Origin of the sequence: Flavobacterium sp. (genome assembly GCF_031537875.1) — a bacterium.
GTDB lineage: Bacteria > Bacteroidota > Bacteroidia > Flavobacteriales > Flavobacteriaceae > Flavobacterium.
On record NZ_JAVKNB010000016.1, the window covers coordinates 115,344 to 173,014 of the forward strand.

Genomic DNA, 57,671 nt, shown 5'->3' on the forward strand with positions numbered 1-57,671 from the left:
ATTGATGGTAGCTATGGTTAAAGCTGGAGTAGAATTAGCGTTTGAAGCTATGACTGATTCAGGAATTATTGAAGAATCAGCTTACTACGAATCTTTACACGAAACACCACTTATTGCTAATACTATTGCAAGAAAAAAATTATTCGAAATGAACCGAGTAATTTCAGATACAGCTGAGTACGGATGTTATTTGTTTGACCATGCTTGTAAGCCATTAATTGCTGAGTATGTTAAAAATGCACCATCTAATTTAGTTGGTCGTCCATTTAACAACGGAAATAACGGTGTTGATAATAAAGAATTAATTGAAGTAAATAGCATCATTCGTAACCACCCTGTTGAAGAAGTAGGTGCTTGGTTGAGAGAGTCAATGACTGCAATGAAAAAAATCGTTTAGTCATACTAGTAAAGGAATTACAACACAACTTGTAAAACTGTTATTTAAATTATATCATATAAATCCCAAATTTTGAATTAGTTAGCAATTTTGGCTAATGGATATAATGAATTACAGATTATTTTCACTTCACTTTCGTTGAAAGTGGAGTGATGTAATTCCTAACATAAAAGAAGCAATTAATTGTTGTTGAATTTTGTTCGTAAAAAGCGAGATAGTTTTACTGTCTCGCTTTTTTAGTTTTAATAAAAATGACAAAACATACAAAAATCAATCATATTGTTAAATAAATTTGATTTTTTTTCATTTTGTTAAAATATTTATGCCAATTTATAAATTAAAATATTTTAACAATAACGATAGATTTAATACTTTTATAAAAAATAAATGAATCATGAGTTATTATAAAATCGATAATTTCGAACAATATTTCAAACATTATAACAAATCCATCCGTGAACCTAGAAAATTTTGGGGTAAAATAGCCGAAGAAAATTTCACGTGGTACCAGCAATGGGATAAAGTTGTTGATTTTGATATGGCTGAAGCTGACATTAAATGGTTTACAGAAGCTAAGGTCAATATTGTAAAAAATTGTATCGATAGACACCTTGCTAAACGAGGTGATAAAACGGCTATTATTTTTGAACCGAACGATCCTTCAGAAGCAGCACAACATATTACCTATAATGACTTGTATGAGAGAGTAGGTAAAATGGCCAATGTTTTAAGAGAACAGGGAATTAAAAAAGGAGATCGAGTTTGTATTTATTTACCAATGATTCCTGAACTAGCAGTTTCTGTATTGGCTTGTGCTAGAATAGGAGCCATTCACTCGGTTGTTTTTGCAGGGTTCTCAGCTTCGGCAGTTGCTTCAAGAATTATTGATTCTGAATGTAAAATGGTCATTACTTCTGATGGCGGTTATCGTGGTAATAAAACGATAGATTTAAAAGGCATTATCGATGAAGCTTTGGTAAATTGTCCTTCTGTAACTTCAGTTTTAGTAACCAAGAGAACCAATACCAACGTCAATATGAAAGAAGGACGTGACCAATGGTTACAACCACTTTTGGATGAAGCTTTGACGAATAATGTTGCTGAGATAATGGATGCTGAAGATCCTTTGTTTATTCTATATACTTCAGGTTCTACAGGGAAACCAAAAGGAATGGTGCATACCACAGCTGGGTATATGGTGTATACGGCGTACACTTTTAAAAATGTGTTTCATTATGAAGACAATGATATTTTCTGGTGTACAGCTGATATTGGCTGGATTACAGGTCATTCATATATTCTTTACGGACCTTTATTAAATGGAGCGACTACTGTAATTTTTGAAGGAGTTCCTTCGTATCCTGATTTTAGTCGTTTTTGGGAAGTAATTGAAAAACATAAAGTAACTCAGTTTTATACGGCTCCAACAGCTATTCGTGCTTTGGCAAAAGAAAGTTTGGAGTACGTTCAAAAATTTCCTTTTAAATCATTAAAAGTAATTGGATCGGTAGGAGAGCCAATCAATGAAGAAGCTTGGCACTGGTACAATGACCATGTAGGAGGAAAAAGATGTCCGGTGGTCGATACTTGGTGGCAAACCGAAACAGGGGGAATTATGATTTCGCCTTTAGCCTTTGTAACTCCAACAAAACCAACTTACGCAACACTTCCATTGCCTGGAATTCAACCCGTTTTAATGGATGATAAGCGTAATGAAATAGAAGGTAATCAAGTAGTGGGTAGTTTATGTATTAAATTTCCTTGGCCAGGAATTGCTAGAACCATTTGGGGGGATCACCAGCGTTATAAAGATACTTATTTCAGTGCTTTCCCAGGAAAATATTTTACAGGAGACGGTGCTTTACGTGATGAAGTAGGCTATTACCGAATTACTGGTCGTGTCGATGATGTGGTGATTGTTTCTGGACACAATTTAGGTACAGCACCAATTGAAGATGCTATTAACGAACATCCAGCAGTGGCTGAATCTGCTATTGTAGGTTTCCCACATGATATTAAAGGAAATGCTTTATATGGTTATGTAATTTTAAAAGAAACAGGGGAGTACCGGGATAGAGATAATTTGAGTAAAGAGATTAACCAACATATTTCAGACCACATTGGACCTATTGCTAAATTGGACAAAATCCAATTCGTATCTGGTTTGCCAAAAACACGTTCTGGAAAAATTATGCGTAGAATTTTGCGTAAAATTGCAGAAGGGGATTTCTCAAACTTTGGAGATACCACTACATTATTGAATCCGGAAGTAATTGAAGAAATTAAAGAAGGTAAATTATAAAATAATTACACTAAATATAAAGGGCGTTATTACTAATAACGCCCTTTTTTTATTTCAGTCCTAATCTTGATTTCAATTTCAAGAATAGTAATCCCATTTTATAAGCTTCTTCTGAAGCTGAATTCCTATCGCTTATAGGAACTTTATATAGCGTACACAATTCGTCTAAAGTAAATTGTTTGTCATTAATATCGTGTAATCTACGATGCATAATTTCTAGATCTAGTGGTTCGTTTTTTAATCGACCACAATCCATTTTTTCTAAAGCAGAATTAATGATTTCGACATCTATATCAGTTCGATATCCAACTAATGTCGCACTCTCAACATAACGAAGAAAAGCTTCCATCGCTTCAGGTTCTCCCAGTTTTTTCAATTTACTTTCTACTATAAATTCATTTGAAAGTCCATTGTCATGCAAGTATTTGTACTGTAATAAAGTAACTTCGAAGTTATCACCAATATAAATATTGTCATTTACTACTGCAAAACATCCAAAAGAGAGTATCACATCTTTATCGGGATCTAATCCTGTTTTTTCAGTTGAAAGAACTACGTAACGATTGGATTTTTTTTCAAATTTAGAAAGGTATTCTTTCCAAAATTCAGGGTGTTCTTTTGTTATATTTTTCAGCCAGTCTAACATAATTATGAAAATTGGGTGAGTTGAAATTTGTCTTTGATTAATTCTTCCAATTCTTTCATTGGTGCCAACGCATTTTTCAATCGCTCTTTGTCCATTTTATTCAACTCGCTTAAATTGATATATTGGCCAGAATCTTCATTTTTTAATCCTTCAATCGTTCTGAATTTAGACAAGGTCAAAAAGGCTTCGGCGCAATTAATATAAATTTCAGCATTTCTAGGGTCAGCAATAGCTAATTGTTTGAAACGAGAATAAGTGTTGTTAACTCCTTTGATAGAATAGCTTAAGGCAAAAAGACGCGCACTATCAATCAACGGCATTAAGGCACGTGTTTTAATATCAAATCTATCTTTATTAGGACCTTCTTCTTCCAGATTAAATTTTTTGAAAAAGCTTAGAGGTGCATTATTTCGTAAGGCATCATTTCCTAAGAAATCAAAGAATAAAGTATTGTTTTTAGCATTCTTATAAATAACATTTTCAATAGCTTCTTCAATTTTAGCTTCCCCAAAAGCCATTTCGTAATCAAAGAAAATACTGCTTAAATCATTACTATTTTTACCTGGAGTATTCATCCAACTATTGTATTGATTAGTCCAGTCGCTCAATGACTTACACCAAAGCGTATTACTGCCCATGTGACCGTTTGGACATAATGAATAACCAATTTTTTCAAGATTAGTAGTTGATCGTTTGGCTAATTTCAAGAAATAATCTTTAACCTCTCTATATTTATCAGGAACTACATCTTCAAAAACTAAAATACTATCCTGATCGGTTAATAATAACTGTTCTTTTCTTCCTTGGCTACCAATGCATAACCATGCAAAACGAGCAGGAGGGGAGCCTAAATCCAAAATAGCTAATTCAACGGAACGCTTAATCAAAGCTAAGTTAATCTCGCTTGCAATAGTGTAAATATGAAATAGCGGTATGTTTTTATGGATGGAATTTTGAATAATATCGGTTAATCGATCTCGCATTTGCTTTAAATCTTCAGCAGACTGGGTGCGTTTAATTTGCTTAATTAAAACGCCTGGATTGTTAGCTTGGGAAACAATTAAATCATGTTCTGAAATAATTCCTTTCACTTCTGATTGATTTGTCCCGTCAGTAGTAGCAATTAAATGAGTTACATTATTTTTTAGCATCACTAATTGGGCTTCAGCCAAAGAAATGTTTTCTACTACAGTTACCACTGGACTTGACATAATTTTGTCAATAGTAGCAGTAATAGGAAAACGCCCTGTTGCAATTTTTGTACTCATATCGGTATGAGTTGCAATACCGATTGGGAGTTTATTGTTATTACAAATTATGATACTATTGGATAGGTTTTCAGCCATCATTTTAGCTACTTCTAGAACAACATTATCGGTGGTAGTTGTTAGCGGAAGTCTATTGTATGTTAAGGACTGAAAATACTGCATGTCAGAGGATTGCTGGTCGGAATAAACCACGTTGTCTGAAAGCAATTTCCCTCTGATATTCTTGTCGTTCGGGTTATTTGTGTTGGTAGCAAAACTTTCTAACAAGAAATCCAAAACATTAGGATTGTTAGCCACAAATGGTCTAAAAGTAGCAATTGGAATAGCATATACAATACTTTCTTCACGTGCTTTTGCCGTCATCATATAATTGTTTTTGGCAAAAAACGGGCGTAAACCAAAAATATCACCTTCATGACATTTATTTAATAAAGTTTCTTCAGCATCTGCTATAACGGATAAGTGAATTACCCCAGAAGCAACTACGTAAAAACAATCGTGTAATTTATCATCGATTTGGAACAAGGTTTTATATTTTTCCAAATTCACCACTCGAATATTAGTAGCAATTTCTGATAATTCTTCAAAGGTCAAATTATCAAATGGTGGAAATTTTTTTAAAAAGTCTGCAATATGTTCTGCAACAGTATTCATAATCGGTGAGGAATAATTTTTACAAAGGCTAATTTAAGAATTTATACTGTGCTAGCAATAATAGAAGTAGAATACTATTAACTATTTTTAATTGCTTATTGTTGATATATATAGGCTATTGAAATATTCTATTTTACATAATATAAATTATAGTTCAATTATATTAAATTAAAATTGTCAAAGAATAAGTCGTTTAATACCAAAAAATTATCTTTTTTGTTTTTTAATTGGTTGTTCTATGGTTGCAGTCACCTGTTGTAAATGATTGGCCAACAATTTTTCAATTAATTCATCTTTAGTCAAATGATGAAAAATAGTTTTGACTTTAGTTTTTAATTCAGAATCTAAATCGTGATTGGGTTTTGTCTTGAATATTTTTTTTGCCCACAATAAAGTATTGTTTTCTTCAATACTGGCAACGGTTGGTTTTTTATACTCAAAAAATTGAATTCCCAATTCTTTTTCAAAATCAGCAATTTCGGCAACTTCTTCAGCCTGTAAAACTGTTAACGAAAGCCCTTTAGCTCCAGCTCTTGCAGTTCTACCGCTTCGATGTACATAGGCTTCGTAAACATCTGGTAAATGGTAATTAACTACAAAAGACACATCGGCTACATCAATTCCTCTTGCAGCTAAATCAGTTGCAATCAAGAGATTAATATGTCCTTCACGAAATTGCCCCATGATTCTATCTCGAATACCTTGTGATAAACTTCCGTGTATAGCACCAGAAGAAAATTTATTTATCGCTAAATTTTTAGCTAATTTATTTACTGCTGCTTTGGTTTTGCAAAAAATAATGCCTCTTTCGTTTTCTCTAGAATTTAAAAAATGCATTAAAACATCTAATTTTTCTATAGGATCTACGACAATAAATTGATGATCAATCCCTTGATTACCAATAGTTTCCATACTAGCACTAATTTCAACTACATTTTTAGATAAGTAGTTCTGAATGAGTTGTTTGATAGTCCCAGGTAAAGTTGCTGAAAATAGAAAAGTACGATGATTTTTTGGCAATTCAGCAACAATTTCATCTAAGCTTTCTTTTAAAATACTCACCATTTCGTCTGCTTCATCGAGCACTAAAAAAGTGGTTTCTTTTAAATTGATTGCTTTTCGTTGAATTAAATCGATTAGCCTTCCAGGAGTGGCAACTACTATATGTGTAGGTAATTTAAGTCGCTCTATTTGTGGTTTTATTGGAATTCCACCACAAGTTGCGGCAATTGATATTCCGTCTAAATATTTTGAGAATTGTTCTAAATTAGTATGGATTTGGTGTCCTAATTCACGTGTTGGAACCAAAATAACAGATTGTATCGCAGGTTTTTCAACTTGAATTAATTGCAAAAGTGGTAATCCAAAAGCCGCTGTTTTCCCAGTTCCCGTCTTGGCTAACCCTACTACATCGGTAGTATTGGATAGTAATTGCGGAATTGCTTTTTGCTGAATTTCTGTCGGTTCAACAATTTTCAATTCAGTTAATGCTTGTACTAATGGATTTGAAATTCCTAATTCAGAAAATTGTTTGGACATGGTTTCAGTTTTTGTAAAGGATTAAATATCGTAATTTAATCGGCTTCGTTCATTATTTTTTCGCGGTACTTCTTCCCTATCAATACCGTTAATTTCATCTTATAGTCTTCTACTAACCATTCTCGGTAGTTTTTACTGCATTGGCTCAAGCATTTTGAAAAACGTTTTACCCTACATTCAATATCTTCTTCTAGTTCTCGGGCAAGTGTTTTAGCTCCTTGTAAATCTTCGGTATTATCTACACACATGGCGGCGTGTTGTTCTAATGATTTTTCTAACACGACTTTAGAACGTAAATTTTGACGAATGACTAATTTGTGTTCTTCATCAACATCAAAGGTAACGACTTTAGTTTTACTAAATTTGGCACGCAATTCGGGTGGCATTTCATACTTGAAATACATTTCAATTTCGGCATCATCACGCAGGTTCTCTAAATAATATTCGGGTGATTTGAAAATATGTTGCCAATTTACAGGATCACTCCAAAGTCCGAATCGTGCTGCATTATTTCCTAAATCAATTACTGTAAACTCGTCTTTATTATCTAATTTTCGAGAACCACGACCAATCATTTGAAAATAAAGTGTCAAAGATTTTGTAGCTCTATTAAGAATGATGGTTTCAACTGTTGGTTCATCAAATCCAGTGGTCAAAATCCCAACAGAAGTTAATATAGCATTGGGTGTGTGTTTGAACCAATGTAAAATATCTTTTCGTTCTTCAGTACTGCTTGTATTGTCGAGATGTCTTACATCGTACCCTGCTTCTCTGAAAGTTTCGTACACATATAGAGAGGTATTGATTCCGTTGTTAAAAATTAACGTTTTTTTGCCCAATGATTTTTCGGTATAGGCATGCAATAATTTTTCTTGCATTGCCATATTCGTATATAAATCATCCGATGATTTTACCGTATAATCTCCGTTGATACCTACTTTTAAAGAGGTTAACCCCACATCATAACTATAGGTTATGGCTTTTGCCAAGAAACCTTTGTTGATTAAGGATTGAATAGTATCTCCAACAATTAATTCATCATAGTTTTGATGCATTGGTAATTTAATATTGGAACTCAAAGGAGTTGCTGTAACTCCTAAAATGAATGCTTTTTTGAAAGAACTCAATAGCTTTCTAAAAGAATTGTAGTGTGCCTCGTCAATTATAACTAATCCAATGTTATCCAGATGCAGCTTTTCATCATTGATACGATTTTTAAGCGTTTCAACCATAGCCACAAAACAGGAATAGTCATTTTGATCTGGAAGCTCTTTTACATTACTATTGATGATTTTGTTTTTAACGCCAAAACCTTTTAACATTTTAGAAGTTTGCTTACACAATTCAATTCGATGTGTTAACACCACTACTTTTTTGTCGTGCTTTTTGATGTAACGACGAACAATCTCTGAAAATATCACAGTTTTCCCCCCACCAGTAGGCAATTGGTATAATAAATGGTGTTGTGGAGAGGCGTTATCAATGCGCTCAAAAATGGCATCTATATCACCTTTTTGGTAATCATAGAGTTCTTTTCTGTCTTCAAATTCTGTGTCTAAAGTGTTTTGAGGCATTGCTGTTTTTGGATTTTTGCAAAAGTACAGCTAAAAAACAGTTATTCGGTTATTTTTAATTTAAAAAAATCCCCTTCATTAAAAAATAAGTTTTTTAAAATTCTAAACGAGAAATAATTCGTTCAAAATCGTATTCATTAATCCATTTTTGATTCAATGTTTCTTGATGAATAGTACTAATTCTGGCTTTAAATTCACCATAAATACCATTAGAAATTATAAAATCTGTAGCTTGTTCAAAGGAATTGAACATACTCTTATAGAATAATTCTTGTTTAATAGGATTTTCAGATGAGTAGGTTTGTGCAATTTCAATATTATAAAGCATTACATCAGCAATAATAAAAGGATCAACACCTAATACTATAAAATGTTTAATGAATTTTTGTGCTACTGAACGTCGTAATTTTGGTTTACTGCGTCGGCTTAATTTCTTTATTGGAAAATATTCGTTAGAAATTTTGAGTTTGCATTCTTGTAATAGTAATTCTTCCTTAGGATTAAAAACAAAATTGTAAAATACTTTTACCGGACTAAATTTTTCATACAACTCAATAATTTGTTCTTCCAGTTGTTCTTTACTCAATTCGGAAAGATATTTTTTTAGATCGCGTTTACTCATAATCTCGGCTTTAATGATGCAAAGGTAAATTACTTTAGGAATTCATGCGATTAAAATCAATGTTATTACTAATTTTGAGCAATAAAATCTACAAAATAGACCTATGTTGAAATTTTTTAAAGTAGTTGCTTTATTAGAAGGTACTTCCCTCCTACTATTATTGTTATTTGCAATGCCAATGAAATACATCTTTCAGATACCTATATTTGTTCAAATGATAGGAATGGCTCATGGGGTACTTTTTATAGCGTATATAATCATGGCTGTTATGCTAAAAATAGAATGCAATTGGACTTTTAAAAAGTTTGGCATTATCAGTGTCGCTTCAGTAGTACCTTTTGGGACTTTTTATGTAGACAAAAAATATTTAAACTAAACATGACAAGAGAATCATTCATAAAAGAATTTCGCGGACTAACTTTAGGTGAAATCAGTAGTCAATCTTCTGAAGAGGAAGTATTCCAGAATAGCACTTTACGTCCCATTTTAAAACTTCAAAATGATTTGATTATTGCTGTTTTTCAATCGTACCTAAATCAAAATAAGATTCCTTTCGATGATTTTTCGTTAGATAAGAAAATGAAAACAATTGAGGTCGCTATTTTGAAAGACATTTCGTTTCAAAACACGCTTAAAGGGATAGTTGTAGGGCTATTTACTATAAACGAATTTTCTTTATATTCAAACAATACTTCAGGTTTTAACAAAAGAATCCGCTCCATGCTCATCGAAAGATTACAGAGCCAATTGCAATTAATTTAAGAATATAAATCTACTTTTTATTTAGATTAGAATTATTTATTTAATTAAATATCAATGACTTAAATAATTAAATAATCTACTTTTTTTTAAGCGACACTCTTTTTAACATATAAAGAACTTACTTTTACAATCAGGAAGCGAAATCGTTTTCTGATGGTTTAATTTTATTTTTTTACAATTTTAAATTTTGAGTTATATAATCTTTTAACGACTTATTACGTCATTTTAACGCATTGAAAAACGAATTTAAGATTTAACAATAATTAAAATGTAAGTTTTGAATTACAAATTGACTTTAAAAACTGAATTAATTTTATTTTTTTTACAGTTATAAAATCAGATAAACTTAAAAATTGTATCGTAAAATCATAAAATTTGATTTTATTCGACATAATTTAATCAGAATGTCTTAAATAATTGAAAAAAATTGAATTCTATCAATAAATTAACATTAAAAAAACGAATCTGTTTTTTTATTTATTATTATTGTAAGTAACTAATAATACTCTATTAACAAACTAAATAACACATAAAAACAAACCAAATGGAAAGAAGGGAAGCACTAAAAAGAGTTGCCTATTTAATGGGAGGAGCCATTTCAGCAACTACAATGGGCGTTTTATTTGAAAGTTTTACAGTTTTAGATAAATCTAAAATGGTTAACTTTTCAGTGTCAGACGAAGCAATTCTAGCTGAATTTGCTGAAATTATTATTCCAACAACGGCAGCTTGTCCAGGAGCTAAAGCGGCTGGATTAGGCACTTTTATTCCGAAAATGATTAGAGACTGTTATCCGGCTAATTTACAAGAGTTATTTGCTTCGGGATTAAAAGCTATGGATGAAAAATGTATCAAAACTTTTGGGAAAAACTTTGTAACGCTTTCAGATGCGGAACGTTTGCAAGTTGTTACTGAATTGAGAGAGGATGCAAAAGCAAACCACAAACAGCCTTCATTCTTTACAATTGCCAGAGATTTAACAATATTAGGATATTATTCTTCTGAAATTGGATGTACACAAGCCCGTGAATATTTATTAATTCCAGGACGATATGACGGAAGCGCACCTTTAGAGCCAGGTCAAAAAGCGTGGGCTACTTCATAATAATTTTAACTTTCGAAATTAGTTTAAACTCAAAAAAATACACATCGTGAATATAAACACCAATTTAAAAGAACAAAATACTTATGACGCAATCGTTATAGGTTCAGGAATAAGTGGCGGTTGGGCTGCAAAAGAATTGACCGAAAAAGGGTTACGCGTTTTAATGTTAGAACGTGGAATGAATATTGAGCATGTTAAAGATTACGAATCTGCTATGAAAAGCCCTTGGGAATTTGAACATGCAGGAAAAATGACTCAAGAGCAAAAAAGAACGCATCCAGTTCAAATTAGAGATTATCCGTATCAAGAAGCAAATGAGAAATGGTGGGTAAATGATTTAGAATGTCCTTATACTGAAGAAAAGCGTTTTGATTGGTATAGAGGTTTTCACGTGGGTGGAAAATCATTAATGTGGGGACGTCAAAGTTACCGTTTTAGTGATGTCAATTTTGAAGACAATAAGAAGGATGGTCATGGAAACGACTGGCCTATTCGTTATAAAGATTTAGCACCTTGGTATGATTATGCTGAAAAATTTGCTGGAATCAGTGGACAAAATGAAAATTGGCCAATGCTACCAGATGGTCACTTTCTTCCACCAATGGATTTGAACTGTGTTGAAAAATCAGTAAAAGAAAGAATCGAAAAACATTATAACAGAGAAAGAATCTTAACTATCGGTCGTACAGCCAACTTAACGGTTCCTCATAATGGACGTGGTAATTGTCAATACCGAAATTTATGTAGTCGTGGTTGTCCATTTGGAGCTTATTTCAGCACGCAATCAGCTACTTTACCTGCTGCTATGGCAACTAAAAGATTAACTGTAAGACCCTACTCTATTGTAAATCATATCATTTATGATAAAAATACAAAGAAAGCTAAAGGAGTTATGGTAATTGATGCAGAAACAAATGAAACCATGGAGTTTTATGCTAAAATTGTTTTTGTAAATGGTTCTACTCTTGGATCTACTTTCATTTTATTAAACTCTACTTCTGAAGCACATCCTAATGGTTTAGGTAATGGAAGTGGTCAATTAGGTCACAACTTGATGGATCACCATTTCCGTTGTGGTGCTGAAGGAACTGCAGAAGGATTTGAAGACAAATACACTTATGGACGTCGTGCCAACGGTATTTATGTACCTCGTTACCAAAATTATGGTAATGACAAACGTGATTATTTAAGAGGATTTGGTTACCAAGGTGGTGCAAGTCGTGGCAACTGGCAAGCAGATGTTGCTGAATTGGCTTTTGGAACTGATTTCAAAAATAATATGTCTAAACCTGCTGATCATTGGAAAATGGGTCTTGGAGGATTTGGAGAAATGTTACCTTATTATGAAAATAAAGTAACTATTGATCACACTAAAAAAGACAAATGGGGTCAGCCAGTGCTTAAAATTGATTGTGAATACAAAGAGAATGAGGCAAAAATGCGTGAGGATATGATGAATGATGCTGCTGAAATGTTAGAAGCAGCTGGAATGAAAAATATTCAAACCTATGACAATGATTGTTATCCTGGTATGGCAATCCACGAAATGGGTACCGCTCGTATGGGTAACGACCCTAAAGATTCTGTATTAAACAAATGGAATCAAATGCATGAAGTAAGTAATGTATTTGTTACTGATGGATCTTGTATGCCTTCTATTGCATGCCAAAACCCATCGTTAACTTTCATGGCGTTAACTGCTCGTGCAGCCGATTATGCAGTAAAAGAATTAAAGAAAAAAAATATCTAGGTTACTACTATTATTATGACAAGAAAATTAAGAATGGGAATGGTCGGTGGTGGCCAAGACGCTTTCATCGGGGCAATTCATCGTTTAGCAGCCAATATGGATGGCTTAATTGAATTAAGTTGTGGCGCTTTGAGTATCAATCCTGAAGTGGCTAAAGCTTCTGGGAAAGCGTTATTTCTTCCAGAGTCAAGAACCTATTTGACTTATGAAGAGATGATCAAAGCGGAAGCCGCTTTACCTGCAGATGAAAGAATTGATTTTGTTACTATCGTAACACCCAACTTTGCTCACTTTGCACCTGCTATGATGGCATTAGATCATGGTTTTAACGTAGTAATTGAAAAGCCAATTACGTTTTCTTTAGACGAAGCCAAACAATTGGAACAGAAATTAAAAGAAACGGGATTAACACTTTGTTTGACTCACACCTACTCTGGTTACCCAATGGTAAAACAGGCCAAAGCCATGGTTCGTGAAGGGAAATTAGGCAAAATCCGTAAAGTTTGGGTTGAATATCCTCAAGGATGGTTAAGTAAATTATCTGAGAGAGAAGGAAATGCTCAAGCGGCTTGGAGAACTGACCCTAAAAAATCAGGGAAAAGTTCAGTAATGGGAGATATTGGAACTCATGCAGCTCATTTGGCTGAATATATTACAGGTTCGAAAATTACAGAAATTTGCGCTGAACTAAATACTTTGGTAGAAGGACGCGTAATGGATGATGATGGAGCTGTAATGTTAAAGTTCGATAATGGAGCTAAAGGTGTTTTGATGGCTTCTCAAGTAGCGGCTGGTGAAGAAAATGCAGTTAAAATTAGAGTCTATGGTGAAAAAGGGGGCATCGAATGGTTGCAACACGAACCAAATTCATTAATAGTGAAATGGTTAGAAGAGCCGATGCAAATTTTAAGAGCGGGTTCTAATTATGCTCATTTATCTTCATTTGCAAGACACAATTGCAGAACTCCTGGTGGACATCCAGAAGGTTATTTAGAAGCTTTTGCTAACATTTACAGAAACTTTGCTTTGACTTTAGGATGCAAAATAGATGGTGCACAACCTACTCCAGAAATGTTAGACTTCCCTTCTGTTGAAGATGGTTTAAGAGGAATGGCATTTATTGATAATGTGGTAGCATCAGCACAGTCTGATAAAAAATGGACTCCTAACGTTTTATAATTATGACAACAATACAAGGACCAGCGGTCTTTTTAGCTCAATTTATTGGAGATGAAGCACCGTTTAATTCGTTAGATGGAATTTGTCAATGGGCAGCTGATTTAGGTTTTAAAGGGATTCAGATGCCAACATTGGATGCTCGCTTTATTGATTTACAAAAAGCAGCAGAAAGTAAAACCTATGCAGAGGAATTGACTGGAAAAGTAGCTTCTTATGGATTACAAATTTCAGAATTATCGACTCACTTACAAGGACAACTAGTAGCAGTTCATCCTGCTTATGATGATTTCTTTGATGGCTTTGCCCCTGCTGCATTGCGAGGTAATCCTAAAGCTAGACAGGAATGGGCAGTACAACAAATGAAATATGCCGCTAAAGCATCTCAAAATTTGGGATTAAACGCCCATGCCACTTTTAGTGGATCGTTACTTTGGCAATACTTCCACCCTTGGCCACAAAGACCACCGGGGTTAATTGAAGAAGGATTTGCTGAATTAGCTAAACGTTGGTTACCCATTTTAAATGAATTTGATCAAAATGGTGTGGATGTTTGTTATGAAATTCACCCAGGAGAAGATTTATTCGATGGAGAAACCTACGAAATGTTTTTGAAAGCAGTGAATAATCATTCGAGAGCTTGTCTATTATACGATCCGTCACATTTTGTATTACAACAATTGGATTACATTCAATATATTGACTTTTACCACGAACGTATTAAAGCATTTCATGTTAAGGATGCCGAATTTAATGCTACCGGAAAACAAGGAACTTTTGGCGGATACCAAAGTTGGGCTAATCGCGCAGGACGTTATCGTTCTCCCGGAGACGGACAAATTGATTTCAAAACTATTTTCAGCAAATTAGCACAATACGATTACAAAGGTTGGGCAGTAATGGAATGGGAATGTTGTATTAAAAATCAAGAAGACGGTGCTTGTGAAGGTGCTGAATTTATCAAAAAACATATTATTAAAGTGACTGATAAGGCTTTTGATGATTTTGCAGCGGTAGAGACCAATACCCAATTGAATAGAAAAAATTTAGGATTATAATAAAAAACTCAAACTATTAAAATGAAACGTACTTTTTTACTTTTTGGCTTAGCCATGTTGACATTAACTTCTTTTTCAAGAATTGATTCTGACAAAAAATATATTAAAAAAACTACTATCGAAGTTCAATCTAATGATGGTGAAAAATTGATTGCTAAATCAGATTGTGTTGGCTGTCATAAGTTGGATAAAAAATTAATTGGCCCAGCCTATTTAGATATTGCAAAAAAATATCCAAATACAGATAAAAACATCAATTCGTTGGCGGATAAAGTAATTAAAGGAGGTTCAGGTGTTTGGGGAACAATGCCAATGTCTGCTCACTCTTCATTGAAAAAAGAAGATGCAAAATCAATGGTAAAATATATTTTATCATTAAAAAAATAACACTTAGTTTTTAACCATATTCACTAACTTTAATTCACATAGTATGAAAAAAGAAGAAGAAAATAAACCAGCCAATAATCGCCGTGATTTTATAAAAACGAGTGCAATGGCAGCAGCTGCATTCATGATTGTTCCTCGTCACGTTTTGGGAAGAGGTTTTGTTGCTCCAAGTGATCGTTTACTAATTGCAAGTATTGGTGTTGGTGGTAAAGGACAATCGGATGTTGCTATGTTTGATAAAAGTGGAAAAGCGAATATTGCCTATTTATGTGATGTAGATACTCGTAGAGCCGCAAATAGTGTTAATGCATTTCCAAAAGCTAAATTTTATAAAGATTGGCGAGAAATGTTAGACAAAGAACATAAAAACTTCGATGCTGTTTCTGTTTCTACTCCTGATCATACCCATGCTATTGCAGCTTTGGCGGCAATGCAACTAGGAAAACATGTTTATGTGCAAAAACCAATGGCTCATGATATTTATGAAGCTAGAGTTTTAACACAAGCCGCTAAAAAATACAAAGTAGTTACCCAAATGGGGAATCAAGGTGCATCTAATGATGGAACTCGAATTCTTAAAGAATGGTATGATGCTGATTTGATTGGAGATGTTCATACTATTTATGCATGGACTGATCGTCCAGTTTGGCCACAAGGAATTCCTTGGTCAACTGCAAAACCTGAAGTGCCAAAAGAACTGGATTGGGATTTATGGTTAGGAACCGCTCCTTATAAAAACTATGTTGACAAATTAGTTCCATTCAATTGGAGAGGTTGGTGGGATTATGGTACAGGTGCATTAGGAGATATGGGTTGTCACTTATTAGAAACTCCTTTTAGCGTTTTGAAATTGAAATATGCTAAAGATGTACAATGTAGCGTAGGTTCTGTTTATGTAGACGAATTTAAACGCGGCTATTTCCCAGAAAGCTGCCCTCCTTCAAGTCACGTAACTTTAACTTTCCCTAAAACAGAAAAAACATTAGGAGATGTTACTGTTCACTGGATGGACGGTGGAATTCAACCAGAAAGACCAGCTGAATTAGGGGCTAATGAAATTTTTGGGGATGGTGGAAACGGAACATTATTCGTTGGAACCAAAGGAAAAATGATGTGTGATACTTATGGATTAAACCCTAGATTATTGCCATTAAGCAAAAATGAAAATTTACAAGTAGCTAAAAAATATGCTCGTGTTGAAGGAGGTGCTGATGGTCACTACAAACAATGGGTGGAAGCAGCTATAGCAGGTTACGGTAAAAAAGAAGTAAGTTCTGGTTTTGAAATCGCAGGTCCTTTAACAGAAGCGTTATTAATGGCTAATTTAGCAATCAGAGGTTATGATGTTGTTCGTGACGAATTAGGTGAAGATGTGTACCCAGGTCGTTCAGCTAAATTGTTATGGGATAATGATAATATGAGAATTACTAATTTTGATGAAGTAAATCAATTCGTAAAACGTAATTACCGTGAAGGTTGGAAAAATTTAACTTTATAAAAACAATTTAAAATGATTAAGAATATTTTTAAAATAGCACTATTTACTATTTTGATACAAACTACAAACGCTCAAACAGCATTGCCTAAAGGATTTGTTTCTTTATTTGATGGTCAAACGACTACAGGTTGGCATACTTACGGAAAAAAAACAGCTACTTCTGCATGGAAAGTTGAAGATGGGGTCCTACATTTTGACCCAGCTGCTGCTAAAAACGGACAAGGAGGCGATTTAGTTACCGATAAAGAATATACTAATTTCCATTTAAAATTAGAATGGAAAGTAGCTCCTAATTCGAACAGTGGGATTATCTTCTTTGTTAACGAAGACTTAGCTAAATTCAAAAACACTTACGAAACAGGTTTAGAAATGCAAGTTCTAGATAACGATGGACATCCTGACGGAAAAATTGAAAAACACAGAGCAGGTGATTTATACGATTTAATCAAAAGTACTACTGAGCCTGTTAAACCTGTTGGCGAATGGAATTCTGTTGATATTGTTTGTAAGTTCGGAAAATTACAAATGTTGCTAAACGGAGTTAAAGTCGTAGAAACCATGCTTTGGGACGATAACTTTAAAGCTTTAGTAGCGAAAAGTAAATTTGCTACTTGGCCAGGATTTGCATCTTTTCAAACAGGAAAAATTGCCTTACAAGATCACGGTGAAAATGTATGGTATAGAAACGTAATGATCAAAGAATGGAATTCATTACAACCTACAACAGGGTGTAAATAATTAATCAAAATTAACTAACCAAACCAAAAAATAAATTTATGAATACAACCAATAGAATCAAATTATCAACTATGATGTTCCTGGAATTTTTTATCTGGGGTGCATGGTTTGTAACTTTAGGAACATTTTTAGGAAGTAATTTAAAAGCTTCAGGAGCTGAAAGTGCTGCTGTATTTTCGACTCAATCTTGGGGAGCTATCATTGCGCCTTTCATCATTGGATTAATTGCCGACCGTTATTTTAATGCAGAAAAAATCTTAGGAGTATTACACTTAGTTGGCGCATTTTTGATGTATCAAATGTACCAATCTAATGAGGTAGGTTCATTTTATATCTATGTGTTAAGCTATATGGTTTTGTATATGCCTACTTTAGCTTTGGTAAATTCAGTAGCCTTTAACCAAATGAAAGATCCTGAAAAAGAGTTCGCAAACATCCGTGTTTGGGGAACAATTGGATGGATTTTAGCTGGATTAGCAATTAGTTTTGTTTTCCATTGGGATTCAACTGAGAATATAGCTCAAGGAATGTTGAAAAATACGTTCTTATTAGCTGGAATTGCAGCTTTAGTTTTAGGATTATTGAGCTTTACCTTACCTGCTACTCCACCTAAGGTTTCAGATGAGAAAATTAAAATTGGAGATATCATTGGTTTAGATGCTTTGAAATTATTGAAAGATAAAAACTTTGCTGTATTTTTCCTTTCTTCGATTTTAATCTGTATTCCATTGGCTTTTTATTATCAAAATGCGCATCCTTTTTTAACTGAAGCTGGAATTGAAAATCCAACAGGTAAAATGGCAATCGGTCAAATATCAGAAGCTTTATTCTTATTATTAATTCCTGTTTTCTTTACTCGTTTCGGATTTAAGAAAACGATTTTAGTTGGAATGTTAGCTTGGGCTATTCGTTATGCATTATTTGCTTATGGTAATGGTACTGATTTAAGTTTTATGCTAATTATTGGAATTGCTTTACACGGTATTTGTTATGATTTCTTTTTTGTTTCTGGACAAATTTATACCAATTCAAAAGCAGGTGAGAAATACAAAAGTGCTGCTCAAGGTTTAATTACTTTAGCTACTTATGGAGTAGGAATGCTAATTGGTTTTGCTGTAGCAGGATGGATTACTGATAATTATAAAACGACAACTGGAACAATCAACTGGGAAATGGTATGGATCATTCCTGCAGGAATTGCTTTAGCTGTTTTTGTTTTATTTGCATTAACATTTAATGATAAAAATAAAACAGAAGTTTCACACTAATTATAAATGAAAACCAACTTCAATAGACGTTCTGCTATCAAAGGAATACTTGCCAGTACTGCTGCGCTAAGTATTCCTTTAGAATTGTCTGCTTTTGGTTTGTCAAAAGAAAAAACTACTACTATTCCTATGTTGAAAGGTAATATCAACCATTCTGTTTCACGCTGGTGTTTTAATTCGTTGGATTTAGAAACCCTTTGTATTGAAGCTAAAAAAATGGGAATCACTGGAATTGATTTGGTAGGTCCAGAAGCTTGGCCAACATTGAAAAAATACAATCTAATTTCAACTATGTGCAATGGCGCTGAGTTGAATTTAGTGGATGGTTTTAATGATATTCAATTCCATGAAAAATTAATTCAACGCTATACCGAAATAATTCCTCGCGTAGCCGAAGCAGGTTATAAAAACTTAATTTGTTTCAGTGGGAATCGCCGAGGAAAAACAGATGAAGAAGGCTGGAATAATTGCGTTATTGGATTACAAAAACTAATTCCATTGGCTGAAAAGCATAATATTACTTTGGTGATGGAATTATTGAATAGTAAAATAGATCATAAAGATTACCAGTGCAATAAAACGTCTTGGGGTGTTGAATTGGTAAAACGTATAAATTCAGATCATTTCAAATTACTCTACGATATCTACCACATGCAAATTGATGAAGGTGATGTAATTAGAACTATCAAAGACAATATTCAACATATTGCTCATTTTCATACAGCTGGAGTTCCTGGTCGAAATGAAATTGACGAAACACAAGAATTAAATTATCCTGCTATTATGAGAGCTATTGCAGGAACAGGTTTTAAAGGATTTGTAGGTCAAGAATTTGTACCTAAATACACCGATAAATTAGCTTCATTACAACAAGCCATCACAATTTGCGACATTTAACTAACTAAAAATAAAACCCATGAACAAAAGAAGAGAATTTTTAATCAATAGTGGTTTAGTATTGGGGACTTTAGCCATTACTCCTTCCCTAGCCTTCACAACTAAAAAGAGACCTATTGGAATCCAATTATGGACAATGCGTGAGACTTTGCCTAAAGACGTAAAAGGTGTTTTGGCACAAATCGCCAAAGCGGGATTTACCGAAGTGGAAACTTTTGGTTTTTCTCCAAAAGACAATACTTTCTTTGGTACTTCATTAAACGACTTCAAAGCGATTTTAGATGCTAATGGGTTAAAAGCCACTAGTAACCATTTTGATTTTAACAACTATATCAAAACTGGAGATTTAAGTGATTTGAACGCCTATATCAATGCTGCCAAAGTTTTAGGAAGCGAATATGTTACTATTCCGTGGATTTTACCTGAATTAAGAGGTACATCAGCTGAAGATTATAAAAAATTAGCAGCAGGAATTAATAAAGTAGCGCAACAATGCCATGCTGCAGGATTAAAATTAGCGTATCATAATCACGATTTTGAATTCACTAAATTTGGAGATACTAACGGATATGAAATTTTGTTGAACGAAACAGATCCTAAACTAGTAGATTTTGAATTAGACTTGTATTGGGCTGTACGTGCGGGTCATAATCCATTGGATTTATTCAAACAACATCCAGGACGTTTCACTATGTGGCATGTAAAAGACATGGACAAAGCCAATAAAGAATTGAATGCCGAAATTGGTAAAGGAGCTATTGACTTCAAGGCTATTTTTGCACAAGCTAAATTGTCAGGAATGAAACGTTTCTTTTTAGAGCATGAAACGAATTATACTCCAAATCCATTAGAATCTATTAAAACAAGTTTTGATTATATTTCTAAAAATCTAATCTAGTTTTTATAATAATAAAAAAAGGGTATTTAATTGTTTTGCAATTAAATACCCTTTTTTATTTAAAGTAAATTTACCACTTTTCTAATCCCAAAAGCTTTTTTCCTAAATCGCTTAATTCAGCTGTTTTGTGTTTGGTGATTTCCCATTTTCTCGGATCGCCTGGAAAAGCATATCCTTCTGGTGCAATTCGGTTTTTCCACGAATTGATTCGCCACGCTTTTAACTCTTCATTATCTTCTTCTGCAGGCATCATTGAAATGTATTGAGCAACACGCACCTTGTCTTTGGTCAAATTAGGACGAATTCCGTGTGGTTGCGAACTATTAAAAATCATTAAATCGCCCGCTTCCATTTTAACTTTTACTAATTTATCTTCAAAACCTGTAATATCGGGTTGGAAACGATTTCTGTCTTCAGGTTGTGTTAATTTCCATGTATCATAAGTGCGAAACAACTCAGGAATACATTGAAAACCTCCCATATTTTCATCGGTTGCATCTACTAATGCTAGAACTCCTTGTACATTTTGAGGCTTTGTTTCTGGATCGTAGTCCCAATGTATAAATCCTTTGAACTCGTGATCAGGACGAACTGGAAAATTCAAATTGGCTCTATCAATAGTAACCCATAGCTTTTCTGTTCCCCAAACATCCGCAAAGGCATCATAAACTTTTTGCATTTGACGGTTGTCCCATTGGTATTGGTGATTGTACAATTCTACCATTCCACTATTCGTTAGTTCTTTCATTTGCATTTCTGCTCTTGGTGGTGCATACCAAGTGGATGGGTCGTTTGGATCTTTTTCTTCAAATTCCCAAATGAAATTAGCCAATCGTTCTGCATTCTCTTTTGGTACGGCATTTTTAATAACAATATAACCATTGGTAATCCAGAAATTCCATTGCTCGTCGGTTAATAAACGAAGTGGTTTTCCGTTAGAACGGTCATTTAATTTGTGTACACTAGATTTTGCCACTGATGGATTTCCAGGAATATCTGCGTGTGCGTTAGTCGCCATCGTTGGCGTCATTGTCGGAGTCATAGTTTGATTTTTAGTATCCATAATGTAATAGTTGGTTAATTTGATAATCCAAAATTAGTTGGAATCTAGCAGTTGAATTATCACAAAATTTACCATAATTTGTACTATATTGACATTTTATTGGAAATTAAACTATTCAATAGTACATTTATACTATAAAACACTAATTATATGAAAATTGTTTTTGAAGATATCAAACGTTTAGCGGGTAGTTCCTTCCGAATTTTGGTCAATCCAAAATTGAACGATTTTTATTATTGGCATTTTCATCCTGAATTCGAATTGACTTTTATTGAAGCACCTCAAGGTAACAGACGTGTTGGAAATCATGTGGGACAATTTGAAGGAAGTGATTTGGTTTTTATAGGTTCTAATATCCCCCATTTGAATTTCGATTATGGGATTAGAACCGAGTATGAAAAAGTAGTATTACAAATCAACGCTGATTTTTTTAAAAATGATTTTGCTTCCACCCCTGAATTAGAAGCGATTCACCAATTATTTGAAAATTCTAAAAAAGTAATTTGTTTTCACGGAAACACGAAAGCGACAATTGGGAAACAACTTAAAGCAATTCATCTATTGCCACATTTTGAACAATTTATTGCTGTTTTGTCTTTGTTCCAATCTTTGGCTACATCTCAAGAAAGGACTTTTTTACACGAACAACCTTTTGAAAACTTTTATAATAACAAAGAACAATCCCGACTTAAAATAGTCTATAAATTCATTGAAAGTAATTACCAGCGTACCATTAGTATTGAAGAAATGGCACAACTCACTCATTTATCCAAAGCTGCTTTTTGTAGGTATTTCAAAAAAATGACTCGATTGACTTTTATCGGGTTCTTAAATCAATATCGTATTGAACAAGCCAAACGACTTTTAAAAGAAGATAAGAACGTAACTGAAACCTGCTATGAATGTGGTTTTGAAAGTCTGTCCTATTTCAATCGTATTTTCAAAAAAGTAGTTGGAGAAAATCCTTTAGAATTTAAAAAAAGATAGTTAGTTCACTGAATTTAAAACACTCACATAATAATTAGGATTAATCTCTAATTGAGAATTAGTGGCGTTTGTTGGTTTTAATTTCCATTCCGTTGTGGGTTGCAACACTACTTCTTGTCCATTAATAGTTACTTTCATAGGCATTGCAAAACCAGGAACACAATTCATCCATCTATAATTTAAATACCCATCTTTGAAATAATATTCAAATGTTGGAATTCGAGTATCTCTCAAATATTGATTAAAAACAGTCGATAAATCAATTCCCGCTTGTTGACTGATATACCCTTCAATTTGCTTGGTAGTGACAGTTTGATGGTAAAAAGTGCTGTTCAAGCCTCTTAAAATTTGTCGCCATTTTTCGTCATCATTAACTATTTGACGGATGGTATGCAACATATTACCGCCTTTGTAATACATATCACTAGAGCCTTCATTATTGACGTCATATTGACCAATAATGGGCTTGTCATTTTGGATATTTTTTCGAGTACCTCTCACATAAGCAGCTCCCGCCTCTTTTCCGTAATAGTATTCTACAAATAAACTCTCCGAATAATTGGTAAAACTTTCATGAATCCACATGTCGGCAATGTCTTTATAGGTGATGTTATTGGCAAACCACTCGTGTCCCGACTCATGAATAATGATGAAATCAAATTTTAATCCCCAACCTGTGCCACTCAAATCACGTCCGCGATACCCATTTTGAAAGCCATTACCATAGGTGACACAACTTTGATGTTCCATCCCTAAATACGGTACTTCTACTAATTTGTAACTGTCTTCATAAAATGGATATGGTCCAAACCAATGTTCAAAGGCTTTCAGCATCTTCGTCACATCTTGAAATTGTTTTTTTGCTTTCGCCAAATTATTTCTCAACACATAATATTGACAATCTAAATCGCCTTTTTCGCCTTTGTATTTTTCAGAAAACGCTACATAATCGCCAATATTAATGTTGACACCGTAATTATTAATCGGATTAGAAACATACCAGTTGTACGTAGTTGTTCCGTCTTTCAATTGTTTTACGCTTTGTAAACGACCATTCGAAATATCCATTAGTCCCTTAGGGACGTTGACGCTTATCAACATCGACTCGGCTTCGTCATACATGTGATCTTTATTAGGCCACCAAACACTAGCTCCCAAACCTTGGCAAGAAGTGGCTATAAATGATTTTCCATTTTCATCTTTTTTCCAAGTGATTCCGCCATCCCAAGGTGGGCGAACAGCTATTTTAGGCTTCCCATTATAAAAAACTGTAATTTGTTTGTAATCACCTTTATTTTGATTGGCTGTCAAATAAATATGAAACACATTGCCTTCTCTTTCGAATTTCAGACTATTTCCATCTTGAATGACTTTGGTAATTTGCATGGGTTCTTGCAAATCAATTTGCATCACATTGTACTTATCTAACACAAGATAATCAATTGTATTCGAACCTACAATAGTACTGTCTGCAGGATTGACTTTGATATCCAAGTGGTATTTTTTCAAATCCCACCAAACTCTTTCTTTGGTAATACTCCCACGTAAACTGTCTTGTTTGGTGAATTTTTGAGCAAAAATGGTATTGGTTACCAAAAATATAAGGAACAGGTAAATGACTTTTTTATTCATAACGAAATGTATAGTTTAAACAATCTTTTAAAGAATAAGTAAATATAACAGATTGTGCAGTAAATATAAAACCCCAATGATATATTTATCATTGGGGTTTATTTTATTTAATAATTAAAAGGAATTATTTCTGTCTTTTCTTTAAAACTTCAATTACATCATTCATTTGATAGCCTTTAGCTTGCAATAAAATAAGATAATGAAAAAGTAAATCAGCACTTTCACTTAAGAACAAATCATCGTTATCATCTTTGGCTTCGATTACCACTTCTACTGCTTCTTCACCAACTTTTTGAGCGATTTTATTAATCCCTTTTTCAAATAAAGAAGCAACATAACTTTTCTCAGCATCGGCATTTTCACGACGCGTTTTGATAGTTTGTTCCAAAGTCGAAATAAAACCGTAATGAGGTTGATTGTCTTCCGCCCAACAGGTATCCGTTCCATTATGACAAGTCGGTCCTACAGGTCGCACTTGAATTAATAACGTATCGGTATCACAATCGTTCTTGATGCTCACTAGATTTAAGAAATTGCCACTTTCTTCTCCTTTAGTCCAAAGACGTTGTTTAGAGCGGCTATAGAATGTTACTTTTTGAGTTGCTTGAGTTTTAGCGAAAGCCTCTTCGTTCATATAACCTAGCATTAAAACGGCTTTGGTTTCACTATCTTGAATAATGGCTGGAATTAATCCGTGGGCGCTTTTTGAAAAATCGATGTTCATGTGTGTAATTATGAATTATGAGTATTGAATTTGTAGTTTTTAAATTCTAACTTCAATATGATTATTTTTTAGTTCTTTTTTTAAAGTGGGTATTTCAATTTCTTTGAAATGAAAAACGCTTGCTGCCAATGCAGCATCTGATTTTCCTTCAACAAAGGTATCAATAAAATGTTGCATATTCCCAGCTCCCCCTGAAGCAATGATTGGAATATTCACTAATTGTGACAATGTAGCCAAGGCTTCATTCGCAAATCCATTTTTAGTTCCGTCGTGATCCATAGAGGTAAACAAGATTTCTCCTGCTCCTCTAGCGGCAACTTCTTTGGCCCAATCAAATAATTTAATGTCTGTAGGTACCTTACCTCCTACTAAATGCACCACCCATTCCCCATCAATTTGTTTCGCATCAATAGCCACAACTACACATTGACTACCAAATTTTTGAGCCAAATCAGTTATCAATTGCGGGTTCTTAACTGCCGATGAATTGATTGAAACTTTATCTGCTCCATTTTGCAATAAGATTTCGACATCTTCTACAGAGGCAATTCCACCTCCAACAGTAAACGGAATATTAATTGTTGCCGCAACTTTGCGAACCAAATCCACCAAGGTTCTTCTGCGTTCCTCAGTTGCTGAAATATCTAAAAACACCAATTCATCTGCTCCTTCATCCGAATAGATTTTAGCTAATTCTACAGGATCTCCCGCGTCACGCAAGTCCACAAAATTGACCCCTTTGACCGTCCTGCCGTTTTTGATATCCAAACAAGGAATTATTCTTTTTGTTAACATTTATATTGTTGTTTCACAGATATTCACCAAGACTTCGCAAAGAATCACAAAGATTTTAGAGCCTCTTTGTGCTATGCATTGCGCATCTTTGCGTAATAATCTATTGGTTTAAAATATATTTTTCTAATTGTTTCAACGAAATTCTTCCTTCGTAAATCGCTTTCCCAATGATTGTTCCTTCGCAACCCAATTCGGCTAATTGTGGCAATTCATCAAATGTAGAAATTCCGCCAGAGGCAATTAATTTAATTCCTTTGGCTGTGGCCAAAATTTTAGCATATAAATCAAAACTAGGCCCAGCTAACATACCGTCTTTGGCAATATCCGTACAAATAACGTATTGAATTCCTTTATTTTGATAATCTTGAATAAAAGGGATTAAATCTTCGTTAGAGTCTTCTAACCAGCCCGAAACAGCTACTTTTTCATTATTTGCATCCGCTCCTAAAATGATTTTATCGGAACCATATTCAGCTATCCATTGTTCAAAAACAGCTCTGTTTTTAACAGCAATACTTCCGCCTGTAATTTGGTTCGCCCCAGATTCAAAAGCAATTTTTAAGTCGGCATCCGATTTCAAACCACCTCCAAAATCAATTTTTAATTTGGTTTGTGTTGCAATCTGTTCGAGAATTTTATAGTTCACAATTTTGCTTGACTTAGCACCATCTAAATCCACTAGGTGTAAATACTCAATTCCATGCGCTTCAAACGATTTGGCTACTTCAAGTGGATTTTCATTGTAAATGATTTTAGTATCGTAATCCCCTTTGGATAAACGAACACATTTTCCGTCAATGATATCTATTGCTGGTATTATTCTCATTTTATATTCGATTTACGATATTTAAAATTTATAACTTTAAAAAATTAGCTAAAATCTGTTCGCCAACATCGCCGCTTTTTTCTGGGTGAAATTGGGTTCCATAAAAATTATTTTTTTGTAAGGCCGAAGCATATTCGATATCATAGTTCGTTACAGCAATGGCTTCATCACAATTAGGTACATAATAACTATGCACTAAATACATGTATTCGTTATTTTTTATCCCTTCAAACAAAGGTGATTTCAAATTGTAAATTTGGTTCCAACCCATTTGAGGGACTTTGACATTATTTGAAAATCGAACTACATTAGCATCAAAAATGCCTAGGCCATCTGTGTTTCCTTCTTCAGAATGGTGACACATCAATTGCATTCCCAAACAAATTCCCAAAACGGGTTGTTTCAAGTTAGGAATCAAAGTATCTAAACCACTTTCTTTGAGTTTGCTCATCGCATAACTCGCTTCTCCTACACCCGGAAAAATTACCTTGTCTGCTTGTTGAATTGTTACGGGATCATTAGTTAAAACCGCTTGAAACCCTAGGCGTTCTATAGCAAATAGAATACTTTGAATATTTCCTGCACCGTAATTGATAATTACAATTTTCATTTATTTTTAACCATTAAGAAATTAAGAATATTAAGGTAATACACTCAACAATTCATAATTTATAATTCATAATTATTAGAGCATTCCTTTTGTTGAAGGCAAAATCATTTTCTCTGTATCACGTTTTACAGCAACTTTTATCGCTTTTGCGAAAGCCTTGAAAATCGCTTCAATCTTATGATGTTCGTTAGTTCCTTCTGCTTTGATATTGATATTGGCCTTAGCACCATCAGAGAATGATTTGAAAAAGTGGTAAAACATTTCTGTTGGCATTTTACCTACCATTTCGCGTTTGAATTCGGTTTTCCAAACCAACCAATTTCTGCCTCCAAAATCAATTGCTACTTGCGATAAACAATCATCCATTGGCAAACAAAAACCATAACGCTCAATTCCTAGTTTGTTTCCTAATGCTTTGGCAAAAACTTCTCCCAAAGCAATCGCAGTATCTTCAATAGTATGGTGTTCGTCTACCTCTAAATCGCCTTTTACCGCAATTTCTAAGTCCATCTGTCCGTGGCGTGCAATTTGATCTAGCATGTGGTCAAAAAATGCAATTCCAGTATCGATTTTACTTTTACCAGTTCCGTCTAAATTCAACTTGATAAAAATATCCGTTTCGTGTGTTTTTCTTTCAATACTGGCCGAACGAGCTTCTAGTTTTAAAAACTCATAAATGGTTTTCCAATCGGTAGTTTGCAAGGCTATAACGCCACTAAAATCTTCATTTTCATTGATTTCATCACTACCCAAACCTTCTTGTTGTTGCAAGAAAATAGCTTTGGTTCCTAAGTTTTTTGCTAAAGCAACATCTGTAATTCGGTCTCCTAGTACAAATGAATTCGCCAAGTCATAATTAGGATTGTCAATATATTTCGTCAGCATTCCTGTACGAGGTTTACGCGTAGGTGCATTTTCTGCTGGAAAAGAACGATCAATAAAAATATCATCAAACAAAATACCTTCGTTTTCAAAAGCTCTCAAAATGAAATTTTGTGTTGGCCAAAAGGTGTCTTCTGGAAAACTAGCTGTACCTAATCCATCTTGATTTGTTACCATTGCCAATTCATAATCCAATTCATTGGCAATTTTAGCCAAATATTGAAAGGCTTTCGGGTAGAATTCTAGTTTGTTTAAACTGTCTAGTTGAAAATCAGCGGGTTCAATTACGATGGTCCCATCACGATCTATAAATAATACTTTTTTCATATCAATTTATTCTAATATTTTCTGATTAAGAACAACTTCTTAATCATTCATTCCTTTTCCACGTTTAATTTGACTCATCCATTTTTCAACCCTAGCTGTTTTTGTCTTAGATTGTTTTGGTTCAGAAAAATGAAGTAAATAGGCTTTTTGTCTTCCAGGAGTTAATCCTTCAAAAGCTAATTTTAATACTTCGTCACTATCTAAAAAGTATTGAAATTCTTCTGGAGTTTCAATTGCAATAGGTTCTTTATAAGGAACTTTAGCGCCTGATTTTTCAACTTCAATCGCTTCAAAAATATAGGCTTTTATAGTATTTTCTAATTCCAAAATCTGAGCGGTGTTTGTAAATTGCAATTGTCTCGTAGCCTGCATATTCTCTGTTTGAGCAATCAACACTTTTTGCTTGTCTTCTAATAAAACACCTTTAAAGAAACTAATTGCACAACATGCTTTTGTAGTACCTATCATTACTACATTTTTATTTTGAAACGTATAACAAGGATGACTCCATTTCAATTCTTCCACCAAGCCAGTTTCTAATATAATTTTTCGTAAGAGTTGTAATTCTGTCTCCCAAGTTCGCACACGACACAAAGGTGTTGCCATTTTAGAACAACGTCCACAACCTTCATCAAAATACGTTTCTACATTTGTAATCATGCCGATTAATTTAAACTCTGTAAAGCTTCTATTAATTTCTTATTTTCTTCTTCTGTACCAACAGTCAACCGCAAAGTGTTTTCGCACAAAGGTTGCGTCGTTCTATTGCGAATCACAATTCCCTTAGCTATTAACTCATCATAGCGTTGATTAGCATTATCTACTTTAATCAGAATAAAGTTGGCTTCGGTAGGATATATTTTCGATACAAAATTAACTTCATGTAATACTTTAAGTAATAACTCTCTTTGCGCTATAATAGAATTTATTTCTTCTTTTATTTTAGATGAATCATTCAAACGTTCTAACGCTCGTTTTTGGGTAAGTTCATTAACATTATACGGAGGTTTAATTTTATTCAAAACTGCAATAATTGCTGCAGAAGCATAGCAAATTCCCAATCGAATTCCTGCCAAGCCATACGCTTTAGACAAAGTTTGCGTAATAATTAAATTAGGATAATCCTTGATTTTTGGTATCCAAGACGCTTTGTCCGAAAAGTCAATATACGCCTCGTCAATGACCACTAATCCGTTGAAATTATTCAATAAATACTGCACACTTTCTGTTGAGAATGAATTCCCCGTAGGGTTGTTTGGCGAACAAAGGAAAATCATTTTCGTGTTTGCATCCACCACTTTCATGATTTCATTTAATTGCGGTTGAAAATCATTCGAAAGCAAAACCTCTCTATTTTCTATCGCATTCAAATTCGCCAAAACACTATACATTCCGTAGGTAGGCGGTAATGTAATTACATTATCCAATTTTGGCTCACAAAAAGCGCGAAACAACAAATCCAATACTTCATCACTCCCATTTCCTAAAAGGATTTGATTTTTTTCAACTCCATTTTGTGCGGCTAAAACTGATTTTACTGTTGCTTGTTGTGGATCGGGGTAACGATTCACCCCATTCTCATAGGGATTTTCATTGGCATCCAAAAAAATCATATCCGCCGTATCAAAATCCTCAAATTCATCACGTGCCGAAGAATAAGGCTTCATGGCTTTGACGTTTTCTCGAACTAAAGTATTGATGTCAAAATTATTTTTCATTTTCAATCGCTTTTAAACGTAATGTAACCGCATTTTTGTGCGCTTGTAATCCTTCTTTCTCCGCCATAATTTCGATGGCTTTTCCAATAGTTTGAATACCGGTTTCAGAAATCTTTTGGAACGTCATCGATTTCATAAAACTATCCAAGTTAACGCCACTATAATTCTTAGCATATCCATTGGTTGGCAACGTATGATTAGTTCCTGAAGCATAATCTCCAGCACTTTCTGGGGTATAATTCCCTATAAATACTGAACCGGCATTTTCGATGTTGTCTACATAAAAATCATTGTCTGCAGTACACACTATAAAGTGTTCTGGTCCGTATTCATTGATTAAGTCCAAGGCCGTTTCTTTATTTTCGACAAAAATCAGTTTCGAATTAGCAATGGCTTTTTCGGCAATTTCTTTTCTTGGTAAAACAGCTAATTGCGATTGTACTTCTTGCTCTACAGCCTCAATCATCGCTTCGGAAGTAGAAACCAAAATTACTTGGCTGTCCGTGCCATGTTCGGCTTGACTTAACAAATCAGAAGCTACAAAGGCAGGAATAGCGCTTTCATCAGCTACTACTAGTAACTCTGATGGACCTGCCGGCATATCAATAGCAACACCAAATTGAGTCGCTAATTGTTTGGCTACTGTTACATATTGATTTCCAGGGCCAAATATTTTATAGACCTTAGGAATGGTGGTTGTACCAAAAGTCATTCCTGCTATTGCCTGAATGCCGCCTACTTTCAGTATTTTGGTTACTCCACATAAATTAGCAGCATATAAAATTGCCGGATTTAAGTTTCCGTTTTTATCAGGAGGCGAACATAAAACCACTTCTTTACAACCAGCAATTGCTGCAGGAACTGCCAACATTAAAACCGTTGAAAACAAGGGTGCAGTACCTCCAGGAATGTACAATCCGATTTTTTGAATCGGTCGTTTTTCTTGCCAACATTGTACTCCCGAAGCAGTTTCAACGCTTATACGATTGGTTTTTTGTGCTTGGTGGAATTTTTCAATATTTGATTTTGCTAGTTGAATGGCTCCTTTCAATTCGTCATCCACTTGGGCAATTGCAGTTTGAATTTCAGCATCAGAAACCTGAATAGTATTTAATGTAATTCCGTCAAATTGAGCGGTATATTGATTTATAGCTTCATCTCCTTTTAATTGCACTGCGGTGAAAATTTCTTTTACCGTAGCTTCAATATCGTCCACAGTTTTAGTTGGTCTTTCTAATAAAGAAGCCCAATCTGTCTGTTTTGGATTGTATATTTTGTTCATTGTGATTCTAAGATTTAAGAAATTACAACACCATTTTTTCAATTGGGCAAACCAAAATACCTTCGGCTCCTGCTGATTTTAGCTCGTCAATAACTTCCCAAAAACGATCTTCTTCAATCACAGTATGTACACTTGACCAACCTTCTTGTGCCAATGGCATTACTGTTGGGCTTTTCAAAACAGGTAAAATGGAACTAATCAATTGAATTTTATCATTCGGAACGTTCATCAAGATGTATTTTGATTTTCGCGCTCTTAAAACCGATTGAATTCGGAATTGTAATTTATCTAAAATCGCTTTGTTTTCGGGAGTCATTTTTGGCGAAACCGCTAAAACTGCTTCACTTTTAAAAATAACTTCTACTTCTTTTAAATTGTTTTTAAACAACGTACTACCGCTTGAAACAATATCAACAATAGCATCCGCTAGACCAATGTTTGGAGCAATTTCAACCGAACCTGAAATTTGGTGTAAATCAACATTCACATTTTTAGAATTGAAAAAATCTAAAACGGTATTGGGATACGAAGTAGCAATTCGTAAACCATCTAAATCTTTTACGGAATTGTATTGAAAGTTTTTAGGTACAGCTACTGAAACTTTGCATTTAGAAAAACCTAATTTTTCGGCTACTTCAATGTTTTTTCCCTTTTCAACTAATAAGTTATCACCTACAATAGCCACATCAACTACTCCATCAATTAAGTATTGAGGAATATCTGAATTCCGTAAATACAATACTTCCAATGGGAAATTAGATGCCGTAGCTTTTAATTGGTCGTTTCCATTATTGATAGAAATACCACAGTCTTTAAGGATTTGGATGCTGTCTTCGTTTAAGCGTCCTGATTTTTGAATAGCAATTTTTAAAGTACTCATTGTTTTTTGTTTTTTTTAATTTGTTGTGATTTGAGTACAACAGATTTTTAATAAAAAACCCGCTTGATGTACTCAAACGGGTTTTTAAATATGTGACTTACACGCATACCATTAACACATCGCTTGAGAGCAATTTAGTAAATGATGATGATGTAATTGATTTGATAACATACTAATTAATTAGAAATTCTTTTATTTCGAGTGCAAATATAAAGCAAAATATAGTAACATCCCAATTATAAATTTAACTTAACACTATCTTATTGTTAAAATCTAAAACAACCTAACTTAACTTTGGTCCTGCGCTTACTAAACGTTTTCCTTCCTCAGTATTGGTATATTGTTCGAAATTTTTGATGTATCTAGCCGATAAATCTTTAGCTCTTCGCTCCCATTCTGCTTTATCTTCGTAAGTATCTCTTGGGTCTAAAATACCATCGCTTACATTAGGTAAAACAGTTGGAATAGTTAAATTCAAAAATGGAATTGCTCTTGTTTCAGCTTCTTCAATTTCACCACTAATAATAGCGTCGATGATCGCTCTAGTGTTTTTTAGCGAAATACGTTTCCCGGTACCATTCCAACCAGTGTTTACTAAATACGCTTTGGCCCCATGTTCTTTCATTTTTCCAATTAAAGTTTGAGAATAACGTGTGGGATGTAATGTCAAGAACGCTTCTCCAAAAGCAGGAGAAAACGAAGGAACAGGCTCCGTAATTCCTCTTTCAGTACCTGCTAATTTTGAGGTATAACCACATAAAAAATGGTATTGCGCTTGGTCGTCATCCAAAATAGATACGGGAGGCAAAACTCCAAAAGCATCTGCTGATAGATAAATAATTTTTTTAGCATGTCCCGCTTTGGAAGGCAAAACAATTTTATTAATATGATAAATAGGATACGAAACTCTAGAATTCTCAGTAATAGAATGGTCATAATAATTTATTTCTCCGTATTCGTCTACCATAACATTTTCTAATAAAGCATCTCTCTTGATAGCTCTCCAAATATCGGGTTCGTTCTTTTCTGACAAGTCAATTACTTTGGCATAACATCCTCCTTCATAATTAAATACTCCATTGTCATCCCAACCATGTTCATCATCTCCAATTAAATAGCGTTTAGGATCAGCCGAAAGTGTTGTTTTTCCAGTTCCAGAAAGGCCAAAGAATATCGCTACATCTCCTTCTTCTCCTACATTAGCAGAACAGTGCATTGACGCCATTCCTTTTAGAGGTAAATAGTAGTTCATCATGGAGAACATTCCTTTTTTCATTTCGCCACCATACCAAGTTCCTCCGATAATTTGAATTTTTTCAGTAAGGTTGAATACTACAAAATTTTCGGAATTAAGTTCGTGTTTTTGCCAATCTGGATTGGTTATTTTAGAACCATTCATTACCACAAAGTCAGGTTCTCCAAAATTTTCTATTTCATATATTGAAGGACGAATAAACATATTGGTTACAAAATGAGCCTGCCAAGCAACCTCCATAACAAAACGAACTTTCAGTCTTGTATCGACATTGGTACCGCAGAAAGCATCAACAACATATAACTTTGGAGAAGTAGATAATTGCTTTAAGACTAATTTCTTTAAATCACGCCAAACCGATTGAGTTGTAGGAAAGTTAACTTTGTCATCCCAATAAATCGTATCTTTAGTTACATCGTCTTTTACAATATATCTGTCTTTTGGAGAACGTCCTGTAAAGATTCCTGTTTTTACTGCAACTGCACCTGTATCCGTTAAAGCACCTTTTTCAAAGCCTTTTCTACGATGAGACATTTCGTCTTGATATAATTCTTCATAAGATGGATTATGGGATACTTCGTGATAACCTGTTATTCCCAAACCGTGTAATTCTTGAATGATTTTGATGTTTCTCATCTCTAATAATATTTAAAAAAATCGTATTGTATATATTTTCAAAATTAAGAAAAATAAAATTACGAAATCGATATAGTTACAAATAATATAACACGAATAGTATCTTATTATGACTTTTGTAACAAAAATTATCAATAAAAACATTTGTGTCAATTTATTGGTATTATTTTTTTAAATACAATAATAAAAAGGCTAATCTATTAAAAGCACCTACTACTTTTCATCAAGATCTTTATCTATTTTTTCGACTGAAGTATTTTGAGAACCCTCTCTAATTTCAGTATGTCGAATTTCGCCTCCAGAAGTACCTACTTTTTGAACTACAAATAAACTCGCAATCCCGATTCCTAAGATAAAGAAGGAAACTAGTTTTTCTTTGGTATTCTTTTTATAATTTAAATACAATGCAACTATTGAAAGTAAACCTAAGACATATAGTAATAAGGCCAGTTTTTCGGCTATTTCCTCATGTTCGTGAATAATTTCCCAGCCAATAGTAGGCATATCTTTTACTAATTTTTCAGCGCCCTCACCTGTTCCCATACTTAAAGCACCAAAAACAGCTGCAATAATAAACAAGAAATAAGAAGTGTTTTTTAGAGTGGTATTTTTCAAAATTAATCCGGCAATTAAAATTCCAATTGCTAAAATGGTTCCAATGATTGGAAAATGGTTAACCACCATGTGTAAATGTGCATCGTTCATAATATAAAATTTAGTTTAGTTAATTATCCTGCTAATGAAACTCCTATTAAAGTTCCTATCCCATAAGTTACTGCTGCGGCAGCAAGTCCAAAAGCTACTTGTCTAAAGCCTGAAAACACGACACTTTTACCTGTTAACAAAGTGATGGCTGCCCCAATACCAAATAGACCTACTACACTACTCCCAATACTTAATAAAATTGCGTTATTACCATCTAAAAAGATAAAAGGATACAACGGAATAACAGCTCCAATGGAAAAAAGTACAAAAGAAGCAATAGCAGCTTCCCAAGCAGATCCTCCCAATTCTTCTTTGTCAATACCTAATTCTTCTGCAATGATTGCATCGATTGCAGTTTCTGGACTTTCAAATGCTTTGTCTGCTAGTTTCTGAGCATCAACTGCATTCATTCCTTTGGCCTGGTACAACAATACCAATTCTTTCTTTTCTTCCTCTGGAGAAGCTTCTAATTCTTCGGTTTCTAATTCTATTTGGCGTTGATTTAATTCTCTTGAACTTTGTACAGAAAGCCATTCGCCTAAAGCCATAGAAATAGCTCCAGCTAATAATCCTGCAATTCCAGTTAGTAGAATGGTATTATTAGAAACTGCTGCACCAGCCACACCCATAACCAAACTCATATTAGAAACTAAACCATCATTTGAACCTAAAACGGCAGCACGTAACGCATTTCCTCCTACAGATTTGTGCCGGCTTTCAAACTTAGATAACAAACCACCAGAAACATTTAAAGCTTCATTATTATTAACCGCTTCAATAATTTGCAAATGATTGTGTTCAAAACCTGTTAGTTTCTCTCCATGTTCAATTTTATTTTTAATAGTGTTAACAGCAAATTGTTTTTCAATATTGGCTAAACTGCTAATTATTGAACTATAACCAAAAAGCTTACCTACCTTCAATTGAAATTTTGCCTTGTAAGATGTAACCGGCATGGAATAATTAGGTTCTATAGTCACTACTTTCTCGAACATGTGTTTAGCATGTCCTTTTTCTATTTCAGCTAGACTTTGTAAAACACGAGTTAAGTTCACATCCGATTGTATGGAAGCTATACTATCATACAAAAAAGCTGTATCTACCTCTACTTGTAATTGTTTTTTTAATTTGTTTACATCCATAATTTTCTAGTTAACTATGTCAAAAGTTCCTTTTGTCAAAATTTTAGAAGCAGCTTGAATCTCGTTATTAGGTAGAATTTCAATAAAATCTTTATTTTTTTCTCCAATTGTAATGGCTACTTTCTTAAATGAATAACCGTTATCTTTATTGCTCTTTAATAAAAGTACGAAATTTTTATTGTTTTCGGTCACTAATGCTTCCGCAGGAATTGCTAATCCCTTTTTGCTACTAGTTACAATTTTAGCTTCCACAAACATTCCTGTTAGTAATTTTTGTTTGATAGTTTCATCTAAATGACCATGAACATTAATAGTTCTGTCGTTTCCTTCAATTGATTTTCCTACTAAATGCACTTCGGCTGGAAACACTTCTTTAGATGCTTCAGGTACCGTAAAATTAATTTTTTGACCCACTTTTACCTTCAAAATATCTTTTTCAAAAACGGCTAATTCTAAATGTAAATGTTGCGTATCTACAATTTCTAAAATTACCGCTGATGGCGCTATGTACATTCCTACATTAGCATTCATTATCACAATGTCTCCTGAAATAGGTGATGTAATAGTGACTGTAGAAGTTAGTTTTCCTTTTTCTACGTTAGCCGGATTGATTTTTAGCAAAAGTAATTTCTTTCTCAAACTTTGATACATTCCTTTAGCTCTTCGGTAATCGCTTTCTGCTTTAAGGTAATTTTTTTGCGAACTTATTTTTTCGTCAAACAAAGTTTTTTGACGTTCGTATTCTGATTTTAAATACTTTATTTGTTCAGCGACTTCCAAATAGTCTTTTTGAATATCTAAAAATTCAGTGCTTTCTAAGGTAACCAATGCTTGACCTTTATGAACTTTATCCCCTACCAAAAGAGTGGTAGATTTTACATAGCCACCAATAAAAGTAGTTACTTGTGCTCTATTTTGAGGTGGCACATCAATTTTTCCCGAAGTTTTAATGCTAACATCAAAATCCTCTTCTGTCGGACTAGCGATAATCATTCCGCCTGAATCGAATTGAGTTTTTGTAACGTGAATGAGTCCGTCCTCCTTGGGAGCGGTTGCTTCTGTTTTGGTTTCTTTACAACTGATCAGAATAGTTGTTAATGCAAGTGTATATAATATTTTTTTCATTGTCAACAGATTAAAAATTAGGGTAATACAATTCTAATTGGGTAGTGTTGTATTGCAACAACGTATCTAAATAATCGACTTGAATAGTCGTGGCGTTTTCTAAACTTTGAATGTATTGAAAGAAATCAATTTCACCATTTTTGTAACTCAAATTAGCTACTTTAATAATTTCTTCAGATAATTTTTGACCAAATTGATTGTAATAATTAATAGCTTCTTGGTATTTGGCTAATTCATTTTCCTTTTGACTAAGATATTGAGTCATTTTTTGTTCTTCGTATTGTTTTTGTTGTTCCCAACTTTTTAAATCCAATTGAGCCACTTTAATTTTTGAAGTCGTTCCCGTAAATAAAATAGGTACCGCTACTCCTAGCTGAAAACCATACAAAGACTGAGATAATCCATTATTTCTACCCTGAAAATAATCTACATTAATATCAGGCAACCAATGTTGTTTTTGTAATTCTAATTGTTTCTTGTAGGTTTCGCTAACTCTTTCTAAATAAACCGAGTGCAATTCTTTTCCTGAACTACTTAATGTAATAGCTAGCGGACTCATTTGAGCATTAAAAACTGTTACTTTAGTTTCGGATTGTACTAAAGCATTTAACAATTCATATTGCGCTACTATATCTTTTTCAATTTGAGATTTTTTAGTTTGGATTTGACCCGACTTAGCTTGAGCTGTAATCTTTTCTAAATAATTGGTTTCGCCTAATTCAAAACGACGCTTACTGGCCTTAGAAAAATTTTGGTACAAACTATCCAAGTAGGCATAGCGCTTTTCTTGGTTTTGCAAATACACAATATGCTCATACACTTTAGAAACAGCCAAAGTCAATTTGTTTTTTTGCAATTCTACTTTAGCTTTTTCTTTTTCATACTCCGATTCGAATGCTTTTTTCTTGGCTCCATATACTGTTGGAAATTCAAATTTTTGTTGGACACCAAATACTCGTAAAGGCTCGTTATTTAAAGCTAAATTATTTTGGTCATAATTGTAATACACATTGGTTTTATCAAATGAATAAGCCGTTTGAATAGTCGCCTTTGTTTTTTCTAATTGCAATTGTGCTGCTTTGATTTCTTTATTATTTTCTAAAGCTAATGCTACAATTCGCTCGCGTTCTAAAGGCGGATTTTGTGCCATTAAAAAAGTAGAACTTAGTAAAAACAATACTAAATAAGTGGATTTATGATGCATTTTAAATTTGGCTTTTCTGAATTCTTTTCCGTCAAATACTTTAAATAAAATGGGCAAAACAATCATCGTTAAAATTGTTGCCGTAAATAACCCTCCAATTACTACTGTAGCTAATGGACGTTGCACTTCAGCACCTGCCGAAGATGAAATAGCCATCGGTAAAAAACCTAAAGCAGCTGCAGCAGCCGTTAATAAAACAGGACGTAAACGATCTGTAGTTCCTTTTAAAATCAATTCGTCCATATCTTTCATTCCGTGGTGTTTTAATTCTTTAAAATGCTCAATTAAGACAATTCCATTGAGAACAGCGATTCCAAAAAGAGCTATAAATCCAACCCCTGCCGAAATACTGAAAGGCAAATCACGAATCCATAAAAACAATATACCACCTACGGCAGATAACGGAATTGCGGAGTAAACCATTAAGGCTTCTTTGATTGAACCAAAGGCAAAATACAACAAGATAAAAATTAAAAATAAAGCGATTGGTACTGCAATTAACAAGCGGGCTTTAGCAGATTGAAGATTTTCAAATTGTCCGCCATATTTTACATAGTAGCCTGAAGGAAGTTTAATTTTAGTAGTTACAATTTTTTGAATATCGGTTACCACACTTTGTAAATCGCGATTTCTTACATTGATACCTACTACAATTCTACGATTGGTATTGTCTCTTGAAATTTTAGCTGGGCCTTGTGTGTATTCGATAGTAGCTAATTCGCTTAACGGAATTTGTAGTCCATTAGGTGTCGAAACATATAAGTTTTTCAAATCATCAATATCCTTACGATTCGTTTCATTCAAACGCACCACCATATCAAATCGTTTTTCACCCTCAAACACATTACCTACTGTTTTTCCTGCAAAACTTAGCGCAATCATTTCGTTCAAATCAGCAATGTTCAATCCGTAACGAGCAATTTTAGAACGGTCGTATTGCACAGCCATTTGTGGTAAGCCTTCTGTTTTTTCGATAATAATATCCGAGGCTCCTTCCACATTTTTAATGGCATTTTCTATTTCGTGTGCTTTTTGTGCTAAAACATCTAAGTTTTCTCCAAATATTTTCACTGCCACATCCGAACGAGTCCCTGAAACTAATTCGTTAAAACGCATTTCGATAGGCTGTGTAAACTCAATTTCCATATTAGGAATTTGAGCTTCTAAAGACGATTTGATTTTATCAGCTAATTCGTCTTTCGATTCAGCTGAAACCCATTCTGATTTGGGTTTTAATTTAACAATAACATCGCTTTCTTCCATAGACATTGGGTCTGTAGGGACTTCAGCAGCTCCTATTCTACTGACAACTTGCGTAACTTCTGGGAAATTTTTCAAGATGATTTTTTCTATCTTGGTCGTAGTTGCTATCGTTTTAGTCAAGGAAGTTCCTGTTTTTAAAACAGGCTGAATTACAAAATCACCCTCGTCTAAGGTCGGAATAAATTCTCCTCCCATAGTACTAAACAATACTATTGCAAAAACTAACAAACCAAAAGCACCATACAATACTTTCTTAGTGTTTGCCAAAGACCAAGTGATGATTGGGATATACCACGAATTCAATTTCTGTATCAATTTGTGCGAAAAAGAATTTGGATTTTCTTCTTTGGGTTTTAAAAATAAAGAAGCCACCACAGGCACATAGGTAAAACAGAAAAGCATCGCACCTAGCAAGGCAAAACTAAAAGTCATTGCCATAGGTTTGAACATTTTACCTTCGATTCCTGATAACGATAAAATAGGAATGAAAACGATTAAAATAATCAACTGACCAAATACAGCCGAGTTCATCATTTTTGAAGCACTTTTAAACGTAATTTGATCAATTTCTACTTGTTGTTCTTCTTTGGCTAATAAAGCCAAATGAGCGGATTTATGTGCTATCTGGAAAGCAATAAATTCTACAATAATAACAGCTCCATCGATAATGATTCCAAAATCTATGGCGCCTAAACTCATTAAATTGGCATCAATGCCAAAAATATTCATAAAAGAAATGGCAAATAGTAAACAAAGCGGAATAACTGAAGCTACCACCAAGCCTGAACGCCAGTTTCCTAATAATAAAACCACCACAAAAATGACGATAAGACAACCTAAAATTAAGTTTTCTGCCACCGTAAAAGTGGTTTTTCCAACCAATTCGCTTCGCTCTAAGAATCCGTTGATATAAACCCCTTCAGGCAAATGTTTTTGTATTTCGGCTACACGATTTTTAACATCAGTAATCACTTGTTTGGAATTACCTCCTTTTAGCATCATTACTTGTCCTAACACTTTTTCGCCTTCTCCATTACCGGTAATAGCGCCGAAACGGTTAGCATGACCAAATTGCACCGTTGCAATATTTTTAACATACACGGGCATGCCATTGTTGTTTTTGACTACGATATTCTCGATGTCTTCCAAAGACTTCACTTTTCCTTCTCCACGAATGAAATAGCTTTGATTTACTTTTTCAATATAGGCACCACCGGCGATGCTGTTATTTTTTTCTAAGGCAGAAAACACCTCCGACATGGTGATATTCATCGCTTTTAGACTAGCAGGACTAATTGCAATTTCGTATTGTTTCAAATAACCTCCCCAGGTATTGATTTCTACTACTCCTTTGATTCCAGACAATTGTCGTTTCACTACCCAATCTTGTATAGTTCTTAAATCCGCAACAGAATAATTGTGCTTGAACTCGGGTTGTACTTCTAAAGTATATTGATAAATTTCTCCTAAACCGGTTGTAATTGGTCCCATTTCTGGAGTTCCAAAACCATCGGGTATTTTTTCAGAAGCTGATTTTATTTTCTCAGCAATTAATTGTCTCGGTAAATAGGTGCCTAAATTATCATCAAAAACTATGGTTACTACTGATAATCCGAATTTTGAAATCGAACGAATTTCTTTTACGCCTGGTAAATTGGCCATTTCGATTTCTACGGGATAGGTAATAAATTGCTCTATATCTTGAGTTGAAAGATTACGTGAAGTAGTAATCACTTGGACTTGATTATTGGTCACATCAGGAACGGCTCCAATTGAAATTTGGAATATAGAAAATATTCCAAAACCAAATACACCAAGTGTAAAGAGTAAAATAATAAGTTTATTTTTTAGACTAAAAGCTATAATTTTTTCTAACATTTTTTATCTTAAAATTTAATATCACAAATGTAATATATAAATATAAGTTAAATCTTAAGAATTACTTAGCATTCAACTGAAAAATAAATATACTCGAGTACCTATATTTTCAGTACTAATTACTTTTAAATCAATTGTAAGTAAAGTACATAATCGTTGTACAATTGATAGGCCTAATCCCATTCCTTTAATATGTGCCTGATTTGCTGCTTTAGTTCTAAAGAAAGGATGGAAAATTTTATCTAAATCTTCTTCCGAAATACCAATTCCAGAATCGGAAATAACACATTCTATTCTATTATTACTCTTCTTAAGTTGAATTTCAACCACTCCGTTTTCGTTAGAATATTTTAATGCATTAGAAATTATATTGGTAATAATTATGGGCAATAAATGATGGTCAGATTCACAAAGTACATTATCTTCAATCTGATTTGAAATTTGGATATTTTTAGAATCAATTAAAAACGATTGTCTATCAATAGTTTCAATAAGTAATCTACTCAAATTAACCGATTCTATTTTTAACGATTGCTTTTCATTTTCATATCGAGCCAATAATAACAATTGATCAACTAAATGATTGAGTCGGTTTACTTCAGTTACACAAAAGTTGATTTTCTCTTCGTATTCTGTAGTAGTCCTAGGTTTTCGAATCAAAACTTCCAAAGTTCCTTTGATAACTGTTAAAGGAGTACGCAGTTCATGAGAAGCATCTGATGTAAATTGTTTTTCACGTTCAATAGCGGTTTCTAAACGATCCAGTAAATTATTAATCGTTTCTGATAAAATGTACAATTCATCCCGAGTCTTAGGTAACGGAATTCGGGACTTTAAATTATCTTTTGTAATGGCATTTGAAGTCGCCATTATGGAACTAATAGGTTTAATACTTCTTCCGGCAATCAAGCGGGCAATTAGGAATAAAACTAATAGAATTATGGGGTATGAAATCAAAAGTGCTTCAGACAAATCGTGAAGCAATAAATTAGGAGCCTCTAACGACAGGGCTACGATAAGATAGCCAACAATTTTACCATTTTCACGAATAGGCGCTTGTGCTTGTCTAATTAATTTATGAGCTAATTTTGAATCATATAGCTGGTAGGGCGTAGATTGAGCATTAAATTTTAATTCTAAGTTTTTAAGATTAGGCGATTTTTCTTTAATATTTTTATTTTGATCAATAAATTGTACAAAAACAGGATTTACATCAATAGTATTATGTTCTCGTTCTCTCCACTCTTCTTTATTAATTAAGTGAAACTGGCTGTTTTTTATTTCAATTTCCTCTAAATGTTTTTCTACCTCTGAATTGATATCCTCTTTGACATGATTGTAAACACTAAAACTTACAATAGCATAAATCATACAAAACACAGCGCAAATCAATAATGCCGTTGTGATTATATAATAGGAAGCAATTCTATTTCGAAAAGAGAGTTGTTGCATGAATTAGTCGTTAGTAATATAACCTACACCCCTAATGGTTTTAATATAGTCGTCTTCTTTTTTTAAATTTAGTTTTTTGCGAATAGCATTCATAAAAACATCAATTACACCTGTATCATAATCAAAATGAATGTCCCAAACATCTTCGATAATTTGAGTTCGCGTACATACTTTTCCTTTATTTTTAACTAAGTAATGTAATAATTCGAATTCACGATGGGTTAAATTAATCTCTTTTTTGTACGACGAAACAATATGTTTATTTAAATCAATTTCAATTGGTCCCAATTGAAGTATTGAATTCGTTTCAAGATTCCGAAAGTGAATTTTGATTCTTTCCACTAATTCGTCAAAACTAAATGGTTTTTTGATGTAATCATTGGCTCCAGCCTGAAGTCCTTCAATGGTTTCTTGAACAGTATCTTTAGCTGTTAAAAAAATAATAGGCGTAGTTTTATCTTTCTCCCGAAAGCTTTTGCATATTTCTAGTCCCGTTTTTTGGGGCAACATCCAATCTAATAAAACCAAATCAAAACTTTCATTTAAAAGGAGTTGCAACCCTAATTCACCATTAGCTGCTGTAGTAACACTATAGCCTTCTTCCTCCAATCCTTGTTGTAAGAATTGAACGATTCCAGCTTCGTCTTCTACTAGTAGTATGCGCATAGGTGACCTTTTTAAGGAGCTACGAATTTAATTCCAAAAGTGGCAATATTAGCACTTAAACCATCAGTTCTAGAATAGTGATTGAATCTAAAATCTACATTTTTAATTCCCAATCCAAAGAATGTTGTAGATTCAAAAATATCAGTATAATTAAATCCAAAACCGTATTGATTAGCTGTAAACGGTGACAAATCATAATCTGAAGTATAATATTGTTCCGTTGATACATGTTGTTCATAAGGAGCAAAATACTTCACTGCATTTTGAACATAATAACGGTACATTGGATACACTGTAAAACTATCTGAGATTTTAAAAGGAATTTCTAAACTGGCTGTTTGAGAACGAAGCCCCCAATTGTCCCAATAATAGCGGTAATACGTTCTCATAGTCAATTTTTCATTGAAATAATAATTCCAACGCAATCCTAAAGGCAATTTAAAACGGCTGTTAGGCATTCTTTCAATATCATCTGCTAATTGGTACACCGCTATATTAGATGAATTGGTATAGTTGGGAATATATTTTGCTTGTCCGATGTAATAATTGGCTTTATCGGCAAAATAAACTCTTTGGTATGGCGTAGAAAGTTGTCCTTGTTGTTGTAAAACATCAAAGAAAACAGAAAGTTGTGATCTAGTATTAACAACTTGACTAAAACTAACCGAAGCTGAATATGAATTTCGGGCTGTAGAGTCCCAAGGTTTAAAATTGCTTGGTAAATAAGCTCTTGAAGCAGCTCCATTTTGATCCAGAACAGTTACACCAGTAAAGTAGCCTGAAGTTAAAAAGCTAGCACCATAAGTATCGTATTGATGTAATTCAGTCGGATAAATTATTTTCCAATTATCTAAGTAAATATTAGACTTAACTGATATTTCTGAATTTTTATCATTAAATAATTTGGTAATTCCCCCTCCAAAACCAAAAGAATTGTAGTTAAACTCAGTCGAAAGAGAAACATCACTATTCCACATAAAATTTCTATCGTCTGAACTATGACTATAATTAGCATTCAACGCATACAAAGCCCCTTGGCCTGATGCTCCTGTTGAAGACTGCCACGGTGTTCCATCTGGAGGAGAACTTGACGTAGAAATCGACCCCCCTCTACCCGACGCACCGGTCGAAGTATAAGTTGAAGTAGTATGCGAATTAAATGGATTAACATTACTTGACGAAGCCGAAGTATAAGCAGAGATTCCTACATCAAAAGTCAGCACATCATCATCATTTAGAGGTGCTGCTACAATGATATTTGAGGCAAAATCACTTAATTTTTCTGTTCCAATACCTCCAGATACAGCAGCGTGTGAGCCATCCTGATTATAATAACTGGAAATAAAATCTACTTCAGTAGTTTCGAGTACACGTTTTTTAAACACAGCTGTAGAATCTTTCTTTTGCGCAAAAGATAGTGTACTAATTACTAAGCTTACTATAACTATTATTCTTTTCATTGTATTATAAATTAATTACAGCCGCAGCCTCCACCTGATTTTCCACCATTAGCACCTGCAGCAGCTTCACGATAGACTTGAAACGTGTTTTCAAATTTCTCATTAGTACGTGCCGAAAGTTTCATATCGGGATCATTTATTTTTTGTTTTTCGTATTCTTTAACGGTATTACACGATTGTAATCCTATAAGAATAAAAAATAACACTACTAATTTCTGTTTCATAGTATAGGGCTGTTTTTTAATTTAAACTCATTTTTTTTATATCAATTCCTTTTGACGAATAGATTTTACCTTTGCTGTCAACTATTATACACTCAATTCCTTTGAGTTGATTGACCAAATTTAACCCCGCTTCCACTCCAAACAAAAATACCCCTTTGGCTAAACCATCGGCAATTTCAGTTTGTTTTGCAAATACAGTAACACTCACAATTCCTTGTGCCGGATAGCCTGTTTTGGGATTGATAATATGGCTGTATTGAATGCCGTCAAAAACTACATATTTCTCATACGTTCCTGATGTTTCAACTGAGCTGTCTACTAACGGAAAAGTAGCGAAAATTTTATTTTTATTCATTGGATTGATAATCCCAATCGTCCAAGGTTTACCATCTGGTTGTTTTCCCCAAGCAGCAATATCTCCTGATACATTAGCAATTCCAGAAGTACACCCCTTACTTTTCAATAAATCCCTAATATTATCAGCTATAAAACTTTGAGCAATTCCACCCAAACCTAATTTCATTCCTTTGTCTCTTAAAAAAATAGTTTTCTCTTTTTCGTCCAAAATTATTTTTTGGAAGCCCACTTTTTCAACTGATTTTTTGATTGCTTCAGCAGTAGGCATTTCTTTCATTGACCCATCAAATTTCCAGATTTTATCCATAGAGGCATACGAAATGTCAAATGCACCATCAGTTAGCTTGGAGATTTTAATTGACCTTTTTACTAATTGAAATACCTCGTCATCTACTTTTACAGGTTGAATCCCCGCATTTTGATTCACATGTGAAATTTGAGTTTCTGGTTTCCAATCAGAAACTAAATTTTCCACTCTTTTTACTTCGGCTATTGCCAAATCGATATATTGATTGGCCTCTACAGTATCTTTAGCGACAACAGTCATTTCGAAGGGACTTGTCAGTAAAATCAATTTCCTCTTATGGATAATCTGTCCAAAAGAGGAAATTGAAACTAAAATAAAGAAGAGAAGTATTTTTTTCATTTCTTTTCTAATCCATGTAAGATGGTTATATAATCTTCGGGTTCTACATTAGCATACCCCGTTTTACCAATAACTTTTCCGTTGCTGTCTACTACAACTACTAAAGGAAAATTTCCTTCTTTATTGTATTTTTCAGCAAGTTTTTTATTGCTTGAAGTCAATTCATCTGAAAGTTGATTGGCTTTCTTCTTTGGGAAATCAGCGCGAACTAAAACCCATTTTTTCGCACTTTCTTTTTTAAAAGCATCTGATTGCCAAATGTTTTTGTCTAATTTGATACAAGGTCCGCACCAATCAGATCCAGAAAAAACCAATACTATGTTTTTGTTTTCAGTTGCGGCTTGAACTTTCGCATCTTCAAAATTAGTTTTCCAATTTTGAGAAAAGCTTAAAGTCGAAATCAATAGGAAAAAGAATAAAAATGTTTTTTTCATTTGGTAGTATAATTAATTCTGAACGTAAATGTAATCGAAATTAGAATTATATAATTTATAGGAATTCTATTTTTAAGTTAAAATTAAGGTTGATTAACAAATAACTCTAAATAGGTTATATTATTGCTCTATTTACTATCCCTATTTTATTGTTTCAAATTGCTTATTTTTGCAAAAATATTTTCACTATGTCTGTACTAAAAAAACTATCTCCTTTTTATAATCTTACGTTGTTTTATATACTTGTAAGTTTAATACTTAGAATAGTATTGTTATTTCATCCCATTACTCAGGCCTCTTTTTCTAGCCTAGACACAATCAAAATATTTACTTTTGGTATCCTTTCAGATTGTTTAGTTTTTACGGTTTTGAGTGGGTTTTTGTGGTTGTATTTGATTTTTATATCCAACTCGAAATACCTAAAACCAACTGGTTATATTGTTTTTGGACTATTAGTTAGTTTGTTTTTATATGTGACTTTCGGAAATACTATTTTAAACGAATACGGAGGTGCTTTACCCGAGATTGGTATGGCATTCATCGGACTCAAAACTTTGTTATTTGGACTATTATTATTCCTTCCAAAATATAGAGATACCATCCGTTTTTGGTTGTTCTCGTTTGTTGTTTTTCTATTTGTGACTTTGATACTTCAAAATGCCATTAGTGAGTTTTTCTTTTGGAATGAATTTGGTGTAAAATACAATTTTATTGCTGTAAATTATTTGGTTTACACCAATGAAGTGATTGGAAATATCATGCAATCGTATCCTGTGATCCCTATATTCACAACTCTTTTTGTAATCTCAGGTACAATTACCTATTTCATTGTAAAACGTTCTAAAAACTACATAGAGTCAATTCCTTCCTTTACTGAAAAAATCAAAATTTCAGGAATGTATATTGGTATGTTGGTATTCTCCTTGGTCACCATACCTTATTTGGCTGCCAAAGAAAACTCTCAAAATATTTTTACGAATGAATTGCAATCTAACGGTGTGTATAAATTCTATTTGGCTTTTATTCATAGCGAATTGGATTACTTTAAATTTTATAAAACCATTCCAACTCAAGAAGCCTATGCTACTTTGCAAGAGCAAATCCCTGGAATTTCAGACGAATCTACTTTACGAGCAATAAAAGGACAAGCGCAAGAAAATCATAAAAATGTAGTTTTAATCACCCTTGAAAGTTATAGTGCTGATTTCATGAAAGCCTATGGGAATGAAAACAATATCACTCCGTTTTTAGATGAGTTGGCCAATCAAAGTTTGCAGTTTACTAATCTATATGCTGTTGGAAATAGAACAGTTCGCGGACTAGAAGCTGTAACGCTTTGTTTTCCTCCTACTGCGGGAGAAAGTGTAGTAAAACGAAAAGACAACAAGAATAAATTTTCAGCTGGAAATGTTTTCAAACAAAAAGGTTACAATGTGAAATACTTGTATGGTGGAGATGCCTTTTTTGATAATATGGAAGATTTTTTCTCTGGAAATGGGTATGCTATTGTCGATAAAAAAACCTTGAGTCCAAACGAAATTACCTTTGCTAATGTTTGGGGAGTTTGTGATGAAGATATGGCTAACAAAGCCATTAAAGTAATGAATGAAGAAGCACAAACTGGCAAACCCTTCTTTAATCATTGGATGACGGTAAGTAATCACAGACCTTTTACTTATCCTAATAATAAAATTGATATTCCTGGCGATGCCAAGTCTAGAGATGGCGGAGTAAAATATACCGATTATGCTTTGAAACAGTTTTTTGAAATGGCTAAAAAGCAAACTTGGTTCAAGAATACTGTTTTTGTAATTGTGGCGGATCATTGTGCCTCAAGTGCAGGAAAAACAGAATTGCCGTTAGATAAATACAGGATACCAGCTTTGGTCTATAGCCCAGGATTTATTGCACCACAGAAATATACTCAATTGATGTCGCAAATTGATGTGATGCCTACTGTAATGGGCTTGTTGAATTTCAATTATAAAAGCAAATTTTACGGGCAAGACGTTTTAAAGGCGGATTATAAACCAAGAGCATTGATAGCTACTTACCAAGATTTAGGGTTGATAAAAGACGATGTATTGACTATTATTTCGCCAAAACAACAAGTCAAACAATTCCAATTGAGTTTAAAACCAGATCAAAAAATGACTCCTGAATTTCAATTGTATTATGATCAAGTCTTGTTAAAAAAAGAAAGAACCGACTTAGTGAAAGAAACTGTTTCATATTATCAAACAGCTTCGGATATGTTGAAGAAAAAGAAATACCAGAAAAACTAAATAAAAAAAGGGGCTATTTAGAATAGCCCCTTTTTTTGAAATTAATCGAAATCTTTTTCGCTTTCTAAACCAAATAATTTGCCTTGGTTCCAAAGTTTTAAATCGGATTTCAAGTTTTCTTTATTTCGTTCTGTTTGATCAGGAGTATCTAAACCTGATAAGTCAGGTTTACCAGCGTTAACCCATGCAGTGTACCAGTAACTTGAAGTCATCACAATTGCTTTTCGTAATTGTTTTTCTACCATTCCGTTCAAAGCCTGATTGTATTTTTTAACATATTCATCGGTATGAATAAGATCGTTAAACTTGTTTCTTGCAATAGTACCTTTGGCATCCAAATTATACATTTTATCCACCCCTACAGCATCTCTTAAATTTTTATCTGCCAATAACAATGGCGCAATCAAACTATGAGAATCATTGATAATTCCCCAAGTTGTTTCTTCAATATTTGAAATATAGGTGGCGCCTTCTGTGTGCAAATTATAGTCTTTACCAAACATTTCAGGAATACGCGCTTCCCATAAAGCATGAATTCCTTTTTGATTAGTCAATAGCCCGTCGTGATTAACCGCAGTATGTAAGGGCATGTGTGCATCACCTATGTAATGTCCTAAATCAGCAGCCAAAAACAAGATTTCAGTTTTGCGTTTGTCCTTAAACGCTTTGGTTAACTTTGCCATTACATCTTGAATGTACCAAGGTAAAATTCCATTGCTAGATAAGAATTTCTCATCGTATTTTTTCTTCGCTAATTCTGAAGTTCTGGGAACAGTATCCGCAGCACCGTAATTTTCTAAATCAATAAAATGACGTGGTTTTTCTGAATTGTCTCTCAAAGTATATTTTCTCAAATCGGGTACTGTAGATTCTTGTGTAACAAAATCAATATGATTGTAAAAAAAAGTACGCACTGGTTCTGGAAGTGCCAAAACAGCAGCTTTGTTAATACGTTCATGACCAAAAGGTCCCCATGAAATAGCAATAAATGATACAACAGTAACTGCTGTAAAAAGCACGATTGGTTTTTTAACGTTTAAATTCATAATAGTAAGTTTAGAGTGTAAATATATTCATTAATAAGAATATCTATAATAATCCATTGTATTTTCTAACCAACCATTCCGTAGTCAGTAAAAATGCAATGATCACCAATAAATAAGACCAATCGATTAATGCATTTTGAGTAATTACATTTTTTTGAATTGCTTTGTAGTCCTCATTTTTTAATAGTTGTTGGATCAAATCAGCACTTTGATTAGGTAGATAGACTTTTCCTTGAGTTTGAGTTGCCAATTGTTGTAGCTTTTGAAAATTTGGGTTTACAAATTGCTTTTCAATATCAAAATCTAAAATTTCAAAATAATTGGAATACTGTTCTTTTGAGTTTAGTTCTGTAACCGTAAAATTATATTTTCCTGCTGGTAGTCCGTCAAGATTAACTTTATACGAATTACTTCCTTTTAACAAATCAAAATTTGTAACTGCTTTAGTTTGTTTGTTTATGATAGCTATATTCAAGCGGGCCTTTTCATCAAACTCAAAGTTTTTATTAAAATACTGGGCATTAATTTCAATTTTATCCCCTGAATTATACACCAATTCATGTTCCACCACTAATGGTTTCTTAGTTGGATTAGAGGCTAAAAACTGAATAATTTTATCTATAAAAATATCATATTTTTCAAAAGATTGATGGTCGACAAAACTCTGTGAACGCCATTTCCAGCTGTTTTCTCCTAATAAAAAAGCCGTTCTTTTACCTTGATTTTCAGTAAAAGCAAGCAAAGGTGATTGAGTGTCAATTCCTCTAATTGTAGAAGAAAGTAAAACGGAAACATTTCCCCTCGAAGAAATTGTTCCAAAATTATTTTGCAATGGCGGAAAAGATTCAAATCCGATATTGTCTAAGGCGAATACATTAAATTGCGAATTGAAACCCGCAAAATAGTCTTCTGTTTGATTTCCCATTTTAAATTGCAAATCAGTTTGTTGTTGATTCAAAAACGAATAATCTGTGGCTGTTCCAGTAATAATAAAAGCATTTAAACCTAGTGATTTTGAAGCCTCAAAAGCAGCTTTAAAAGTGGAATTAGGTTGGTAAAAAATAACAACATTGTATTTTCTTAAATCACTTATTGTGTTAGGTTTAAATACACTAACCTTACGTTGTACATTAGATTCGATACTTCGTTTCAAAGCTCCAATATCAGGATGATTTAAAGACGAAATAATTGCAATATTGGTCTTTTGATTCAGCACTTCAACAGCAAAATTTTTACTGTTATTGAATTTATTTTTCTCTTCTTTTGGAGAAGTAATTTGCGCTTTTAAAACCTGTAACCCTAATTTATTAGCAGGCAAAACCAATTGAACAACGGCTATTCTTTTTTGGGTAGATAAAGAAATAGGTTGTTGTACAAGGATAGATTTCCCTTCTGAAATGATAAAATTAGCGGTTATTGGTTGTGTTCCCGAATATTGAATAAATCCTTCAACAGGGAATTTATTTTTATGAAAAACATACTGATTTACATTAAGTTGATTGATTTTTAAATCAAATACTTGCGTAGTGTCTCCTAATATTACTGGATAAACTTTGTTAGCAGCATTAAAACTATACACATAATCATTGCCTGTTGTTTGATTACCATCGGTAAGTAACACTGTGGGAAACGTTTTATTTTTGAATGTGGTTTGTAATCCTTTGGCAACTGCATCTATATGGCTTTGCTTGCCCTTAAAAGTAAAACTTTTTGATGGTAGGAAGTCGGTATCAAATTGATAGGATTGAATATCAAATTTCTCTTGTAGATCAGTGTTAGAAACTATCTTCTGATAGAATTCGTTGGCTGTTTTATCTGATTTTAAAAAAGGAATCGAACTTGAATTATCCATCACCACTACTAAAGGTGTCTTCTGGATTTCGAGCGTATTACTTGTTATAGTTGGGTTTATCAGTAATAGAAAAATACTAAATAAAGCCAAAAAACGTAAAAAAGCCAAAAACAAATTCAGATTGGATTTGTTTTTAGCTTTATATAAATAATGAAAATAAGCGAAACCCGCAGCAATCAAAACAGAAAGAATCAGTAACAAGATTGTGTTGGTGTTCATTATATTTTAGATTTAGTTTGAATACAAAAATCAAACTATTAGCAAACCGTTATGTTAGCATTCCACCACAAACGTTAAGTACTTGACCTGTTACGAAAGCACTCATATCTGAAGCGAAGAAAAGACAAGCGTTAGCTACATCATCTGTAGTTCCACCGCGTTTCAACGGAATTCCGTCTCTCCATCCTTGAACTACTTCTGGACTTAATTTAGCTGTCATCTCAGTTTCGATAAACCCTGGTGCAATAGCATTACAACGAATATTTCTTGAACCTAATTCTAATGCAATAGATTTAGTAAATCCAATCACACCCGCTTTAGAAGCAGCATAATTGGCTTGACCCGCATTTCCCTTCACTCCTACCACACTACTCATATTGATAATAGAACCTGAGCGTTGTTTTAAGAAAGTTTTTTGAGTAGCTTTAGTCATGTTGAAAACCGACTTTAAGTTCACATCAATTACTTGATCGTAATCAGCCTCTGACATACGCATTAACAAATTATCTTTTGTGATTCCAGCATTATTGATTAGAATGTCAACTGTTCCAAATTCTTCAATCACGGCATCAACAAAAGCTTGCGCTTCATTGAAATCGGCTGCATTGGATTGGTAGCCTTTGGCTTTAATACCCATTGCATTCAATTCATTTTCTAATGCTAAAGCAGATTCTACAGATGAACTGTATGTAAATGCAATATTTGCTCCGTGTTGTGCAAATACTTCTGCAACTCCTTTACCGATTCCACGGCTGGCACCAGTAATGATAGCCACTTTTCCTTCTAATAATTTCATAGTATAAACTAAATAGTGTTGTGATTCAATTGTAATAATATTGAATTCTTATCCTTACTAACAAGGATAAATATCAGTTTTCAAATATAGGAATAATTGTGGTTTGAAAAAAAGCCCAAATTCAATTTAAAAGTTATAATAGTCAAAAATAAATGATTACGAAATTTAATTTTAATCATAATTATTTATTAAAATTGAGAATCTATTTTACTTTTATATAATTAAATAGATACTTTTCCGTTTTTAAAATAAATCCCAAATTAACCTAAACCTAAAACTATGAAGAAATTAACTTCTTTTATAACATTTTCAATTGCTTTTACCATTTTTTCTTGTAGCAGCAGTGATAGTGTTTCAACCCCAACGGAAACTTACCCCAACGTAATTGCTGCCTTTTCAGGCAAAATAGATTTAAATAATTTAAGCAATTATGCAAATCAAAGTAAGCCAGCCTACATTACAAAAGATAACACGGCTGGAAACCCTATTACAGATAAAGGGGCAACATTAGGCAGAGTATTGTTTTATGATAAGAATTTATCGTCAAACAACACTATTTCTTGTGCATCTTGTCATATTCAAGCCAATGCTTTTGGTGATGATACAGATGCAAGTGATGGTGTTAATGGAACAACGACTAGACACGCTATGCGATTAGTTAATTCTCGATTTTCAAATGAAACTAAATTTTTCTGGGATGAAAGAGCCACGACTTTAGAAGCTCAGACATCACAACCCATTCAAAACCACATTGAAATGGGATTTAGTGGCACAAGTGGAGACGGTTCAATCACTACTTTGATTACTAAACTGCAAGCAATCGGATATTACAAAGAGTTATTTAAGTACGTTTATGGTTCAGAAGAAATAACAGAAACAAAATTGCAGAATGCTTTAGCTCAATTTATCCGAAGTATTCAATCTTTTGATTCAAAATATGATATAGGAAGAGCTGCCGTTCAAAATGACAATCAACCATTCTCTAATTTTACTGCTCAAGAAAATCAAGGAAAGAATTTATTTTTAACACCTCCTGTTTTTGATACTTCAGGAGTTAGAATTTCAGGAGGTTTTGGTTGTGCAGGATGTCACGCACCACCTGAATTTGATATTGACCCTAATACTAAAAATAATGGAGTAATTGGTGTACTTAACGGAACAGGAATTGACATTACGAATACCAAAGCGCCTTCTTTAAGAGATTTGCTAAACGCCAATGGAACTCCAAATGGTCCAATGATGCATACGGGGAGCTTTGCTACTTTACAAAATGTAATAGGTCATTACGGAACCATTACCATTGCTCCTAGAAATACTAATTTAGATCCAAGATTGACACCCAGTGGATTTGGGCAACAATTGAATATAAATGCAACTGAAGTGACTGCTTTAATTGCTTTTATAAAAACCCTCACAGGAACTAATGTGTATACTGACCCTAAATGGTCTAGCCCATTTAAATAAAAACAAAAGCGCCCATTTTTCAATGGGCGCTTTTGTTTTATAAAAAATGTATTACTTAAAAAGCTACATTCCATCTTGGTAAACTACCATTTTCATCCAAGAAATTTTGTAAAACCTGACCTTCAATAAAAGTTGGAATTACTTTTACTTTTTCATTAAAAGTATCGTACCACGAAACTTCTATTCGATCTATATTTTCTAATTTCATTTGGGCAGGCCAAGAATATTTTCTTCCTGTTTTAGCAAATTGATGACCATTTACAATTTTGTCATACAATCCTCCATTTTTACTTTTTAAAGTCCCATTGTTTTGGATAGTCCCTGTAGAGCCCACCATAATCAATTCTTTCTCCTCACCATCCACAGCGTATACCAAGAAAATACCACTAGCACTTTCTGGAGCATTACACACTTCTTCTAAACTATCTTCTTGACCAAAAGTAAAACTCTTAGTTACTTTAAACTTTTTTAATTCTTTGTACATTATTCTTTACCGTATTTATTAAACAAAATACCCCACGAAACCGTGAGGTATTTTAGATTCTATTGTGTATTTAGGACTAACCTAAAACTTCTTTTACTTTTTTACCAATTTCAGCTGGAGAGTCAACTACGTGAATTCCATTTTCTCTCATGATTTGTTTTTTAGCTTCAGCGGTATCGTCTGATCCTCCTACAATAGCACCTGCGTGACCCATTGTACGACCTGCTGGAGCAGTAACTCCTGCAATAAATCCAATAACCGGTTTACGGTTACCATCGGCTTTAATCCATTTAGCGGCGTCAGCCTCTAATTGCCCACCAATTTCTCCAATCATAACAATACAATTAGTTTCTGGATCGTTCATTAACAATTCAACTGCTTCTTTTGTAGTAGTTCCAATGATTGGATCTCCACCAATACCAATTGCAGTAGTAATTCCTAAACCTTGTTTAGCTACTTGGTCAGCGGCTTCATACGTTAACGTTCCTGATTTAGAAACAATACCTACAGTTCCTTTTTTGAAAACAAAACCTGGCATAATACCTACTTTAGCTTCACCTGCAGTGATAACACCTGGACAGTTAGGTCCAATAAGTCTTGCGTTTCTTTCTTTAACATAACTATTGGCTTTAATCATATCTGCTACAGGAATTCCTTCTGTAATAGCAATGATTACTTTAATTCCAGCATCAGCGGCTTCCATAATAGCATCAGCTGCAAAAGCTGGCGGTACAAAAATAATTGAAGTATCGGCACCTGCTTGTTCAACAGCATCTTTTACTGTGTTGAAAACAGGACGATCTAAATGTGTTGTTCCTCCTTTTCCTGGAGTTACACCACCTACAACATTTGTACCATATTCAATCATTTGAGAAGCGTGAAACGTTCCTTCGCTTCCTGTAAATCCTTGAACAATTATTTTGGAATTTTTATTAACTAAAACACTCATGATATATTTTTTATATGATTTTAAAAATTGTTATGCAAAAGTAAGGTTTTGAAATTATTTTCGAACTTTTTAATTGAAAATAAATTAAGAAATTTGACTCATTTGATAGCCTCTGTACAATTTATCGTCTTTTAGTTGCCAAATTACTATAAAATTTGCTAAAAACATTTCTTCTCTTGGATTCTCAATAGTCTTTACGTAATGTGAATAGCGAACAGAAACTAAGTCATTTTCAGCAAGAATATGACTAATTCTAACTTTAGAACGAACGTATGCTTTACTTAATTCACCCGCTAAGTTGACTATTGATTCGTAATTCATTTGCACAAATCCTTTGCTGCTATTCCAATCTAAAATAATTTCAGGATGCAAAAAGTCTTTCATGACTTCAGCATCAATTAAAGCATCTGATTTGTAAAAATTTTGTACTAATTTTTTGGCAGACATTATTTCAATTTATTTAATAGTTCGGGTATTTTTTTGATATTGGCTAATTGTTTCAATTTTTCTCTGGATTCTTCTATTGGAGTACCAAAATACGATTTCCCACCTTCAATAGATTTGGTAACACCTGTTTGTCCCATTACAACGGCTTTGGTTCCAATAGTAATTCCACTAGTTGTTCCCACTTGCCCCCAAAGAGTTACTTCGTCTTCTATGATTACACAACCGGCAATTCCTGTTTGTGAAGCGATAAGACATTTTTTTCCAATTACAGTATCGTGACCCACATGTACTTGATTGTCTAATTTACTTCCTTCTCCAATAGTGGTATCGCCTGTAACTCCTTTGTCAATGGTACAAAGTGCGCCAATGCCAACATTATTTTCAATCACTACTCTTCCTCCTGAAAGCAATTGATCAAATCCTTCAGGGCGTTTTTTATAATAAAAAGCATCTCCTCCTATTACTGTGCCTGCATGGATAATTACATTATCCCCTATTATGGTATGATCGTAAATCGCTACATTAGAATGAATCAAACAATTTTCTCCGATTACTACTTGGTTTCCAATAAAAGTATTGGGCTGAATTATAGTTCCTTGCCCAATTTTTGCAGAAGCTGAAATAGACACATTAGAGGATTGAAAAGGCATAAAATGTCTTGTCAAAGTATTGAAATCTCTAAATGGATCGTCTGAAATCAACAAGGCTTTACCTTCTGGGCAATCCACTTCTTTGTTGATTAAGATTATGGTAGCATTCGATTGCAATGCTTTGTCATAATACTTAGGATGATCTACAAAAACTATATCCCCCGCTTCTACTACATGAATTTCATTCATCCCCAAAACAGGAAAATTCGCATCCCCAACAAATTCACAATGAATTAAGTTGGCAATTTCTTTTAGTGTATGTGTTTTAGGGAATTTCATGTATTATTTAATATGAAAAAATAAAGGTTGAGAGTCGGTGGACAATCAACCTTTAGATTAGTAATTTATTTATTCTTTTACACGTTCCATATAAGAACCTGAAGCAGTATCAATTTTAATTTTGTCTCCTTCATTAATGAATAAAGGAACGTTTACTGTAGCTCCTGTTTCAACTGTTGCTGATTTAGTAGCATTGGTTGCAGTATTTCCTTTTACTCCTGGTTCAGCATACGTAACTTCTAAAATAATAGAAGCAGGCATATCAACTGAAAGTGGTGCTTCTGTTTCAGCATTAATCTGAATCATTACATTAGTTCCTTCTTTCAATAAATCAGGATTATCTAATACGTTTTTGTTCAAAGTAATTTGCTCAAAAGATTCATTATTCATAAAGTGAAAATCATCTCCTTCTGCATAAAGATATTGAAACGTATGGGTCTCAACACGAACTTCATCAATTTTATGACCCGCAGAAAATGTATTATCTA

At 33.6% G+C, this 57,671-nt stretch carries 52 protein-coding genes (2 of these 52 cut by a window edge); 17 read left to right on the forward strand and 35 right to left on the reverse strand.

What is annotated here, in order from left to right; genetic code table 11:
* Window positions 1-397: the 3' end of a ketol-acid reductoisomerase gene (gene ilvC / locus RMR09_RS10645; protein ID WP_310595781.1), read on the forward strand. Its footprint begins 1,076 nt before the window's first position; the window shows 397 of its 1,473 coding nt (coding positions 1,077-1,473); its start codon lies beyond the left edge, outside the window; its stop codon occupies window positions 395-397.
* 394 nt (window positions 398-791) lie between these two features.
* A complete protein-coding gene (gene acs, locus RMR09_RS10650; protein ID WP_310595782.1) occupies window positions 792-2,699 on the forward strand; it encodes an acetate--CoA ligase in 1,908 nt (635 codons plus the stop codon).
* A 49-nt stretch (window positions 2,700-2,748) separates the two neighbouring features.
* On the opposite strand, the gene RMR09_RS10655 is transcribed toward acs, so the two are convergent.
* The 5 genes from RMR09_RS10655 to RMR09_RS10675 all read right to left on the reverse strand — a co-directional run bounded on the left by RMR09_RS10655 (window position 2,749) and on the right by RMR09_RS10675 (window position 9,002).
* Window positions 2,749-3,345 carry an exonuclease domain-containing protein gene (locus RMR09_RS10655; protein WP_310595783.1) on the reverse strand — a complete coding sequence of 199 codons (597 nt, stop codon included), beginning with the start codon at window positions 3,343-3,345 and terminating at the stop codon, window positions 2,749-2,751.
* A 2-nt stretch (window positions 3,346-3,347) separates the two neighbouring features.
* Window positions 3,348-5,267 (reverse strand): DUF294 nucleotidyltransferase-like domain-containing protein, encoded by a 1,920-nt coding sequence (locus RMR09_RS10660; RefSeq protein ID WP_310595784.1) that lies wholly within the window; start codon window positions 5,265-5,267, stop codon window positions 3,348-3,350.
* 207 nt (window positions 5,268-5,474) lie between these two features.
* Window positions 5,475-6,806, reverse strand: a complete 1,332-nt coding sequence (locus RMR09_RS10665) for a DEAD/DEAH box helicase (protein ID WP_310595785.1) — start codon at window positions 6,804-6,806, stop codon at window positions 5,475-5,477.
* A gap of 35 nt (window positions 6,807-6,841) precedes the next feature.
* The gene (locus tag RMR09_RS10670) at window positions 6,842-8,380 is read right to left on the reverse strand and encodes a DEAD/DEAH box helicase (protein WP_310595786.1); all 1,539 of its coding nucleotides are present in this window, start codon (window positions 8,378-8,380) and stop codon (window positions 6,842-6,844) included.
* Window positions 8,381-8,474: 94 nt separating this feature from the next.
* The gene (locus RMR09_RS10675) at window positions 8,475-9,002 is read right to left on the reverse strand and encodes a DUF6155 family protein (protein ID WP_310595787.1); all 528 of its coding nucleotides are present in this window, start codon (window positions 9,000-9,002) and stop codon (window positions 8,475-8,477) included.
* 103 nt (window positions 9,003-9,105) lie between these two features.
* Between RMR09_RS10675 and RMR09_RS10680 the strand changes: the two genes are divergently transcribed.
* The 12 genes from RMR09_RS10680 (at window position 9,106) to RMR09_RS10735 (ending at window position 20,539) form a co-directional block, all read left to right on the forward strand.
* On the forward strand, window positions 9,106-9,378 hold the full coding sequence (locus tag RMR09_RS10680) for a DUF3817 domain-containing protein (protein WP_310595788.1): 273 nt from the start codon (window positions 9,106-9,108) through the stop codon (window positions 9,376-9,378).
* A 2-nt stretch (window positions 9,379-9,380) separates the two neighbouring features.
* Complete coding sequence (locus RMR09_RS10685; protein WP_310595789.1) at window positions 9,381-9,764, forward strand: glyoxalase; 384 nt, start codon at window positions 9,381-9,383, stop codon at window positions 9,762-9,764.
* Window positions 9,765-10,308: 544 nt separating this feature from the next.
* Window positions 10,309-10,869 (forward strand): gluconate 2-dehydrogenase subunit 3 family protein, encoded by a 561-nt coding sequence (locus RMR09_RS10690; RefSeq protein WP_310595790.1) that lies wholly within the window; start codon window positions 10,309-10,311, stop codon window positions 10,867-10,869.
* 43 nt (window positions 10,870-10,912) lie between these two features.
* Entirely contained in the window at window positions 10,913-12,619 is a 1,707-nt protein-coding gene (locus tag RMR09_RS10695; RefSeq protein WP_409070963.1) for a GMC oxidoreductase, read from the forward strand.
* 15 nt (window positions 12,620-12,634) lie between these two features.
* Window positions 12,635-13,798, forward strand: a complete 1,164-nt coding sequence (locus RMR09_RS10700; protein WP_310595792.1) for a Gfo/Idh/MocA family oxidoreductase — start codon at window positions 12,635-12,637, stop codon at window positions 13,796-13,798.
* A gap of 2 nt (window positions 13,799-13,800) precedes the next feature.
* On the forward strand, window positions 13,801-14,853 hold the full coding sequence (locus tag RMR09_RS10705) for a sugar phosphate isomerase/epimerase (protein ID WP_310595793.1): 1,053 nt from the start codon (window positions 13,801-13,803) through the stop codon (window positions 14,851-14,853).
* A gap of 21 nt (window positions 14,854-14,874) precedes the next feature.
* Window positions 14,875-15,240, forward strand: a complete 366-nt coding sequence (locus RMR09_RS10710) for a c-type cytochrome (protein WP_310595794.1) — start codon at window positions 14,875-14,877, stop codon at window positions 15,238-15,240.
* A 43-nt stretch (window positions 15,241-15,283) separates the two neighbouring features.
* Entirely contained in the window at window positions 15,284-16,738 is a 1,455-nt protein-coding gene (locus RMR09_RS10715; protein ID WP_310595795.1) for a Gfo/Idh/MocA family oxidoreductase, read from the forward strand.
* Window positions 16,739-16,750: 12 nt separating this feature from the next.
* A complete protein-coding gene (locus tag RMR09_RS10720) occupies window positions 16,751-17,476 on the forward strand; it encodes a DUF1080 domain-containing protein (RefSeq protein WP_310595796.1) in 726 nt (241 codons plus the stop codon).
* A 38-nt stretch (window positions 17,477-17,514) separates the two neighbouring features.
* The gene (locus RMR09_RS10725) at window positions 17,515-18,744 is read left to right on the forward strand and encodes a nucleoside permease (protein WP_310595797.1); all 1,230 of its coding nucleotides are present in this window, start codon (window positions 17,515-17,517) and stop codon (window positions 18,742-18,744) included.
* 6 nt (window positions 18,745-18,750) lie between these two features.
* Window positions 18,751-19,641: a TIM barrel protein gene (locus RMR09_RS10730; protein ID WP_310595798.1), complete on the forward strand. Its 891-nt coding sequence runs from the start codon at window positions 18,751-18,753 to the stop codon at window positions 19,639-19,641.
* 19 nt (window positions 19,642-19,660) lie between these two features.
* The gene (locus RMR09_RS10735) at window positions 19,661-20,539 is read left to right on the forward strand and encodes a sugar phosphate isomerase/epimerase (RefSeq protein WP_310595799.1); all 879 of its coding nucleotides are present in this window, start codon (window positions 19,661-19,663) and stop codon (window positions 20,537-20,539) included.
* A 70-nt stretch (window positions 20,540-20,609) separates the two neighbouring features.
* On the opposite strand, the gene RMR09_RS10740 is transcribed toward RMR09_RS10735, so the two are convergent.
* Window positions 20,610-21,602 carry a phytanoyl-CoA dioxygenase family protein gene (locus tag RMR09_RS10740; RefSeq protein ID WP_310595800.1) on the reverse strand — a complete coding sequence of 331 codons (993 nt, stop codon included), beginning with the start codon at window positions 21,600-21,602 and terminating at the stop codon, window positions 20,610-20,612.
* A gap of 150 nt (window positions 21,603-21,752) precedes the next feature.
* Between RMR09_RS10740 and RMR09_RS10745 the strand changes: the two genes are divergently transcribed.
* Window positions 21,753-22,589 carry an AraC family transcriptional regulator gene (locus tag RMR09_RS10745; protein WP_310595801.1) on the forward strand — a complete coding sequence of 279 codons (837 nt, stop codon included), beginning with the start codon at window positions 21,753-21,755 and terminating at the stop codon, window positions 22,587-22,589.
* Here RMR09_RS10745 and RMR09_RS10750 read toward each other — a convergent pair whose 3' ends face one another.
* The 21 genes from RMR09_RS10750 to RMR09_RS10850 all read right to left on the reverse strand — a co-directional run bounded on the left by RMR09_RS10750 (window position 22,590) and on the right by RMR09_RS10850 (window position 46,712).
* Window positions 22,590-24,221 (reverse strand): M1 family metallopeptidase, encoded by a 1,632-nt coding sequence (locus tag RMR09_RS10750; RefSeq protein ID WP_310595802.1) that lies wholly within the window; start codon window positions 24,219-24,221, stop codon window positions 22,590-22,592.
* A gap of 124 nt (window positions 24,222-24,345) precedes the next feature.
* Window positions 24,346-24,945, reverse strand: a complete 600-nt coding sequence (gene hisIE, locus RMR09_RS10755; protein ID WP_310595803.1) for a bifunctional phosphoribosyl-AMP cyclohydrolase/phosphoribosyl-ATP diphosphatase HisIE — start codon at window positions 24,943-24,945, stop codon at window positions 24,346-24,348.
* Between the two features lie 39 nt (window positions 24,946-24,984).
* Window positions 24,985-25,740: an imidazole glycerol phosphate synthase subunit HisF gene (gene hisF / locus RMR09_RS10760; RefSeq protein WP_310595804.1), complete on the reverse strand. Its 756-nt coding sequence runs from the start codon at window positions 25,738-25,740 to the stop codon at window positions 24,985-24,987.
* Between the two features lie 100 nt (window positions 25,741-25,840).
* Window positions 25,841-26,566, reverse strand: coding sequence for a 1-(5-phosphoribosyl)-5-[(5-phosphoribosylamino)methylideneamino]imidazole-4-carboxamide isomerase (hisA, locus tag RMR09_RS10765; protein WP_310595805.1), 726 nt, complete (start codon window positions 26,564-26,566; stop codon window positions 25,841-25,843).
* Window positions 26,567-26,594: 28 nt separating this feature from the next.
* Window positions 26,595-27,176, reverse strand: coding sequence for an imidazole glycerol phosphate synthase subunit HisH (hisH, locus tag RMR09_RS10770; protein ID WP_310595806.1), 582 nt, complete (start codon window positions 27,174-27,176; stop codon window positions 26,595-26,597).
* A 75-nt stretch (window positions 27,177-27,251) separates the two neighbouring features.
* Window positions 27,252-28,385, reverse strand: coding sequence for a bifunctional histidinol-phosphatase/imidazoleglycerol-phosphate dehydratase HisB (gene hisB, locus RMR09_RS10775; RefSeq protein ID WP_310595807.1), 1,134 nt, complete (start codon window positions 28,383-28,385; stop codon window positions 27,252-27,254).
* Between the two features lie 39 nt (window positions 28,386-28,424).
* Window positions 28,425-29,045 (reverse strand): DUF1801 domain-containing protein, encoded by a 621-nt coding sequence (locus RMR09_RS10780; protein WP_310595808.1) that lies wholly within the window; start codon window positions 29,043-29,045, stop codon window positions 28,425-28,427.
* Window positions 29,046-29,050: 5 nt separating this feature from the next.
* A complete protein-coding gene (gene hisC, locus RMR09_RS10785) occupies window positions 29,051-30,103 on the reverse strand; it encodes a histidinol-phosphate transaminase (RefSeq protein WP_310595809.1) in 1,053 nt (350 codons plus the stop codon).
* Entirely contained in the window at window positions 30,093-31,385 is a 1,293-nt protein-coding gene (gene hisD, locus RMR09_RS10790) for a histidinol dehydrogenase (protein WP_310595810.1), read from the reverse strand. Before hisD ends, hisC begins: the two co-directional genes overlap by 11 nt.
* Window positions 31,386-31,407: 22 nt before the next feature.
* On the reverse strand, window positions 31,408-32,265 hold the full coding sequence (hisG, locus tag RMR09_RS10795; protein WP_310595811.1) for an ATP phosphoribosyltransferase: 858 nt from the start codon (window positions 32,263-32,265) through the stop codon (window positions 31,408-31,410).
* A gap of 283 nt (window positions 32,266-32,548) precedes the next feature.
* Window positions 32,549-34,156 (reverse strand): phosphoenolpyruvate carboxykinase (ATP), encoded by a 1,608-nt coding sequence (pckA, locus tag RMR09_RS10800; protein ID WP_310595812.1) that lies wholly within the window; start codon window positions 34,154-34,156, stop codon window positions 32,549-32,551.
* 213 nt (window positions 34,157-34,369) lie between these two features.
* Window positions 34,370-34,861 carry a DUF2231 domain-containing protein gene (locus tag RMR09_RS10805; protein WP_310595813.1) on the reverse strand — a complete coding sequence of 164 codons (492 nt, stop codon included), beginning with the start codon at window positions 34,859-34,861 and terminating at the stop codon, window positions 34,370-34,372.
* A gap of 23 nt (window positions 34,862-34,884) precedes the next feature.
* Window positions 34,885-36,003: a VIT1/CCC1 transporter family protein gene (locus RMR09_RS10810; RefSeq protein WP_310595814.1), complete on the reverse strand. Its 1,119-nt coding sequence runs from the start codon at window positions 36,001-36,003 to the stop codon at window positions 34,885-34,887.
* Between the two features lie 6 nt (window positions 36,004-36,009).
* Window positions 36,010-37,128, reverse strand: coding sequence for an efflux RND transporter periplasmic adaptor subunit (locus tag RMR09_RS10815; RefSeq protein ID WP_310595815.1), 1,119 nt, complete (start codon window positions 37,126-37,128; stop codon window positions 36,010-36,012).
* Window positions 37,129-37,138: 10 nt separating this feature from the next.
* Window positions 37,139-41,473, reverse strand: a complete 4,335-nt coding sequence (locus RMR09_RS10820; RefSeq protein ID WP_310595816.1) for a CusA/CzcA family heavy metal efflux RND transporter — start codon at window positions 41,471-41,473, stop codon at window positions 37,139-37,141.
* A gap of 72 nt (window positions 41,474-41,545) precedes the next feature.
* Window positions 41,546-42,925 carry a HAMP domain-containing sensor histidine kinase gene (locus tag RMR09_RS10825; RefSeq protein WP_310595817.1) on the reverse strand — a complete coding sequence of 460 codons (1,380 nt, stop codon included), beginning with the start codon at window positions 42,923-42,925 and terminating at the stop codon, window positions 41,546-41,548.
* A 3-nt stretch (window positions 42,926-42,928) separates the two neighbouring features.
* Window positions 42,929-43,591 carry a response regulator transcription factor gene (locus RMR09_RS10830; RefSeq protein ID WP_310595818.1) on the reverse strand — a complete coding sequence of 221 codons (663 nt, stop codon included), beginning with the start codon at window positions 43,589-43,591 and terminating at the stop codon, window positions 42,929-42,931.
* Window positions 43,592-43,602: 11 nt separating this feature from the next.
* Window positions 43,603-45,051: a DUF3570 domain-containing protein gene (locus RMR09_RS10835; RefSeq protein ID WP_310595819.1), complete on the reverse strand. Its 1,449-nt coding sequence runs from the start codon at window positions 45,049-45,051 to the stop codon at window positions 43,603-43,605.
* 11 nt (window positions 45,052-45,062) lie between these two features.
* Window positions 45,063-45,275, reverse strand: coding sequence for a DUF4266 domain-containing protein (locus tag RMR09_RS10840; protein WP_310595820.1), 213 nt, complete (start codon window positions 45,273-45,275; stop codon window positions 45,063-45,065).
* A gap of 16 nt (window positions 45,276-45,291) precedes the next feature.
* Window positions 45,292-46,278, reverse strand: coding sequence for an FAD:protein FMN transferase (locus RMR09_RS10845; protein ID WP_310595821.1), 987 nt, complete (start codon window positions 46,276-46,278; stop codon window positions 45,292-45,294).
* Window positions 46,275-46,712, reverse strand: coding sequence for a thioredoxin family protein (locus RMR09_RS10850; protein ID WP_310595822.1), 438 nt, complete (start codon window positions 46,710-46,712; stop codon window positions 46,275-46,277). The genes RMR09_RS10845 and RMR09_RS10850 overlap by 4 nt, the downstream gene beginning before the upstream one ends.
* Before the next feature lie 188 nt (window positions 46,713-46,900).
* Here RMR09_RS10850 and RMR09_RS10855 point away from each other — a divergent pair, with 188 nt between their 5' ends.
* Window positions 46,901-48,997 (forward strand): LTA synthase family protein, encoded by a 2,097-nt coding sequence (locus RMR09_RS10855; protein ID WP_310595823.1) that lies wholly within the window; start codon window positions 46,901-46,903, stop codon window positions 48,995-48,997.
* A 41-nt stretch (window positions 48,998-49,038) separates the two neighbouring features.
* Here RMR09_RS10855 and RMR09_RS10860 read toward each other — a convergent pair whose 3' ends face one another.
* Genes RMR09_RS10860 through fabG form a run of 3 tightly spaced genes read right to left on the reverse strand, consistent with a single transcriptional unit; the run spans window position 49,039 to window position 52,910 of the window.
* On the reverse strand, window positions 49,039-50,043 hold the full coding sequence (locus RMR09_RS10860) for a zinc dependent phospholipase C family protein (protein WP_310595824.1): 1,005 nt from the start codon (window positions 50,041-50,043) through the stop codon (window positions 49,039-49,041).
* A gap of 43 nt (window positions 50,044-50,086) precedes the next feature.
* Window positions 50,087-52,114, reverse strand: a complete 2,028-nt coding sequence (locus RMR09_RS10865; RefSeq protein WP_310595825.1) for a hypothetical protein — start codon at window positions 52,112-52,114, stop codon at window positions 50,087-50,089.
* Window positions 52,115-52,163: 49 nt separating this feature from the next.
* Window positions 52,164-52,910: a 3-oxoacyl-[acyl-carrier-protein] reductase gene (fabG, locus tag RMR09_RS10870; protein ID WP_296682447.1), complete on the reverse strand. Its 747-nt coding sequence runs from the start codon at window positions 52,908-52,910 to the stop codon at window positions 52,164-52,166.
* A 279-nt stretch (window positions 52,911-53,189) separates the two neighbouring features.
* On the opposite strand from fabG, the gene RMR09_RS10875 reads away from it, so the two are divergent.
* Window positions 53,190-54,374 (forward strand): cytochrome c peroxidase, encoded by a 1,185-nt coding sequence (locus RMR09_RS10875; RefSeq protein WP_310595826.1) that lies wholly within the window; start codon window positions 53,190-53,192, stop codon window positions 54,372-54,374.
* A 55-nt stretch (window positions 54,375-54,429) separates the two neighbouring features.
* On the opposite strand, the gene RMR09_RS10880 is transcribed toward RMR09_RS10875, so the two are convergent.
* The 5 genes from RMR09_RS10880 to efp all read right to left on the reverse strand — a co-directional run.
* Window positions 54,430-54,858, reverse strand: coding sequence for a hypothetical protein (locus RMR09_RS10880; RefSeq protein WP_310595827.1), 429 nt, complete (start codon window positions 54,856-54,858; stop codon window positions 54,430-54,432).
* Between the two features lie 76 nt (window positions 54,859-54,934).
* Window positions 54,935-55,807, reverse strand: coding sequence for a succinate--CoA ligase subunit alpha (gene sucD / locus RMR09_RS10885; protein WP_310595828.1), 873 nt, complete (start codon window positions 55,805-55,807; stop codon window positions 54,935-54,937).
* Window positions 55,808-55,891: 84 nt separating this feature from the next.
* A complete protein-coding gene (locus RMR09_RS10890; protein ID WP_310595829.1) occupies window positions 55,892-56,254 on the reverse strand; it encodes a nuclear transport factor 2 family protein in 363 nt (120 codons plus the stop codon).
* Complete coding sequence (locus RMR09_RS10895) at window positions 56,254-57,183, reverse strand: UDP-3-O-(3-hydroxymyristoyl)glucosamine N-acyltransferase (RefSeq protein WP_310595830.1); 930 nt, start codon at window positions 57,181-57,183, stop codon at window positions 56,254-56,256. Before RMR09_RS10895 ends, RMR09_RS10890 begins: the two co-directional genes overlap by 1 nt.
* 69 nt (window positions 57,184-57,252) lie before the next feature.
* On the reverse strand, window positions 57,253-57,671 hold the 3' portion of the coding sequence (gene efp, locus RMR09_RS10900) for an elongation factor P (protein ID WP_310595831.1). 148 nt of this gene lie beyond the right edge of the window; 419 of the gene's 567 nt are visible here — the last part of the coding sequence; its start codon lies beyond the right edge, outside the window; the stop codon is at window positions 57,253-57,255.

Excerpts from the sequence above, each read along its gene's own strand:
- acs (WP_310595782.1), top strand. The coding sequence starts at position 792 with ATGAGTTATTATAAAATCGATAATTTCGAACAATATTTCAAACATTAT.
- RMR09_RS10655 (WP_310595783.1), bottom strand. The coding sequence starts at position 3,345 with ATGTTAGACTGGCTGAAAAATATAACAAAAGAACACCCTGAATTTTGG.
- RMR09_RS10660 (WP_310595784.1), bottom strand. The coding sequence starts at position 5,267 with ATGAATACTGTTGCAGAACATATTGCAGACTTTTTAAAAAAATTTCCA.
- RMR09_RS10665 (WP_310595785.1), bottom strand. The coding sequence starts at position 6,806 with ATGTCCAAACAATTTTCTGAATTAGGAATTTCAAATCCATTAGTACAA.
- RMR09_RS10670 (WP_310595786.1), bottom strand. The coding sequence starts at position 8,380 with ATGCCTCAAAACACTTTAGACACAGAATTTGAAGACAGAAAAGAACTC.
- RMR09_RS10675 (WP_310595787.1), bottom strand. The coding sequence starts at position 9,002 with ATGAGTAAACGCGATCTAAAAAAATATCTTTCCGAATTGAGTAAAGAA.
- RMR09_RS10680 (WP_310595788.1), top strand. The coding sequence starts at position 9,106 with ATGTTGAAATTTTTTAAAGTAGTTGCTTTATTAGAAGGTACTTCCCTC.
- RMR09_RS10685 (WP_310595789.1), top strand. The coding sequence starts at position 9,381 with ATGACAAGAGAATCATTCATAAAAGAATTTCGCGGACTAACTTTAGGT.
- RMR09_RS10690 (WP_310595790.1), top strand. The coding sequence starts at position 10,309 with ATGGAAAGAAGGGAAGCACTAAAAAGAGTTGCCTATTTAATGGGAGGA.
- RMR09_RS10700 (WP_310595792.1), top strand. The coding sequence starts at position 12,635 with ATGACAAGAAAATTAAGAATGGGAATGGTCGGTGGTGGCCAAGACGCT.
- RMR09_RS10705 (WP_310595793.1), top strand. The coding sequence starts at position 13,801 with ATGACAACAATACAAGGACCAGCGGTCTTTTTAGCTCAATTTATTGGA.
- RMR09_RS10710 (WP_310595794.1), top strand. The coding sequence starts at position 14,875 with ATGAAACGTACTTTTTTACTTTTTGGCTTAGCCATGTTGACATTAACT.
- RMR09_RS10715 (WP_310595795.1), top strand. The coding sequence starts at position 15,284 with ATGAAAAAAGAAGAAGAAAATAAACCAGCCAATAATCGCCGTGATTTT.
- RMR09_RS10720 (WP_310595796.1), top strand. The coding sequence starts at position 16,751 with ATGATTAAGAATATTTTTAAAATAGCACTATTTACTATTTTGATACAA.
- RMR09_RS10725 (WP_310595797.1), top strand. The coding sequence starts at position 17,515 with ATGAATACAACCAATAGAATCAAATTATCAACTATGATGTTCCTGGAA.
- RMR09_RS10730 (WP_310595798.1), top strand. The coding sequence starts at position 18,751 with ATGAAAACCAACTTCAATAGACGTTCTGCTATCAAAGGAATACTTGCC.
- RMR09_RS10735 (WP_310595799.1), top strand. The coding sequence starts at position 19,661 with ATGAACAAAAGAAGAGAATTTTTAATCAATAGTGGTTTAGTATTGGGG.
- RMR09_RS10740 (WP_310595800.1), bottom strand. The coding sequence starts at position 21,602 with ATGGATACTAAAAATCAAACTATGACTCCGACAATGACGCCAACGATG.
- RMR09_RS10745 (WP_310595801.1), top strand. The coding sequence starts at position 21,753 with ATGAAAATTGTTTTTGAAGATATCAAACGTTTAGCGGGTAGTTCCTTC.
- RMR09_RS10750 (WP_310595802.1), bottom strand. The coding sequence starts at position 24,221 with ATGAATAAAAAAGTCATTTACCTGTTCCTTATATTTTTGGTAACCAAT.
- hisIE (WP_310595803.1), bottom strand. The coding sequence starts at position 24,945 with ATGAACATCGATTTTTCAAAAAGCGCCCACGGATTAATTCCAGCCATT.
- hisF (WP_310595804.1), bottom strand. The coding sequence starts at position 25,740 with ATGTTAACAAAAAGAATAATTCCTTGTTTGGATATCAAAAACGGCAGG.
- hisA (WP_310595805.1), bottom strand. The coding sequence starts at position 26,566 with ATGAGAATAATACCAGCAATAGATATCATTGACGGAAAATGTGTTCGT.
- hisH (WP_310595806.1), bottom strand. The coding sequence starts at position 27,176 with ATGAAAATTGTAATTATCAATTACGGTGCAGGAAATATTCAAAGTATT.
- hisB (WP_310595807.1), bottom strand. The coding sequence starts at position 28,385 with ATGAAAAAAGTATTATTTATAGATCGTGATGGGACCATCGTAATTGAA.
- RMR09_RS10780 (WP_310595808.1), bottom strand. The coding sequence starts at position 29,045 with ATGATTACAAATGTAGAAACGTATTTTGATGAAGGTTGTGGACGTTGT.
- hisC (WP_310595809.1), bottom strand. The coding sequence starts at position 30,103 with ATGAAAAATAATTTTGACATCAATACTTTAGTTCGAGAAAACGTCAAA.
- hisD (WP_310595810.1), bottom strand. The coding sequence starts at position 31,385 with ATGAACAAAATATACAATCCAAAACAGACAGATTGGGCTTCTTTATTA.
- hisG (WP_310595811.1), bottom strand. The coding sequence starts at position 32,265 with ATGAGTACTTTAAAAATTGCTATTCAAAAATCAGGACGCTTAAACGAA.
- pckA (WP_310595812.1), bottom strand. The coding sequence starts at position 34,156 with ATGAGAAACATCAAAATCATTCAAGAATTACACGGTTTGGGAATAACA.
- RMR09_RS10805 (WP_310595813.1), bottom strand. The coding sequence starts at position 34,861 with ATGAACGATGCACATTTACACATGGTGGTTAACCATTTTCCAATCATT.
- RMR09_RS10810 (WP_310595814.1), bottom strand. The coding sequence starts at position 36,003 with ATGGATGTAAACAAATTAAAAAAACAATTACAAGTAGAGGTAGATACA.
- RMR09_RS10815 (WP_310595815.1), bottom strand. The coding sequence starts at position 37,128 with ATGAAAAAAATATTATATACACTTGCATTAACAACTATTCTGATCAGT.
- RMR09_RS10820 (WP_310595816.1), bottom strand. The coding sequence starts at position 41,473 with ATGTTAGAAAAAATTATAGCTTTTAGTCTAAAAAATAAACTTATTATT.
- RMR09_RS10825 (WP_310595817.1), bottom strand. The coding sequence starts at position 42,925 with ATGCAACAACTCTCTTTTCGAAATAGAATTGCTTCCTATTATATAATC.
- RMR09_RS10830 (WP_310595818.1), bottom strand. The coding sequence starts at position 43,591 with ATGCGCATACTACTAGTAGAAGACGAAGCTGGAATCGTTCAATTCTTA.
- RMR09_RS10835 (WP_310595819.1), bottom strand. The coding sequence starts at position 45,051 with ATGAAAAGAATAATAGTTATAGTAAGCTTAGTAATTAGTACACTATCT.
- RMR09_RS10840 (WP_310595820.1), bottom strand. The coding sequence starts at position 45,275 with ATGAAACAGAAATTAGTAGTGTTATTTTTTATTCTTATAGGATTACAA.
- RMR09_RS10845 (WP_310595821.1), bottom strand. The coding sequence starts at position 46,278 with ATGAAAAAAATACTTCTCTTCTTTATTTTAGTTTCAATTTCCTCTTTT.
- RMR09_RS10850 (WP_310595822.1), bottom strand. The coding sequence starts at position 46,712 with ATGAAAAAAACATTTTTATTCTTTTTCCTATTGATTTCGACTTTAAGC.
- RMR09_RS10855 (WP_310595823.1), top strand. The coding sequence starts at position 46,901 with ATGTCTGTACTAAAAAAACTATCTCCTTTTTATAATCTTACGTTGTTT.
- RMR09_RS10860 (WP_310595824.1), bottom strand. The coding sequence starts at position 50,043 with ATGAATTTAAACGTTAAAAAACCAATCGTGCTTTTTACAGCAGTTACT.
- RMR09_RS10865 (WP_310595825.1), bottom strand. The coding sequence starts at position 52,114 with ATGAACACCAACACAATCTTGTTACTGATTCTTTCTGTTTTGATTGCT.
- fabG (WP_296682447.1), bottom strand. The coding sequence starts at position 52,910 with ATGAAATTATTAGAAGGAAAAGTGGCTATCATTACTGGTGCCAGCCGT.
- RMR09_RS10875 (WP_310595826.1), top strand. The coding sequence starts at position 53,190 with ATGAAGAAATTAACTTCTTTTATAACATTTTCAATTGCTTTTACCATT.
- RMR09_RS10880 (WP_310595827.1), bottom strand. The coding sequence starts at position 54,858 with ATGTACAAAGAATTAAAAAAGTTTAAAGTAACTAAGAGTTTTACTTTT.
- sucD (WP_310595828.1), bottom strand. The coding sequence starts at position 55,807 with ATGAGTGTTTTAGTTAATAAAAATTCCAAAATAATTGTTCAAGGATTT.
- RMR09_RS10890 (WP_310595829.1), bottom strand. The coding sequence starts at position 56,254 with ATGTCTGCCAAAAAATTAGTACAAAATTTTTACAAATCAGATGCTTTA.
- RMR09_RS10895 (WP_310595830.1), bottom strand. The coding sequence starts at position 57,183 with ATGAAATTCCCTAAAACACATACACTAAAAGAAATTGCCAACTTAATT.